Origin of the sequence: Streptomyces sp. CC53, from assembly GCF_001865245.1 — a bacterium.
Classification (GTDB): Bacteria; Actinomycetota; Actinomycetes; order Streptomycetales; family Streptomycetaceae; genus Streptomyces.
In genome coordinates this window covers 52689-104068 of record NZ_MKXB01000162.1, presented here as the reverse complement: position 1 = coordinate 104068, position 51380 = coordinate 52689, and the positions used below count along the sequence as shown (strand labels likewise).

The 51380-nt window shown below is 71.1% G+C and carries 55 protein-coding genes and 5 pseudogenes; 37 read left to right on the top strand and 23 right to left on the bottom strand.

The window, feature by feature from the left end:
- Window positions 1-51: 51 nt before the first annotated feature.
- The 7 genes and pseudogenes from BJP40_RS19620 to BJP40_RS19590 all read right to left on the bottom strand — a co-directional run bounded on the left by BJP40_RS19620 (window position 52) and on the right by BJP40_RS19590 (window position 7430).
- Complete coding sequence (locus BJP40_RS19620) at window positions 52-1080, bottom strand: UvrD-helicase domain-containing protein (RefSeq protein WP_256220767.1); 1029 nt, start codon at window positions 1078-1080, stop codon at window positions 52-54.
- The gene (locus tag BJP40_RS19615; RefSeq protein WP_256220766.1) at window positions 1070-2893 is read right to left on the bottom strand and encodes an ATP-dependent endonuclease; all 1824 of its coding nucleotides are present in this window, start codon (window positions 2891-2893) and stop codon (window positions 1070-1072) included. The genes BJP40_RS19620 and BJP40_RS19615 overlap by 11 nt, the downstream gene beginning before the upstream one ends.
- A gap of 520 nt (window positions 2894-3413) precedes the next feature.
- Window positions 3414-4310: pseudogene (locus BJP40_RS31975) on the bottom strand (FAD-dependent oxidoreductase).
- 19 nt (window positions 4311-4329) lie between these two features.
- On the bottom strand, window positions 4330-4734 hold the full coding sequence (locus tag BJP40_RS19605; protein WP_256220765.1) for an NUDIX hydrolase: 405 nt from the start codon (window positions 4732-4734) through the stop codon (window positions 4330-4332).
- 49 nt (window positions 4735-4783) lie between these two features.
- Window positions 4784-5698 (bottom strand): FAD-dependent oxidoreductase, encoded by a 915-nt coding sequence (locus BJP40_RS19600; protein ID WP_071281466.1) that lies wholly within the window; start codon window positions 5696-5698, stop codon window positions 4784-4786.
- Between the two features lie 4 nt (window positions 5699-5702).
- On the bottom strand, window positions 5703-6272 hold the full coding sequence (locus tag BJP40_RS19595) for an isochorismatase family cysteine hydrolase (RefSeq protein WP_071281465.1): 570 nt from the start codon (window positions 6270-6272) through the stop codon (window positions 5703-5705).
- A 24-nt stretch (window positions 6273-6296) separates the two neighbouring features.
- Window positions 6297-7430, bottom strand: coding sequence for a DNA-binding transcriptional regulator (locus tag BJP40_RS19590; RefSeq protein WP_071281464.1), 1134 nt, complete (start codon window positions 7428-7430; stop codon window positions 6297-6299).
- A 218-nt stretch (window positions 7431-7648) separates the two neighbouring features.
- Here BJP40_RS19590 and BJP40_RS19585 point away from each other — a divergent pair, with 218 nt between their 5' ends.
- From BJP40_RS19585 to BJP40_RS19540, 10 genes and pseudogenes are all read left to right on the top strand, one after another.
- Window positions 7649-8116 carry an NUDIX domain-containing protein gene (locus BJP40_RS19585; protein ID WP_071281463.1) on the top strand — a complete coding sequence of 156 codons (468 nt, stop codon included), beginning with the start codon at window positions 7649-7651 and terminating at the stop codon, window positions 8114-8116.
- Window positions 8117-8119: 3 nt separating this feature from the next.
- Window positions 8120-8767 carry a hypothetical protein gene (locus tag BJP40_RS19580; RefSeq protein ID WP_071281462.1) on the top strand — a complete coding sequence of 216 codons (648 nt, stop codon included), beginning with the start codon at window positions 8120-8122 and terminating at the stop codon, window positions 8765-8767.
- Complete coding sequence (locus tag BJP40_RS19575) at window positions 8764-10563, top strand: DUF4254 domain-containing protein (RefSeq protein WP_071281461.1); 1800 nt, start codon at window positions 8764-8766, stop codon at window positions 10561-10563. The genes BJP40_RS19580 and BJP40_RS19575 overlap by 4 nt, the downstream gene beginning before the upstream one ends.
- A gap of 47 nt (window positions 10564-10610) precedes the next feature.
- On the top strand, window positions 10611-11186 hold the full coding sequence (locus BJP40_RS19570) for a phosphoribosyltransferase (protein WP_071281460.1): 576 nt from the start codon (window positions 10611-10613) through the stop codon (window positions 11184-11186).
- A complete protein-coding gene (locus BJP40_RS19565; RefSeq protein WP_071281459.1) occupies window positions 11183-12340 on the top strand; it encodes a glycosyltransferase family 9 protein in 1158 nt (385 codons plus the stop codon). The genes BJP40_RS19570 and BJP40_RS19565 overlap by 4 nt, the downstream gene beginning before the upstream one ends.
- On the top strand, window positions 12337-13473 hold the full coding sequence (locus tag BJP40_RS19560; RefSeq protein WP_071281458.1) for a hypothetical protein: 1137 nt from the start codon (window positions 12337-12339) through the stop codon (window positions 13471-13473). Before BJP40_RS19565 ends, BJP40_RS19560 begins: the two co-directional genes overlap by 4 nt.
- Complete coding sequence (locus tag BJP40_RS19555) at window positions 13458-14219, top strand: SDR family NAD(P)-dependent oxidoreductase (RefSeq protein WP_071281457.1); 762 nt, start codon at window positions 13458-13460, stop codon at window positions 14217-14219. Before BJP40_RS19560 ends, BJP40_RS19555 begins: the two co-directional genes overlap by 16 nt.
- The gene (locus tag BJP40_RS19550; protein WP_071281456.1) at window positions 14212-14790 is read left to right on the top strand and encodes a histidine phosphatase family protein; all 579 of its coding nucleotides are present in this window, start codon (window positions 14212-14214) and stop codon (window positions 14788-14790) included. Before BJP40_RS19555 ends, BJP40_RS19550 begins: the two co-directional genes overlap by 8 nt.
- A gap of 92 nt (window positions 14791-14882) precedes the next feature.
- A complete protein-coding gene (locus tag BJP40_RS19545) occupies window positions 14883-16040 on the top strand; it encodes a hypothetical protein (protein WP_256220764.1) in 1158 nt (385 codons plus the stop codon).
- A 70-nt stretch (window positions 16041-16110) separates the two neighbouring features.
- Window positions 16111-16500 (top strand): annotated as a pseudogene (locus BJP40_RS19540) (GNAT family N-acetyltransferase); the annotation flags it as partial.
- Window positions 16501-16629: 129 nt separating this feature from the next.
- On the opposite strand, the gene BJP40_RS19535 reads toward BJP40_RS19540, so the two are convergent.
- The 16 genes and pseudogenes from BJP40_RS19535 to BJP40_RS19460 all read right to left on the bottom strand — a co-directional run bounded on the left by BJP40_RS19535 (window position 16630) and on the right by BJP40_RS19460 (window position 29268).
- A complete protein-coding gene (locus BJP40_RS19535) occupies window positions 16630-17574 on the bottom strand; it encodes a collagen binding domain-containing protein (RefSeq protein ID WP_071281454.1) in 945 nt (314 codons plus the stop codon).
- A gap of 58 nt (window positions 17575-17632) precedes the next feature.
- Window positions 17633-18466, bottom strand: coding sequence for a hypothetical protein (locus tag BJP40_RS33125; RefSeq protein ID WP_071281453.1), 834 nt, complete (start codon window positions 18464-18466; stop codon window positions 17633-17635).
- Window positions 18467-18495: 29 nt separating this feature from the next.
- Window positions 18496-18981 carry a hypothetical protein gene (locus BJP40_RS19525; protein ID WP_071281452.1) on the bottom strand — a complete coding sequence of 162 codons (486 nt, stop codon included), beginning with the start codon at window positions 18979-18981 and terminating at the stop codon, window positions 18496-18498.
- A 76-nt stretch (window positions 18982-19057) separates the two neighbouring features.
- Window positions 19058-19909: a DUF317 domain-containing protein gene (locus BJP40_RS19520; RefSeq protein WP_079171300.1), complete on the bottom strand. Its 852-nt coding sequence runs from the start codon at window positions 19907-19909 to the stop codon at window positions 19058-19060.
- A complete protein-coding gene (locus BJP40_RS19515; protein ID WP_079171299.1) occupies window positions 19906-21411 on the bottom strand; it encodes an acetyl-CoA carboxylase biotin carboxylase subunit family protein in 1506 nt (501 codons plus the stop codon). The genes BJP40_RS19520 and BJP40_RS19515 overlap by 4 nt, the downstream gene beginning before the upstream one ends.
- Window positions 21408-22686 (bottom strand): annotated as a pseudogene (locus BJP40_RS19510) (MFS transporter). Before BJP40_RS19510 ends, BJP40_RS19515 begins: the two are co-directional and overlap by 4 nt.
- 60 nt (window positions 22687-22746) lie before the next feature.
- Window positions 22747-23175, bottom strand: a complete 429-nt coding sequence (locus BJP40_RS19505) for a hypothetical protein (RefSeq protein ID WP_071281451.1) — start codon at window positions 23173-23175, stop codon at window positions 22747-22749.
- A complete protein-coding gene (locus tag BJP40_RS19500; protein ID WP_071281450.1) occupies window positions 23172-24008 on the bottom strand; it encodes a helix-turn-helix domain-containing protein in 837 nt (278 codons plus the stop codon). The genes BJP40_RS19505 and BJP40_RS19500 overlap by 4 nt, the downstream gene beginning before the upstream one ends.
- A 33-nt stretch (window positions 24009-24041) precedes the next feature.
- On the bottom strand, window positions 24042-24443 hold the full coding sequence (locus BJP40_RS19495; protein WP_071281449.1) for a hypothetical protein: 402 nt from the start codon (window positions 24441-24443) through the stop codon (window positions 24042-24044).
- Window positions 24444-24866 (bottom strand): hypothetical protein, encoded by a 423-nt coding sequence (locus BJP40_RS19490; RefSeq protein WP_071281448.1) that lies wholly within the window; start codon window positions 24864-24866, stop codon window positions 24444-24446.
- Complete coding sequence (locus BJP40_RS19485) at window positions 24863-25312, bottom strand: hypothetical protein (protein ID WP_071281447.1); 450 nt, start codon at window positions 25310-25312, stop codon at window positions 24863-24865. The genes BJP40_RS19490 and BJP40_RS19485 overlap by 4 nt, the downstream gene beginning before the upstream one ends.
- Before the next feature lie 141 nt (window positions 25313-25453).
- Window positions 25454-26161 (bottom strand): hypothetical protein, encoded by a 708-nt coding sequence (locus BJP40_RS19480; RefSeq protein ID WP_256220763.1) that lies wholly within the window; start codon window positions 26159-26161, stop codon window positions 25454-25456.
- Window positions 26162-26186: 25 nt separating this feature from the next.
- Window positions 26187-27284, bottom strand: a complete 1098-nt coding sequence (locus BJP40_RS35730; RefSeq protein WP_256220762.1) for a hypothetical protein — start codon at window positions 27282-27284, stop codon at window positions 26187-26189.
- Window positions 27281-27757, bottom strand: a complete 477-nt coding sequence (locus tag BJP40_RS19470; RefSeq protein WP_071281446.1) for a type II toxin-antitoxin system RelE/ParE family toxin — start codon at window positions 27755-27757, stop codon at window positions 27281-27283. Before BJP40_RS19470 ends, BJP40_RS35730 begins: the two co-directional genes overlap by 4 nt.
- Window positions 27754-28341 (bottom strand): DUF4913 domain-containing protein, encoded by a 588-nt coding sequence (locus BJP40_RS19465; protein ID WP_226962739.1) that lies wholly within the window; start codon window positions 28339-28341, stop codon window positions 27754-27756. Before BJP40_RS19465 ends, BJP40_RS19470 begins: the two co-directional genes overlap by 4 nt.
- Before the next feature lie 171 nt (window positions 28342-28512).
- Window positions 28513-29268, bottom strand: a complete 756-nt coding sequence (locus BJP40_RS19460; RefSeq protein ID WP_071281445.1) for a site-specific DNA-methyltransferase — start codon at window positions 29266-29268, stop codon at window positions 28513-28515.
- Between the two features lie 506 nt (window positions 29269-29774).
- On the opposite strand from BJP40_RS19460, the gene BJP40_RS19455 reads away from it, so the two are divergent.
- The 27 genes and pseudogenes from BJP40_RS19455 (at window position 29775) to BJP40_RS19340 (ending at window position 51374) form a co-directional block, all read left to right on the top strand.
- The gene (locus BJP40_RS19455) at window positions 29775-30893 is read left to right on the top strand and encodes a C40 family peptidase (protein WP_071281444.1); all 1119 of its coding nucleotides are present in this window, start codon (window positions 29775-29777) and stop codon (window positions 30891-30893) included.
- Between the two features lie 135 nt (window positions 30894-31028).
- Complete coding sequence (locus BJP40_RS19450; RefSeq protein WP_079171297.1) at window positions 31029-31358, top strand: DUF6112 family protein; 330 nt, start codon at window positions 31029-31031, stop codon at window positions 31356-31358.
- Window positions 31358-32053 carry a hypothetical protein gene (locus BJP40_RS19445; protein WP_071281442.1) on the top strand — a complete coding sequence of 232 codons (696 nt, stop codon included), beginning with the start codon at window positions 31358-31360 and terminating at the stop codon, window positions 32051-32053. The genes BJP40_RS19450 and BJP40_RS19445 overlap by 1 nt, the downstream gene beginning before the upstream one ends.
- A 28-nt stretch (window positions 32054-32081) precedes the next feature.
- Window positions 32082-33428, top strand: coding sequence for an ATP-binding protein (locus BJP40_RS19440; protein WP_071281441.1), 1347 nt, complete (start codon window positions 32082-32084; stop codon window positions 33426-33428).
- A 120-nt stretch (window positions 33429-33548) separates the two neighbouring features.
- Entirely contained in the window at window positions 33549-34997 is a 1449-nt protein-coding gene (locus tag BJP40_RS19435) for an SCO6880 family protein (protein WP_371258665.1), read from the top strand.
- A 49-nt stretch (window positions 34998-35046) separates the two neighbouring features.
- The gene (locus tag BJP40_RS19430) at window positions 35047-35457 is read left to right on the top strand and encodes a DUF6238 family protein (RefSeq protein ID WP_071281439.1); all 411 of its coding nucleotides are present in this window, start codon (window positions 35047-35049) and stop codon (window positions 35455-35457) included.
- A 25-nt stretch (window positions 35458-35482) separates the two neighbouring features.
- Window positions 35483-36997 (top strand): VirB4 family type IV secretion system protein, encoded by a 1515-nt coding sequence (locus BJP40_RS19425; RefSeq protein ID WP_071281438.1) that lies wholly within the window; start codon window positions 35483-35485, stop codon window positions 36995-36997.
- A gap of 18 nt (window positions 36998-37015) precedes the next feature.
- Window positions 37016-37579 carry a hypothetical protein gene (locus BJP40_RS34420; RefSeq protein ID WP_177204421.1) on the top strand — a complete coding sequence of 188 codons (564 nt, stop codon included), beginning with the start codon at window positions 37016-37018 and terminating at the stop codon, window positions 37577-37579.
- Window positions 37576-37863 (top strand): annotated as a pseudogene (locus BJP40_RS35725) (ParB N-terminal domain-containing protein); the annotation flags it as partial. The gene BJP40_RS34420 and the pseudogene BJP40_RS35725, both read left to right, overlap by 4 nt.
- A 36-nt stretch (window positions 37864-37899) precedes the next feature.
- Window positions 37900-38499: a plasmid replication/partition related protein gene (locus BJP40_RS19420; protein ID WP_256220769.1), complete on the top strand. Its 600-nt coding sequence runs from the start codon at window positions 37900-37902 to the stop codon at window positions 38497-38499.
- Window positions 38496-39005 (top strand): hypothetical protein, encoded by a 510-nt coding sequence (locus BJP40_RS19415; protein ID WP_071281437.1) that lies wholly within the window; start codon window positions 38496-38498, stop codon window positions 39003-39005. Before BJP40_RS19420 ends, BJP40_RS19415 begins: the two co-directional genes overlap by 4 nt.
- A gap of 49 nt (window positions 39006-39054) precedes the next feature.
- Window positions 39055-39879 carry a hypothetical protein gene (locus BJP40_RS19410; protein ID WP_071281436.1) on the top strand — a complete coding sequence of 275 codons (825 nt, stop codon included), beginning with the start codon at window positions 39055-39057 and terminating at the stop codon, window positions 39877-39879.
- Window positions 39880-40097: 218 nt separating this feature from the next.
- Entirely contained in the window at window positions 40098-40523 is a 426-nt protein-coding gene (locus BJP40_RS19405; protein WP_071281435.1) for a hypothetical protein, read from the top strand.
- Between the two features lie 261 nt (window positions 40524-40784).
- Entirely contained in the window at window positions 40785-41600 is an 816-nt protein-coding gene (locus BJP40_RS19400) for a hypothetical protein (RefSeq protein ID WP_177204425.1), read from the top strand.
- A 47-nt stretch (window positions 41601-41647) separates the two neighbouring features.
- Window positions 41648-42172 (top strand): hypothetical protein, encoded by a 525-nt coding sequence (locus BJP40_RS36360; protein ID WP_371258663.1) that lies wholly within the window; start codon window positions 41648-41650, stop codon window positions 42170-42172.
- Window positions 42169-42909, top strand: coding sequence for a hypothetical protein (locus BJP40_RS19390; protein ID WP_071281433.1), 741 nt, complete (start codon window positions 42169-42171; stop codon window positions 42907-42909). The genes BJP40_RS36360 and BJP40_RS19390 overlap by 4 nt, the downstream gene beginning before the upstream one ends.
- Complete coding sequence (locus BJP40_RS19385; RefSeq protein WP_218153217.1) at window positions 42906-43325, top strand: hypothetical protein; 420 nt, start codon at window positions 42906-42908, stop codon at window positions 43323-43325. The genes BJP40_RS19390 and BJP40_RS19385 overlap by 4 nt, the downstream gene beginning before the upstream one ends.
- Window positions 43326-43332: 7 nt before the next feature.
- Window positions 43333-44406 carry a hypothetical protein gene (locus tag BJP40_RS19380; RefSeq protein ID WP_071281431.1) on the top strand — a complete coding sequence of 358 codons (1074 nt, stop codon included), beginning with the start codon at window positions 43333-43335 and terminating at the stop codon, window positions 44404-44406.
- Between the two features lie 145 nt (window positions 44407-44551).
- Window positions 44552-45601, top strand: a complete 1050-nt coding sequence (locus BJP40_RS19375; RefSeq protein WP_071281430.1) for a hypothetical protein — start codon at window positions 44552-44554, stop codon at window positions 45599-45601.
- Window positions 45602-45617: 16 nt separating this feature from the next.
- Window positions 45618-46748, top strand: a pseudogene (locus BJP40_RS35720) (MFS transporter); the annotation flags it as partial.
- 207 nt (window positions 46749-46955) lie between these two features.
- Window positions 46956-47453 carry a hypothetical protein gene (locus tag BJP40_RS35715; protein WP_071281479.1) on the top strand — a complete coding sequence of 166 codons (498 nt, stop codon included), beginning with the start codon at window positions 46956-46958 and terminating at the stop codon, window positions 47451-47453.
- 140 nt (window positions 47454-47593) lie between these two features.
- Window positions 47594-48013: a hypothetical protein gene (locus BJP40_RS19365; RefSeq protein WP_071281429.1), complete on the top strand. Its 420-nt coding sequence runs from the start codon at window positions 47594-47596 to the stop codon at window positions 48011-48013.
- A gap of 185 nt (window positions 48014-48198) precedes the next feature.
- Window positions 48199-48870, top strand: coding sequence for a relaxase/mobilization nuclease (locus BJP40_RS34415; protein WP_177204424.1), 672 nt, complete (start codon window positions 48199-48201; stop codon window positions 48868-48870).
- A gap of 131 nt (window positions 48871-49001) precedes the next feature.
- Window positions 49002-49523 carry a hypothetical protein gene (locus tag BJP40_RS19355; RefSeq protein ID WP_071281427.1) on the top strand — a complete coding sequence of 174 codons (522 nt, stop codon included), beginning with the start codon at window positions 49002-49004 and terminating at the stop codon, window positions 49521-49523.
- Between the two features lie 21 nt (window positions 49524-49544).
- The gene (locus tag BJP40_RS19350; RefSeq protein WP_071281426.1) at window positions 49545-50285 is read left to right on the top strand and encodes a hypothetical protein; all 741 of its coding nucleotides are present in this window, start codon (window positions 49545-49547) and stop codon (window positions 50283-50285) included.
- Window positions 50282-50941, top strand: a complete 660-nt coding sequence (locus tag BJP40_RS19345) for a hypothetical protein (RefSeq protein ID WP_071281425.1) — start codon at window positions 50282-50284, stop codon at window positions 50939-50941. The genes BJP40_RS19350 and BJP40_RS19345 overlap by 4 nt, the downstream gene beginning before the upstream one ends.
- A 34-nt stretch (window positions 50942-50975) precedes the next feature.
- Window positions 50976-51374, top strand: coding sequence for a hypothetical protein (locus BJP40_RS19340; protein ID WP_071281424.1), 399 nt, complete (start codon window positions 50976-50978; stop codon window positions 51372-51374).
- Window positions 51375-51380 lie beyond the last annotated feature (6 nt).

The window sequence follows — 51380 nt, the reverse complement described above, 5'->3', positions numbered from 1 at the left end:
CACCAGATCGCTCACACCCCACCAACGACCCAGAACCCGAATCGTTTCGGATCAATAGCCTGCTGCCGCGGTCAGTTCGGGATCCCATTGCAGAGCGTGGTCGATTGCGGGGAGTGTGATGTCGCCGGTGACAGTGTCGGTGGCCAGGACTTCGGAGACCTGGCCCAGCAGGGAGTTGACGCTCGCCAGGACGGCGATGGTCGGTGCGCGGCCCAGCCGGCAGGTGAGGTAATCCCGCATGGCGACGACCCCCTTGTGGACACGGGTCTGCCACGGAACGCCGTAGCCCGGGGTGTAGGTCCAGGTGCGGACGTTGTCCGGCTCGGGGTGGAGGGTGTTGTTCAGGACGGCGTTGGCGTAGTCGAGAAGTCCGCCCCCGGGACTGCGGTGGTTGTCCTTGGACAAGTCGAAGGGTGTGGGCGCGAGGTGCGCCACGGCGTCGTCGAGGCGCTGCTCCTCGACACCGTCCAGGTGGTCGAAGATGCGCTGGTCGGGATCGGCGAGGCAGATGACGGTGGAGGCGCCGCTGACGGCCTTGACCACGCGCCACTGGTCGGTGTTGGTGTCCTGGAACTCGTCCACGATGACCAGTGGGTAAATGCTGCTGTAGAGGGCGCGTAGGGCGGCGCTGCGCTCCAGGAGAGTCGCCGTTGTGTCGGCTAGGAGGTCGAAGACGTAGCGGCCCTCCTCGGTCGCGAGGCGTCGGCGCTCGCTCTTCCAGTCGCCGTCGAAGTCCGCCTGGATCTGCCGTTCGCGGTCGGGCGTGATGAACGAAGACGGTCGGCCGGTGAGCAGCCGTCCGTGGCTGCGTACGACGTCGAGGAAGAAGGCGTGAAAGGTGCGTACTTCCAGGCGCTGGCGGCTGGCCCGGTCCAGGACTCCGGACATCCGGTCCGTGATCTGGCGTACGGCGGCGCGCGAGAAGCTGAGGAAGAGTACGCGCTGTTCAGGTTCGAGGGCGGCCAGTCTCGCCTGGGTCTTGAGCAGAGCGATGGTGGTCTTGCCGCAGCCCGGGCCTCCGACGATCAGGAGGTGGCCGGGAGCATCGAGGATCTCTTGCCGGACCGGGTCAATTTTCATCGGTCTCATCCGAGTGAGCCGTGTCGCCGGTCTCTCCTGAGCTCGCGGAGGTCCCCAGGTCGCGGTCGATCTGGAGAAGGAGATCGGCTAGCACATCCGGCAGTTGACTGCGGCCCCTGCATTCGGATATGAGCAGCGCAGCGTAGCCGTCACCCTTGCGGGCCCACAACACGTCATAGGTGAGGGCGTTCACCGCTGGGTCCGTGGCGGACGGGTCGGGGCGGGCGCATCCGGAGGGGTAGTCCATGCGCTGGGCCACGGTGGCGAGGAAACGGCGCTGGGCGTCGACCGGTACTTCGGCGACCAGCAGCTTCTCGACGCTTTTGTAGTTCAGCACCGTGTAGTGCGTGAAGTCGGCAGTCTTGGCCGTGGTCTTGGCGTCGAGCGGCTTGTTGGGCTGGTCGTGGATCCCGTAGACCGGCTTGCCCAGCCCCTTGAAGACGGGGGCGAACAAGGGCACGGAGACGTCGCTCTGAGCGTCGAAGATCGTGACGCCTGCAAGGTCGAGAGGGACGTAGCCCGTGACAGAGGGATCTGCTTCCAGCACGTCCGAGACGGCCGGGAACAGGGCCGCTTCCGCGGCACCCTCTACCACCAGTACGGCACGGCCCAGGACAGCCTCAGCAAACTGTCGGCGGTTGTCGCGGTACTTCTTCAGCTTGAAGTCACCGGGCAGGACGACACGATGGCTGCTCAGCGTGCCCTCTGAGTCGCGGCTGATCACGACAATGCGGGAGGGCTCGAACTTCTTGATCACGTACGGCGAATGGGAGGTGACGATCACCTGGCCCATGCGTTTGACCACGAAGTCGATGAGACGGCGCTGCGCGTGCGGGGGGAGCGCGATCTCCGGCTCTTCCATCGCGAAGATCACCGATTTGTCGCCCTTGAGTTCGGCGATGTAGGTGAGCAGGGCGAACACCAGCAGGTTCAGCGATCCGGTGCTCAGCCGGTTGAACGGCACGGCATGTGGTCCGGGTTGGGTAGCGACGAACAGGCGCAGTACCTCACGCAAGTGTTCGCGGGTGAGTTCAGACGCCTGTAGATCGACCGGATCGGCGGTGTCACCGAGGCTGACGAAGCGGTCGACGCGGTCGCGTATCTCGGTACGGATCTTTCCGAATCCGGATTCGGCCGCGGCTATGACGACTTGCTCCAGGTCGCGCAGTGCCTTCTCCCACAACGGACCCGCCAGCTCTGACTCCAGCCGCACGATCGTGTCCAGTAGCGAGCCGCGCTGGAACGTGAGCGCCCTGTTGCCCGTACGGTTCGGCCGCAGGTAGAGGAATCCACAATGCCGCTTGTCCTCCCGGGTGAAGGATTTCAGCCCTGCGCCGAGCCCGCTCTCCTCCCCGCCAAGGCCGTCAGGGACATTCTCGGGATGTGCGAAGAACGTGCCCCCGATGAAGTCGTCCTCCTGAGGGTCGTAGCGGCCGAGGAAGACCACCGGCAGGCACCATTCGCCGGCCTCGGCGTCTTCGACAGCCTCCGGGACCGTATCCAGGAAGTCGTTCGTCCGCGCCGACCAGCGACGCAGATGGCTACCGAATCGGCGCTCGGCGGCATCGGACAGGTGGGTGAGGACGACCTCGATCCTCACTTCGGGCAGCTTGCCCTCTCGATCCTGGTAGCACCCGCCGTAGAAGTCGTACTCGTCGACGACCGGCCGTCGGAACATGCGCTCGGGCCCGAGTACGAGCTCCAGCCCCTCACATACAGTCGACTTGCCGACGCTGTTCGAGCCGACCAACAAGGTGTGGCCATCCAAGAGAACCGTCCCGTTCTTCACGCCACGGAAGTTCTCCAGGATCACCCGCTGTACCTGCACGCCCGCCCCCGTCTCTTCGAGGGAGCAGGGCACAGTCGACTCGTCGCCGCTGGCGCTTCCTCGCGCGAAAGCTGTCGCCACGAGGACAGACCAGAGCATCCCCTGACGAAAACTGGAGGCGATTCTACGACAAGTGAGATCTTCGGACCGTGCTTAATCACCAGCGAGCGGCGGATGCACGGTGCCGCGTGGTGGTCACCCTGCTATGCATGCGCTGCCTCCTGCGGGAGGCAGATCCGCGACGTTCCCGCTGACCTCCTCGGCGTGGCGGTGTAGGAAGCCCGCACGGCTCGGTTCGCTGTCAAACGACTCGATTGGATGACAGAGGACACGAACTGGGGCGACCAGCTTCCCTATCAAGGGGACATCATCACTGAGCTGCGCTCGGACTCCGCTGACCAGCACAGACAGCGAACAGCCGGACTTTGAAATCGCCCTGCCGTCCACCGGGCGTGTGCGGTTCCGCCTGCCGGGGTGCTTTACCGATAAGCGAAGAGAGCCGTGGTCACGTGGCGGACAGCAACTCACCGATCTCTTCGGCCCAGCCCCATGAGAGCGTGACGCCAGCGCTTCCGTGCAGACCGAGGCACGTGTCGGACGGGCGCCGATCCGGTGCTGCAGGACTCGGGCCTCGGCAAGGCGGGGTTCGACCTCGGCACAACGGGCCAGGATGCCGGCCGCTGCCTTGTCGTCGGGGGCAAGGTCGCCTTCACGGTCGATGGCCGTGCCACCCAGGACGGCGGTGTCGCCGTGGGGGTAGAAGCACAGCAGGTCCGGGGCGAGGCCGGTGTCCTCGGAGAAGAACTCGGTCAGCCCCGGGTTGGTGACGACGACGTGCTGGCCCCGGATCGGCCGGAGGTCGGGGGCCGGGACAGCTCCTGGGCGCACAGGCCCGCGCAGTTGACGATCACGCGAGCAGGGCCGGCGTCCGCGAGCGAGGCCAATCGTCGCCGCTCGACCGTTCCCCCAGCGGCATCGAGCCGACGCAGAAGGTAGTCGAGGTAGGTGGGCATGTCGATCAGCGGCACCGTGAAGCGGTAGCCGGCCGAGAACCCGGCCGGCAGTTCAGCCGGCTCGCACGACCGGAAGCCGGGCAGGGCGGTGGCCCAGTCCGGTGGAGCCTCGGCCGTGCGGGACGCCTCAATGCCCCGGTGAGCCGGACATCCGTCGACGGGTCCTCGGACAGCTTGCGGAGCATGTGCTGCGACCGTTGTCCCCACTGGTCGACCTTGTCCTTCGGTTCGGCCAGATACGGGCCCCACATTGCCCCGGCCGCCAGCGACGTGACGCACGGCATCTGTTCGTCGATCACAGGCACCGACGCACCAGCCTCAGCGAGAACGACGGCGGTCGTGAGCCCTGCAATCCCGGCGCCGATGACGACATGTTCGTGGCTTTTCACGGGCGTTGTCCGGTGGAGTTCACAAGAGCAGAGCTGCGTCGAGGTAGACCTGCACCGGCTCAAACAGCCCGTACGGCACGTACTGCGGGATCTCGCCGTGTGCGGCCCATGCCAGGCCAGCCACTTCGTCATCACTCGCGATGACCGCTTCGCCACCGACGGGTCGGCATGCGATGTAGTGGATCTCCCGGCCCGTCATGGGGTGAACCCGTCGTCCCAGCACGCTCTGCGGGGTCACCAGGAGTCCGGTCTCTTCGTGGGTCTCACGCACTGCGGCTTCCTCGGGAGTCTCCCCGAGTTCGATCTTCCCGGCCGGCAACTGCCACGAGAGCGCGCCTTCCGCCACGCGTCGGCGCACGAGCAGGACGCGCCTGTCCTGAACAACGACGGCAGCGGCAACCGCCACCTCGGTCTCACCAGCCACGCAGATTCCCTCCCAAGCGCCATCGTCACCGCACTACGCCGACGTGGTCTCAGCTCTTGGCGAGCAGTTCCCTCGCCGCGTAGTAGGCGTGCAGTGCAGCCTCGCTTCCGGAGCCCAAGGCGGTCATGATCCGCTGAAAGCGGGCGGAGCGGAGGTCGCCAGCGACGATGATGCGGGGGTGCTGGTCGGTCGGCGGGCAGTATCCGTCCACGCCTCGGATGAGGTCGCCAGAGGGAGCGGTCGGCGCGTTCCCGATGCTGAGGTAGGCAGCATCCGCCGTGATCGTCTGCCGTTCACCGTCCCGGCCCACCGCTTCCGCCGACACCGAAGCGCCCTCTGCGGGACCCAGCCGCAGGTGCTCGACGGGGACGAGTGTGACTCGGGAGTCCTCGCGGATCTCCTCGATCTTGTATTCGTCCGCCTCTGGGTACGCCACGAGCAGGCGGGTGTCGGTGGTCGGGTTGGCGCGCAGGAAGGTGCCGATCGGGCGGTCACCGCCGAGGACGAGGAGAGCGCGGCCCTCGGCCTCGTCCGCCTCGGCCTGCCAGAGCGGAGGAAGGGTCAGGCCGCTGGGGGCGGTGATCCAGGCGACGTCGTGGGGTTGGAGCGGACCGACGCCGGTGGCGACGACGGCGTACCGAGCGGTGAGACGGGCGCCGGTGTCCAACGTGGCGGTCACCTGGTCGTCGTCGGCGCAGAGCTCGGTGACGTGTCGGCCGAGTTCGAGGCGACACAGCTCCGTGCTCTTCAGCTCAGAGACGATGGAGTCGGCCAACTCGGGGCCGCTGGTGTAGCCGCCGAGAACGTTGTTCAGGGCCGGGATCCGGTAGAGGTTGCGGCACAGCCGGTCCGGCTCGATCAGGATCGAGCGCATGCCGACGCTGGCGGCCATGCGGGCGGCGGCGCAGCCGGCCGGGCCGCCGCCGATGATGATCAGGTCGGTGTCGTACAGCGTGTCGGCCATGGGGCTATTCCAGCACTGGGGTCCCGGCGTACGCAGTGAGTTGGCCCATCACGTGGTCGCTGGTGACGAGTTGGCCGGTTCCGATCAGGCGGCGGGCGACGAGGAGGCCGGCGTCGTGGACGTCCGGACCGGCGTCGCTCGCGGAAGCGTCGGTGACGATCCAGGGTGCGTACCCGTACTCGAAGGCGTCGGCGGCGGACTTCAGGACGCAGCTCTCGGTGGCGATCCCGCAGAAGACGAGGTCGGTCCAGCCGGCCCGGCGGATCAGTTCGGCAGCCTCCGGGGTGAGGAACGTGTAGCCGGTCTTGTCGACGACCGCGTGCGCGTGGGCGGCAGCCTCGGCGAGCTCGGGGACGATGTCGGTCTCGGGCGGTTCCCGGAGTCGGTGCCACTGGAAGAAGCGCTCGTAGGGACTGTCCGGGTAGTTGAAGTACCGGGTGAAGATCACGGGTCGGCCCGCGGCGGACCACTGTGCGACCAGGTCGGAGACCGCGGGCACGGCGTGGCGGCTGTGGTGGTTCACGAAGCCGTTCTGCATGTCGATCACGACCAGCGCGGCGCTGCCGATGTCCATCCGCTGTCTCTCCTGCCCGTGTTCTCAGCCGACGCTCTCGCGTAGAGCGTCCTGCGCGGCGCGCAGCCGTTCGGCCAGCCCGCTGGTCTTCATGATGGCCTCCCGCATCAAAACATGCTGCGCAGTCTCCTGGGCGCGGGCGGTGGTGAGCCGGGAGTAGGCGGCGCGCAGGAAGCGCCAGCCGTACTCCTCGGGCATGGAGGGATCCTGGCCGTCCTCGATCATCTGCTGGATCTGGCGGGTGAAGCACCACAGGGCCTGGACGGTCAGTTCGCAGGCGACCAGCTCGTCGATGGTGAGGCCGCGCTCGCGGGACTGGGAGGCATAGGCGACGCCGGACCAGCCGGCGTAGCCGGTGGAGACTCCCTGTACGCCGAAGGAAACGATGTCCGGGTGGTCGAAGCCGGAGGCGAGGAGCGAGTCCTCGACCGTGCCGTCCAGGGGCGCGGGCCCGCCCGGGGCGCCGCGGTCGACCAGGACCGAGGGCGTGGACAGCAGGCGCAGGGCGGTGTCGTAGGCGTTTCCGGCCCAGGGTGCGGAGGTGAGCCAGTACAGGGAGAGGACGTACTCGGGGTTGGGGGTGCGGTCGTGGTCCTCGTCGAGGAGGTCGCGGAGCTTGTCTCGTGCCCAGGGCAGGTCGGAGGCGTAGGAGCGGTAGCGCCAGACGGCGAGGTCGGTGAGCGCTGCGGGCTCGTGCGACTGGACGAGGTGGAAGACGGCTACCCCGCACGCGAAGACATGCAGGACGCAGTCCTGCGCTTCGGGGTGGTCCACTCGGGCCAAGGAGGACTCGAGCCACTGGTCGTCAGCGCTCGGTGTCATGTGTGCGCGGAGCCGGCGGGCGCGCTCGCCGCCGATGAAGACCGGCAGGAATTTGTGGGAGTCGACTTCGATCCGGCCTGTGACGGGCGGCGCAGCGCCGTTCGTTCCCAGCGCAGCCGCGAACCGGGCCTTCGCTGCGTCCGGCGCACGGCCGAGTGCTGTGTCGAGGACAGCTTGCGACTCGGCGCGGGGCTGGTAACTCGCTCCGCCACCCTCCCAGTTCGACACAGTCCGGTCGCTGACGCCCAGGTAGGCGGCGAAGTCGCGCAGGCTCATGCGCAGGGCTTCGCGTAACAGCCGTGCTTCCCGGCCGGACCATCGCTGCACCGTGACCACCGTCGTACCCCCATGTCCGTCACCCCGGTGGAACGCCGAAACGACCAGCGTAGCCAGCCTCGTTCAGCAGTGGTGCGGCATTGCTGCAGCGCCCGTACGTCACACCCCGCCGTCGCCCTGCACCATGCTGGTTCCACCGAGCCGGAGTGCCCACCGCCACCAGGCGCCAGCCCCTCCGCCCGTTCTCTCCTGTACCACCATCAGAAGGAACAAACGGCATGACCGACATCGTCAAGCGCAACGCCCGCGCCATCCTCCTTGACGGCGACGAGCTGGTCCTCATCAAGCGCACTAAGCCGGGCAGGGAGCCGTACTGGGTGACTGTCGGCGGAGGGGTCGAGGAGGACGATGCGACCATCGAGGCGGCCCTGCACCGGGAGGTGTTCGAGGAGCTGGGCGGCAAGCTGGAGCGCGCCGAGCTCGTCCACCTGATCACCGACGAGCTGGAGGGCGGCGTCGGCATTCAGCACATCTTCGCCGCGCGCCTGGAGTCGATGGACCTGGCCGCGCGCACAGGTACGGAGTTCGCCAAGCCGGAGCGCGGCGGGTACGAGGTGGTCCGGGTGCCGTTCACCGCCGAGGCCCTCCGCGAGCTGAACCTGATGCCGCCGGAGCTCGCCGAGTTCATCGCCGCCAACACGGACGCGATCGTCTCCATCCTCGACACCCCGATCCGCGAGGCATGAGCCATGGCGCAGGTCCCGGACTTCGTCAGCCTCAACGGCCCTGACAACGTGGGCAAGACGACCCACCTCGTACGGCTGACCGGGCGCTGGGAGGGCTTCCAGGCGCTGGGTGCAGTCCACGAGCACGACCCCGAGCCGTGGGCACGGGTGGCGGCCGGCGACTACTCCCGGTGGTGGTTCGAGACGTCCACGACTGTCGAGCTGACCGAGATGCTGCTCGCCAGCCATGCCAAGCGGGCAGTCGCCCGCGAGGCCGGGCGTACGGGACTGCTCGACCGGGGCCTGCCCATGCTGCTCGCCGTAACCACCGCGACCTGTGTGGTCAAGGACGGGCTGACGGTCGGTGAGGCGTCCAAGACCGTGACGGGCATCGCCGGTTCGCGAGCCGCCGCACCGGAGACCTCGGTCCTCCTGCTCCCGTCACGCGACGCCGAGCGCAGCTACGCCATCACCAGCGCCCGCGAGGGCCGCCCGTGGACCGGGATCTACCCGGCCTACCAAAAGATGCTGCACGCGGTCCTGCTCCACCAGGCGGATCACGGCGCGTACAGCGCGGTCGTGGACTGCGAGGACCGTTCGCTGGACGACATCCACGCCGATCTCGTTGATCACCTCGCCCTCAGCCACTTCATCGACGGGAGTCCCCGATGACCCAGAACTCCCCGCCTCTGGTCTTGCCGCCCGGCCTCGCCCGCGCCATAGCCACGCTCCAGGACAAGGACCTGCACCGCCTGGACGACACCGTCACCCGGCTCCACACCGTCAACGGACTCCTGTGGGACACCGAGGACCGGGTGCGCGGCGCCTTACTCTCCGCTGCCCAGGTCGCCGACTGCAAGCGCGAGATCGACCAGCTCAACGCCGAACGTAACGTGCTCGCCGAGCGGGCTGACGAGGTCCTCGGCTCGCTGGCGGACGCGGGCCGCGCCGACGCGCCGCTTCACACCGAGACGCTCGCCTCCGTCGTCGACCGTCTGTCGGTGCTGACGCTGAGGATCTGGCACAGCGAGCGGGCTGCGGCCCGGGACGAGCTGGCCCGCTGGCGTATCCCCGCCCTCCATGGCCAGCGGGAGGAGCTGTGCGCCGCCCTCGACGCGCTGGTCTCCGACGTCGTCGCCGGCCGTCGCCGGCTTCCCGTACCGGCCCGCTTCAAGCTGTACGGCCGGGACGACGCCGCCCCCGCGGAGATCAAGCCGAGCCGACACCTGCGCCGGGTCCTCGCCTTCGGTGGGCTGAGCGAGTGCGGCAAGAGCACCAGCGCCGAGTTCGTCCAGCGCACGTGCGGTGCCCAGCGCCTCAAGATCGGCTTCCTGCTCCGGCAGGCGGCGCACCGGGAGGGCCTCGCGGACCCGTACGCTCTGTCGGCCCGCCGGCAGGCCGAGCTGCTGCTCGGCGAGCTGAACCGGTTCGCGGACGCCCACGTCGACGCACAGCTGTTCACGATCGACTCCGTCCACGACGACGCGTCGATCACCGAGCTCAAGGCGCTCATGGGCGACACGCTCCAGATCGTCTACCTGGACGCCTCCTTCGCCGTACGCGTCGAGCGGTCCGGGACACCGGCCCAGGCCGTCGCCGCGAAGGACGAGATCAAGATGAGCCGTGGCGCCCACCAGGTCGCCGCGCTCGCCGACCACGTCATCGACAACACCGGCAGCATCGCCGCCCTTCGAGCCCGGCTCCGGCGCATCGCCGCCCCGCCCGCCGCCACTGCGCTGCGCGTGGCCACCCCGTACGGGCTGGGCCTGTCGGCCGCCGTCGCCTCGGCGACGGCCGACTTCACCGACGCGGCACGGGCATACGGCCCCGGCGTACGGCTCGTCGCCCTGACCGGCAGCCCCGGCGAGGGCAGTTGGATCGCCGGCTGGTCCGACCTGGACCTCCTCGTGATCGCCGAGCACGAGGCCATCGGCCGGGTCCACGAGGCCCTGGAGCAGTACCGGACCGCCCTGGGCGGTGCGGCCTCCCTCGGTCCGACGCTCGTCACTCCCGGCGAACTGACCGCCCGGCGTCTCACCCCGCGCCTGGCGTTCGTCCTCCACCAGCTCCAGCAGGGCAGCCCCGCCCTGCTCGCCGCACCCGACCTCGAACTGCCGACGATCAGCCGAGACGATCTGGCGTTCGCCGCCGTCCGGGAACTTCCCCAGGTCATCCTGACCATGCGCCGCCTGCGCGCCTATGCCGGGCCGATGGCTCTGCGGCAGCTCTACAAGCACCTCGTGCTCGCCTACCGCCTCCTCCTGCGCGAACACAACCAGTGGGAGTCCGGCCCCGACCGGATCCTCGCCGCGGCTTCCCGCATGCCGGGCCTTCCCGCCCTCTCGGTGCCGTCCCTGGCCGAGATCGCCCGTGCCTGGCGTGACGGCGACGCCGAGCTCGTCCTCAAGCCCGTCACCACGGCGGTTGACCAGCTCCTCGCCTGGTACGCCGCCCAGCTCGCCGCCTGAACGGCCTCCCCCTTCTTCTCACTTCTCTATCCGACAGGAGCTTCGCCATGCCCGAAACCATCGCCGTCCCGTCCTTCTCCGCCCGGATCGTCGAACGGCTCAGCGTCGGAGCCACGAGCCGCCGCGAGCGCGTCATCCATTCCCTGGACGGCCTGGAGGACCCGGTCCACCCCGACAGCCTCGCCCACACCGGGGCCGACCTGTGGCGTCTGCTCCAGGAGCAGGTGCCGGACGGAATCACCGCCGTGGACTTCCTCCTCGGCCTGGACGCCGGCGGCATCCTGCCGACCGTCTCCCTCGCCGGCGCCGCCCACCTCCCGTACAAGATCGCCTGGAAGCTGCACCTCCCCCTCGACGGGGCGGTCCGCTTCAGCGAGCCCCACGCAATGCGCCCTGACGTCTTCGCGTACGGCATCGCCTCCGGCCAGCGCATCGTCATCGTGGACGACGAGATCACCACCGGCCGGACTCTAGCCGACCTCACCCGCCGTCTCCGCGAGGCCGGCGCCGTGCCGGTGGCGGCGGCCTGCCTGGTGGAGGACACCACCCGCGGAGCCCGCGACCTGCTCACCAACCTCGGTCTGCCGCTCGTCTCGCTCACCACGATCGAGGGCGCAGCGTGACAGCAGTCGCCCCGGCGGGGATCCGGTTCCACCACGGCTCCCTGGTCATCCCCGCCGGGGCCGTCCACACCACCCCGCTCGGGTACGACCGCGACAGCGTTCCCATCGGCGCACCGCTCCCGCTGGCCGCCTCCGCCGAACTGGTCCACCGCCTGAGCGGGTGCGGCGAGGTCGTGGTGGCCTTCGACGGGAAGCTCGGCGACACCCTCCTCGCCCTATCGGGAGTCCGCGCGGTCCTCGACTGGCTGCGGCTGCGGTCAGTCCGCGTGACTGTGCGGGCGGTGGGTCCGTACGCGGGGCTCATCGCCCGCACCGGGCTGATCCGGCAGCCCCAGGCCACCACGCCCAGCGGCTGGCGCGCCGTGATCGGCGACCGCCCCGGCATCGAGGCACACGGATCGGAGGCAGCGGTCAGCCTGGTGCTCGACCCGGCCGCTCCACCGTGCTGGTCGACCGACGGCCGCGCCCACCCGGACCTGCCGGCCCGCCACTACCTGGCCCTGGAGCGCCGCCTCGGCATCCGCCTGCCCGACACGGCACCTTTCGCTCCGACCCTCGCGACCGGCCCGAACAAGCTCGTGGAGGAACTGCGCTCGGTGGGCTGGCTGGGCGGTCTGACCATCGCCGCCATCACCGCCACCAGCTGGCCGGAGCGCAAGGACTACACCGCCCAGCGCTACATCACCCTCGCCGAGCACATCGCCGAGGCACAACAGACCCAGGCCCGGCTGCTGCTCATCGGCGGCAACCCGGACGGCGGCCTCCGCATCACCGCGGAGGCTCCCCGACGCCACGTGCAGGTCCTCCGCCTCGACGGGATGCCGGCCGACCACCTCGCCGACCTCTCCCCGCACTGCCACCTGATCGTCGGCAACGACACCGGCCTCACCCACCTCGCCGCAATGGCCCGTGGCCGGGACGGAACCTCCCCGCCCGTCATCGGCTTGTACGCGCGCCACAGCCACAGCAAGTGGCGCACCGGCCTGCCGCACCACCACGCCGTCGCCACCGACCTGTCCGACCGCATGCACCAGGGCGACCTCTGCCCCGTCCGTGACGCCATCGCCCCGGACACGGACGTGCACATGGACGCGTTCCCACCCGCCGCGCTGGCCCAGGTCTGCCTCGAACTGCTCAACGGGGTGAGGCCATGACCTTCCAGCCTCCCCTTCGCCTCGGTCCGGTACGGCGCTTCACCCGCAACCTGCTCTGCCCCGTCGACCTCCTCGGCCGCCCGCTGCTCCTGAAGTACACCCGCGACCCGGCCGAGGCCCGCGAGGAGATCCGCGGCCACGCCCGCCTGGCCCGGCACTACCGCGTCCCCGCCCTCCACGCCCACCTGCGCGTACCGGGCGGGCACCTCCTCGCGTACGAACGCCTCCCCGGCGGCACCGACCAGGGCCTCCTGCTCGACCTCCTCAATACGGACGAGCCGAGCAGCGGCCTCGGCACCTACATAAACCAACTCACAGCCACGTACCGCGAGGTCATCCTCACCACGGCATGGCCGGCCGATCCGGCGCACGTCGTCCGCAAGCTGTACTGGGACCGCGCGGCACCCGGCGGCCGCCTCGACACGTACTACGCCAGCAACGACTTCCTGATCGCCGACGGCCTCATCGACATCCCGGTCTCCCGCCTCGACACCTACACCCTGAACATCAACGGCCGCCGACACCACCTCGACTGGGCCGCCACTCTCCGCTGGCTCCGCGCCCACTTCGCCACGGCCGAGCCAGTCTGGGCGGCCCTCACCCAGGGCGACCCCACCGACGTCAACCTCGCCCACCCGCTCGCCTGGTTCGACTACGACACCGTCGGGATGAATAGCATCCCCGGCGAGTTCGCCAACTTCCTCTGGTACGCCTCCGCCCTCGGTGGCTGGCTCGTGCCCACGAACAACCCGACCGCCCTCGCCGACCACCCGGCCACCTTCGCCCACGTTCCGGCCAACACCCCCGAGATCCGGCGAGCGACAGTCGACTACACCACCAGCACCATCCACATCGACTACACCCCGCGCCTCTCGGCACCCCGGCGAGCCGCCGTGACCGCGTACTGGAACCAGCTCGTACAACCAGTCGCGGACCGTCTCTGGCCCGGCGAGGACCTGGCGAACCTGCTCCGCCCCTACCTGGCCATGCGCATCCTCGGCGTCTACAACCTGGTCGACCTGGCCCCCGAGGACCGCCTCGTCCTGCTCGCCCGGCTCGCCGAGGCCATGAGTCCCACTTTCGACCCCACCACCTACTTCTGCCCGCTGGAGTCGCCATGCCCGGCCCCCTGAACGGCCGCACCGCCCTCGTCACCGGAGCCACCGGCGGCCTCGGCTCGGCCATCGCCCGCCGCCTCGCCGCCGACGGCGCCACCGTCGCCCTCACCCACCTCGACGACGACCAGGCCGCAGCCGAGCTCGCCACCCACATCACCGACAGCGGCGGCACCGCCGTCCCCCTGGGAGCCGACCTCCGCAACGCGGAGGCCGTACGCGCCCTCTGCCACCAGGCCCACGACCGGCTCGGTCCGATCGACATCCTGGTCAGCAACGCCGGCGCCTACCCCCGCCGACCGTGGACGGAGACGACACCGACCCACTGGGACGACGCCCTCGCCACCAACCTGACCAGCCACTACCTCATCGCCCACGAGCTCACTCCCGCCATGACAGCCGTCGGCTGGGGCCGGATCATCACGATCGGTTCGGTCCTCGCCACGGCGGGCCGCCACGACCTCGCCGGCTACATCAGCGCCCAGGCCGGCCTCGAAGGACTCACCCGCGCCCTCGCCCGCGAACTCGGCCCCGCCGGCATCACCGCGAACTGCGTCGCCCCCGGCTCCATCCGCGTCCCCGCCGAGGACACCGTCGTCGACGACCCGGAGGCCATGACCGCCCGGCAGCTCGCCCGCCAGTGCGTCCAGCGCCGAGGCCGCCCGGACGACGTCGCAGCCGCCGTCGTCTTCCTCGCCGCCGACGACGCCGGCTTCATCACCGGCCAGACCCTGCGCGTCGACGGGGGCTGGATCCTTGGCTGACATCTGGCTCATGCGCCACGGCGCCTACGAAGGCCAGCGCCCCGGCTACCACGCCCCGCACGAGGCCGCCCTCACGCAGGAGGGCCGCGACCAGGTACGCCGCTCCCTCCCCCTCCCGACGGGCATCACCGCGATCGTCACCAGCCCGATCCCCCGCGCCCGCCAGACCGCCACCCTCGTCTCGCACCTCACGGGTCTGCCGATCGTGGCCACCTCCGGTCTCCTCGCCGAATGGCGCGCCCCGAGCATCGTCCTCGGCCGCACCGCCGAGACCTACCCGCCGGCCTACCGCGCCTGGCGAGCCCGCCGCCTCGCAAACCCCTCCCTACGCTGCGAAGACGGCGAAAGCCTCACCGACCTCCACACCCGCGCCCGCCACTGCGCCGCCTTCCTCCACCACACCGCCCAACGCCACGGCCCCCTCCTGGCCGTCTCCCACACCCTCCTCCTCGGCGTCCTCACCCACCTCCCAGAAGGCCCTGCCGCTTTCACCACCGCCGCAAAGACCCCCTGGCAGTTCGCCGAGCGCCGTCTCTTTCACCACCCGCCAGTCAGACTCGTCACGTCCTAACTACCAGCGGCACGCCGGAGCTTGATGACCTCGACGATCACACGCACGAGGCTCCGAGAGGTCCCCGGCATCCGGCACCGCGATCTGCTGGCGTGGCCGCACTGGGCCCTGCCCTCAAGAACCTGTACGGCCAGGTCGGGATCATGTTCGGCAAGTTCCACGCGGGCGAGGAGGAGGGCACGCGGACAGGCGAGCACATCCCGGTCGCCTCGGTCTCGTTTCTCCCCGTGAGAGCCGCGATCCGCCGGCGCGACACGCAGTTCCTGCACGCGACCCCGGACCTGGCCGCCGCGCTCGCCGTGGCAGACGACGACGGCCGCGACGTGGCACACCCCTTACGACTGGACGGAGATCCACACATGGGCGAAGCGCTTCCTCCCCCCTGTGAAGCCGTCGGCCTCCTCAAGGACCGCGTCGGCGAGCCCTTCACGACCCGGCTCCTTAGCGACAGACGCGGCTCGCGCGCCTGGAAGATCGAAGGCCCCCGGGGCGCTGTCGCGTTGAAGGCGAACAACCCCGACGACAGCACCACGCGCGACAAGGCCGCCGAGATGGCGCAGGAGGACGACCACCTCGCCCGCCTCACCGACGCGGGCGCGCTGAGCCCCGGGTACCGGGTCGCTGCCGGAGTCTGGGAGGGCGGCCGTTGGCTCGCCGTGCGCTGGGTCGACGGCGTCCCCGTGTGGCGCGCGTTCGCCCCCGCACGCGGTCCGGAAGGTGACCGCCACTCCGTCCGTCCCTGGCTCCGGGGTGTCGCCCGTACGTGGGCCGAGCGGCTGGCGCGGATGCATACCGTCGGGTGGACCCACGCGGACGTCCAGCCCACCAACACCCTGATCACCAGCGTGGGCACGGCCGAGGTCATCGACTACGCCCTCGCCTGCGGTCCGGACAACCGGCCCCGCCTCCCCTACCGAGGCGCGCTCACCCACACAACCGCGCCCGAGATCGCGGAGGCCATCCTCTCCACCACTACCGACACCCACGTCCAGGCGGAGCCGCCGGCCGACATCTGGGGGCTGGGCGCGTCGCTGTTCTGGTGCTGGACGGGACACCGGCCGGTCCCCTACGAGGACGACACCCCGCGCGAGGACAAACTCAAGTCCATCGCCAAGGCCGCCACCCTCCCGATCGACGACGTCCGCCCCTGGGCATTCCCCGAGTTCGAGAGGCTGATCCGCGCGAGTCTGGCCCCGGCCCCGAAGGACCGGCCGTCCGCCTGCGATCTGACCGCCCTCCTCATCTCGTGATCGCGCTTCCCTCGCTCACTGCCGCCGACGCCCCGGCCATCCGCCGTATCTACAGCGGGCCGCCGTTACCTTCCTTGGGCGCCCTGCGATGACCACCCAGGAGGCCGCGGAGTACGTGGTTCGCGTGCAGGAGTGGGCCGCCGCCGATCCCGTCGAGCAGTACATCCTTGGCGTCGACATCGCCGGGGACCTGGTCGGCGTCGTCAAACTCGGCCGCCGCCCCGACGATCACGGCCGGGTGAGCTACGTCCTGCGAGAGGACTGCTGGGGCCAGGGGTACGCGACGAAGGCCGTCAAGGAACTCGTCACCTTCGCCTTCACCACCGCCGGTCTCGACTCCCTCGGGGCAAAGCGCCACCCCGACAACCCCGCCTTGGGCCGGGTATTGGAGAAGGCCGGGTTCACCCAGATCGGGGTTCAGGACGGGATGATCGAGTACCACCTTGCTGAGGACTATTGAGCGTGGCAGTCTGACCGCCGCCTCCACCGCCCTGCGGTCGAGTTCGCGCGCGGGCAGCGCGAGGGGTCCCAGGAACCTGGCGATGGTTCCTGGGACCCTTCTAAACGATCTTCACTTGTTTACGGTCGGTCAGCTGGCGGACCGGCGCTCCTCGTCGCTGTTCTTCCGCCTGCGGGCTGCGATCAGGGTGCCCCCTCCAACTGCCACGAGAGCGCCGCCAGCCGCGAGGAGCCAGGTGTTGGAGTCGGCTCCGGTCTGTGCGAGGGAGCCCTCGGGGGCCGGCGTGCTGGCCGTCGGTACCGGCGCCGCGGTAGTGGAGGCGGAACTGGACGGTGCGGGGGTGCTCGGCTTGGCTGCGGGCGTAGTCGGGGTGACCGGCGGCGGGGGCGTAGTGGGCGGCTGGGTGGGCTTGTCCTTCCTGGTGTTGGTGAAGGTGGCGGTGGTCTTCTCGGAAGGCTTCGCGGTGATCTTGACCGGGGTGGTGTCGAGCTCGTAGCCGGTAGGGGCCTTGGACTCGGTGCCGGTGTAGACGGTGCCGGTGCGGGAGGAAACGGGGAGTTTGGTGATGGCCGTGCCGTCCTTGCCGGTGGTCAGGGCGATCGCCTTGCCGCTTCCGGTGGACGGGGTGATGTTGATGACGGCGCCGGCCAGGGGCTTGCCGGTCTTCTTGTCGGTCTTCTTCACCAGCAGTTCGGCGGGCTTGAAGGTGTCGACGACGGTGAGCTTGACGGTGTTCTCGGGGATGACGATGACGTCCTGGTCGGGTGCCAGTTCGTGGATGGGGCTGCCAGAGTCGGTCTCCTTGAGGCGGTAGGTGCCAGGGTGGACGTTCTCGAAGCGCAGGATGCCGTCGGCGTTCGTCTTGCCGGTAAGGGCCTTGTTGCCGTTGAGGGTGTCGAGCAGGGCGAACGCTGCTCCGGTGAGCAGGGCACCGTCCGGGTCCTTCTTGGTGATCTCGATGGTGCCCGGCGGGATCTCGGGGGCGTTGGCGAAGGCGGTCGGTGCCCAGATCAGGGAGCCGGTGGCCAAGGTCGTCGCGGCGATCGTGGCCGCGGTACGGCGGGGGGCGCGCATGAAGAAGGGGATCTCCTTGTTCTAGGTGTGGTGTTGGGGGCCGCCGCGTGGGCGGGAGTCAGTGGATGCGGGCGCTGGGCCGGATGGCTGCGGCCGCAGGGAGGGCGGGTGACGGGCTCGGATGTCGAGCTGCCGGGGTGGCGGCGCCGTGCCGCCAGGCGGCTGCTTGGACGAGGGCCCGTTGTTCGTCCAGCGGCAAGCTGGAGATCCGGTCGAGGGCTCCGGCGGTATCGGGGCCGAGGCGCCGCCCGGTGAGCTGTGTGACGGCGGCGGCCTCGGCGAGCATGCCCTGGTCGAGAGGGAGCCCGAGGATGTCCATGACGTAGAAGCGGGCGTTGTGGAGGGACTCGGAGACGGTCCTGCCGTCGTAGGTGCCGGCCTCGGCGAGACCGAACACGGCCTGCGTCGCCTCGTGGAGCCGGACGAGCACTGCCAGGTCGCTCACCCAGAACTCCTCGTGCCAGCGGACCGCCCAGGGCGCGGGTTCAGCCTGCGTGCGCGGGGCGAGCAGAGCAGGGCACCAGATCCGCGCAAGGGCTTCGATCGCCTTGCGCAGGCCGGTGAGTTCCGCTCCTGCCCAGGGCGCCGGGCCGTCCTTGTGCCAGTCGCGGATGACGCCGCGCCGGCCGGGGCCTTGCGCGGCATCGCGCCGGGCGAAGGTCTCGTGCTCGGCGAAGGAGAGATGCCGTGTGTCGAGGACACCGCGCTCGACGTGGGTGACGGTGAGACGGAGACCGTCGTACTGCCGGTCCATGGTCGTGCGAGCGAACTCGATCCGCAGCCGGAGCGGCGAGTTCCCCGCGGGTGTGGCGTAGTAGGTATCCCCGACGACGGTGCCGGAGGCGAATGGGAGGGCGAGTTCATCGAAGAACTCCTTGGCGTGCAGAGGCACGGGAACTCCGGGGTGAGTCAGGGCTGCGGTCAGCGCGCGCGTCGAGGTCCGGGCTCGAGTGGGGGCGACGCAGGCCGGACGGGGGTGATGCGCTGTGTTGGCTGGTCAGTTGAGGCGTAGCGGCGGGCGGCCGTCCGCAAGATCTGCTGCTGCCGCCCGGCAGGCATGTCTCCGAGGCTTTGGAGGGCCTGCCGGGTGGCGGGACTGGCGTACGAGTCGACGTGCACATCGACGGATCGGAGGATCTGGGTGGCGGCTTCCGCTTCGACGATCGGGCCGTACTCTGCGGGCAGGTCGAGCAGGCCGGGTGCATGGGCGTGAGCGCCGGTCAGCGCCTCAAACAGGGTGAAGCCGTCGTCGATCATGTTGTCCGCCAGCTCGAGCCATATCAGGGTCGCCTTTTGCAGCCGGAGGGCGAAGTCGTTGTCGGTAAGCCAGAAGCCTTCCGGACCGGAAGGTTGTGGGGCCGCCTTGTGTGAGGCGGTGTGGGCCTGCCCCTCGTTGTGTTCGGGCACGTGGCCTCCATGGAATGCTGGCTGGCGGTCGGTATCTGTCACTTACGGGTCGCGTGCAGCGGGACCGCAGGCCCGGTCAGCGGCGGGCGGCGCGCCCGGCGCACGGCATCGCCGGCGCCGGGGGTCGGGTGGAAGTACTCCAGCGGGGCACGCTGCGTGTGGTGATCGCTGGGGGCCGGCGCTGGGCGCGCTGGATGTCTAGCGGGGTCGGGGCTGGCGGCTTCGCTGGGATGACGGGGGTGAGCTGGGCCAGGGCCGCGAGCCATGGGGAGAGGTGCTCGCGGTAGCGCAGGGCGGGGGTCGGGTCGGTGAAGGCCGCGGCGGTGGCGGCAATCAGGTGGGCCGGGGTGTTGGCGGTGAACCGGGCCTCGGCGCGGGTGCCCCAGCCGGGCGGTCCGGCCCACAGCTCGATCGTCTCCGCGTCCGGGGCCTGGGTGCGGACGTCGATGAAGACGCCGGCATTGCCGTCGGGTGCGAGGAACTCGATCTCGCCGGGGAGTGACGGCTTGCGGGACCAGCCGGCGTCGATCAGGGGCTGGATACCGGTTCTCCAGTACAGAGAGGGGCGTTTGAGGAAGCGGTCGTTGCCTTCGGCCCAGTCCTGGGCGAGCGCGGTGGTCAGGCCCGCGACGAGTTCGGCGGGGGTGACGTGGTTGAAGGTCGCCGACCAGCGTGTCGGGGCGGAGGTGTCCTCGCTGGCGGTGATCTTCCACAGCTCGAAGTCGTCGCCGTACCAGCCGATGCGGATGCGTTGGTCCGGCGAGGTGACCAGCAGCTGGCAGGGGCCGTCGTCGAGGTCATGGTGGGGCCAGTGGGCGACGGGGGCGAAGCCGGCATCGCCGGTGCCGTTGGATCCGGCCAGATAGCGCGGGGTGACGTACACGTCGCCTTCGGGCGGATAGATACGACGGGGCAGATCGTCCGTCACGCGGCGGCTCCCGTGGCCCCTGCAGCGGGCTGGACGGCGAGGGTGACGTGCTGCGCGGCCTGGGAGAGGCGTTCTTCGACCTTGGCGGCGTCGTAGCCGGTGACGACGTAGAGGCCGGCGCGGGCGACGTCGACGTCGCCTTCCGGCGGCAGGACGATCTGGTCGCCGACGTGGCCGATCCACTGGACGAGGTCGAGCCACGGCGTACGGTCGGCGAACTCCTCGTCGATCGCACGGCGGGTGAGGGTGCCGGAGGTCTCCGGGTAGAGGAGCGTGACGCCGGCGGCGCGCAGGCGGGTTCGCTCCAGGTCGGGGGTGGTGCCGCAGGCGAGGTCAGCGGCGATGCGGGGCAGGTCGAGGCCGGTGGCGAGGCGGACGATGTGGCCGATGAGGTCGCCGCCGATGCGGCCGTTGACCTCGATGATCCGCGGGCCGGAGGTGGTGAGGCGCATCTCGACGTGCTGGATGCCGGAGTCGATGCCGAGCGCGCGGATCGCGGCGGCGGCGATCGGGGCGACCTCGGCGAGCAGCGCGTCGGCAGCGTCGACGGTGTGGCCGGTCTCCTCGAAGTACGGCTCGAAGCCGAGCTTCTTGCGGGTGACGGCGACCGCGTGCGTATGGCCGTGCTGGGTGACGCACTCGACGCTGATCTCCGGGCCGTCGAGGTACTCCTCGACCAGGACGTCCGTGTTCTGCCCACCGGCGAGGCCGGCACCTGTGGCAGCGAAGTCCCAGGCTCCGGCGAGGTCTTCGCTGTTGTCGACGCGGATGACGCCGACGCTCCCGGCCTGGCCGGCGGGCTTGAGGACGATCGGGTATCCGATGTCCTCGGCCAGGATCGTGGCCTGCAGCAGGTCGGCGACGCGGCCCGAGCGCGCCGACGGCACCCGGTGGGCCGCTAGCAGCCGGCGGGTGGCGTGCTTGTCGCGGCAGTTCTCCATCACGGACGCCGGGTTCGTACGCAGGCCGAGGTGCTCGGCGAGCCGCGCGGTGTGGACGAGCAGGGGCTCGTTCCAGGTCAGGACGCCGGCAATCGGGTGCCGGGCGGCGATCGCCTCGCCGGCGGCGAGCAGCTGGTCGAACTCGTAGGGGTCGGCGACTTCGTGGTCGACGACGTGCTCCGATTCCCAGGTGAGGGTGTGCGGGGTGATGGCGACGACGTCGTAGGCTGCGGCGACCTGCTCCAGGCAGTAGCCCCGGTACACCTCATCGCCGGGGGCGACGATCAGGACTGTCGGGCGGCCGGTGGCCTTCGAGGAGGAGGAGGCCGGGGAGAGGGTCATGCGGGGGTCCTTGGTTTCGCGGGTGGTGGTGTGGTGGGTGGCGGCGTCGAGCAGGCGGCGCATGTCGGTGGCCAGGCCGCCGGGGGCGAGAAGGTGGCCGGCGAGACCGCTCGCCTCGGCGACGGGCAGGGCGGTGAGGCGGTCGGTGAGACCGCGGACGAGGGAGGCGGCGCACAGGGCCTGGTCGGCGCTGAACGGCGAGAGGGAGGTGGTGGTCATTGGGGCTGGGGTGCTCCAGACGGTGGGGCGGTGCGGGTGGCGCGCATGGCGGGTTCGCGGCGCAGGCGCCAGAACGCAGCGGTGAGACCGGCGGCCTGGAGGACGGCGCAGGCGGTCAGGACGTGGCCGATCGCGGCGGCGGGGGTGAGGGCGACGAGGATGCCCGCGAGCGGGAAGGGCAGGAGCATCACGAGGATCGTGACAGCGAGGGTGGCGCCGAAGACGGGCTCGGGGATGAGGTGGGAGCGCAGGGTGCGCAGGACGACGGTCATGCCGCCTTCGCCGGCCATGAGGACGGCGATCAGGACGAGGAAGTGGGTGTAGTCGCCAGCCTGGGAGACGGCGAGCCCCGCCAGGGCCGCGACGGCCGCGCTGGCCGCGCCCGCGGGCCACAGGCCGAGGCGGTCGATGGCGAAGCGGCAGGCGGCGACGGCAAGCAGGGAGGCTGCGGCGGCTGCGGACCAGATCACGCCGACGGCGGCGCTGGACTGGCCCAGGTGCTGCACCACGATGACCGGGGCCGCGGCCTGCAGGAACCCGGTGGCCAGGTTGGAGACGGTAAGTCCCGTGATCAGCCAGGCGAGCGCAGGCAGGGAGACGAGCGTCTTCCAGCCGGTGCGCAGACCGGCGAGCGCGGGTGCCGCCGGGGGGACCAACCGGGGTTCTCGGTGCCAGGGGGCGAGCAGCGCTCCCAACAGGGAGCAGGCGGCCATCGTCAGCAGGGTCCCGGTGACGCCGGTCCAGTGCAGGAGGAATCCGGCGAGCGCGGGTCCGGCGAGGGTAGCGGTCTGGTCGATGCCGAGGAGGACGGACTGCACCCGGTGAGCGCGGTCGCCGGCGTCCTTGCTCGCGGTCGCGCCCGCGGTCTCGGCGGCGATGTACGAGAACTCGGTGACGACGCCGGTGATCGCGGCGAGCGCCATCACCGTGATCGTCGCGCCCATGCCGCTGGCCTGCGTCGGCAAGATGAAGGCGGCGGCCACGACCACCAGGGCGCGCAGGACCGACGCGATACGGAAGACCCGCTTGGTGCCGTGCCGGTCCACGACCTGCCCGGCGAGCGAGAACGCCGCGAGACGGGGCACCCACTCCAGGGCGAACGCGATACCGGTGAGGGTGGGCGGACTGGGTGGTGGCGAGCACGATGAGCGGGATGCCGTACGTGGACATCGCGAAGGCGCCGGCGTCGGCCGTGCGGGGAAGGTAGATGCGGCGCAGCAGGGACAGCTTGGGGAGCAGGGCATGCCGGGGCCCGGCGGTCACGAAGTCGGTCATGTGCTTTCGTCGAGAAGAAGGAGTCCAGCCCGCGTACGGCGGGGGAAGAGAAGGTTGGGGCTACCGTCCGCTGCGACGGGGAGCCGGCCGGTGGGATGGTGCCGCTGGCTGGGGCTTGGGCGCGCCCTGCAGGTCGGCGTAGCTGTTGGTGAGCATCCGTAGGAGCTGGACGCCTTCGCCTCGGCGGGCGACGAGCGTGTCGATCTCATTGCCGAGGGACTGCAGCAGTCCGTCGGTCGTGCCATGCCGGTACCGGTCGCGGCCCAGCGTCACGGACTGGAGCTGGCGGATGGCCATGTCCGCCCGCTGCAGCAGCTTCTGCTGTACCTCGTCCACGTTCCCGGCTGTCTCGCGGATCAGGTCGGCGAGCTGGGCGAGCGCGGTGCCAGGCGGGTGGGAGGCAAGGGCCAGGCCGCGGGCTGCAAGCGCGTCCCGCGCGGTCTTCGTCCCGAGCGCCACCACCGGCGCCGGTTCTGCCTGGTGGCTCATCGGCGTGCGACTCCCGCCGGAGCCGAGACCGGCCGGGCGACGGGGGTGTGGGAGAACAGATCGCCAGGCTTCCACGCGGGCACCGTCGGCGTGGCCTCCACCGCGGCGCCCGTCCCCCGCACCACGGGACCGGTCTGCGTGGGCACCGGGGCCGGCCTTGACGTGACCGTACGGGCGGAAGATGCGCCCATGGCCCAGGCGGAGAGCGCCCGGTAGACGGGGGCCAGGGCCCGGCCGGCGGCGGTGAGCGTGAACTTCCCTCCGCGGTCACGGCCCACCAAGCCCTTGATCGTCAGAAGGCGCAGGGGGTAGTAGACGGCGGTGGGATGGGCGTCGGGCATGACCGAGGAGCCAAGGGCTGCGGCGTTCGAGGCACCGCGGGCCCGCAGGGCCCACAGGAGGGCGGTTGCGTGCCGGGGAGAGATCAGAGCGAGGGCGTCCTCGATCTCCTCGGCCCTGGCCACCGGCCGGGGCGTTTCCTTCCTGGTGACGGGATCGGTCACGGTGGGGCGCTCCAGGTGCTGCTGGCCCCACTCGGCGAAGGCGTCAAGGACGGGCAGCAGGCAGGTGCCCCGGTCGGTGAGCCCGTAGACGACGTGACGCCGGGTGTGCTCGGTGCGCTGGACCAGGCCGTCGGACTCGAGGAGGCGGAGCTTGGGCTGGAGCTGGCCGTCGTGCAGCCACGGCATCCGGGCCTTGAGGTCCATGTAGCGGGCGGGCGTAGCCAGGCTCATCAGGATCCAGGCGTTCCACCTCGGCGAGATCGTCTCCAGGGCCTGGACGACCTGGTCGAGGTCACGGCGGTCGGGTGCGGGCAGGCCGGATGCAGGCATGGGAGTACTCCTGGAACGTGGGCGGGGTGGTGTTCAGCGGGCGTGCGCGGCACGGACGGTCGCTGCCGCCGGAGCCGGGGAGACCGGAGTGGCGGCAGGTGCCGGGGCGCGGTGGAGGCTCTGGATCACGGCGGTGGCGTGACGGGCCTGGGTGTCGCGGATGGCGACCGATTCGGCGATCCTGCGGCTGCAGTCGAGAAGGTGGCCGGCAGTGGCGGGGCCGATGTCGCAGCCCAGGTCAGCAAGCTGAAGAAGGCGCTCGCGCTGGAACTCGATGTTCTTCTCAGCGAGTTCGACGGTGCAGCAGGCGTCGAGGAGGGCGGCCAGCATGGTCGGCCGGTCGGTGGTGGCGGCGTGGGCTTCGAGGTCGGCCCGGGGCCGGCCGTAGAGGGCTTCGATCCGTTCGGCGAGCGATGTCGATACGGGGTAGGGCAATCAGAGTCCTCTCGCCGGGTGCGCTGTCGTGTCCCCGGGCGTCGGGACGGTTCGGGCGGTGATCACCGGCTGGGTGAACGTCACCGGCCGGGCCGGTTCGGGTGAGGGTTCGGCGCGAAGGACCTCGTCCAGGGCGGCGAGGTAGTCACGGCGGGCGGAGAGCGCGGCCTTCATCCACTCCGCGTCCATCCGCAGCTCTTCCTCCGACAGCTCGTCCATGCTGCGGTCCGGCGCGGTCCGGGCGTGGACGCGGTCGCGGACCCGGGCCACCTGCTCCTCCGTCAGGGCCAGGAACGAGCGCAGCTCCAGGGCACGGCGGAGCCGGGCATCGGCGCGGGCCGTCCGGTACAGCTGGTTGACGCGGGCGCCGAAGAGCTCGGCGAGCCGGTCGTCCTGGCTGCTCGGCTTCCTGCGTACGCTCATCGACGGCTCCTGACGGGGACGGATACGGGGGCTGCGGTCCTGGGCACCGGGGTGGCAGTCAGGACGGGCCCCGTACGGCGGGCGGTACGGCTGGTGGCGGGCTGCTCGGGCAGGGGGTAGTCCTCCAGGAGGTGGCGGACGGTGAGCGCGCGGCCGTCGCGGATGGTGAGCGCCGTGTGGACACGCTGGGCCAGCGTCATGACCTGCTCGTCCAGTTCCCCGGCCGGCGCGCGCTGCAGGGCTTCGACGAGCTCGTCCTCGGCGGTGGCGAGCAGGCTCTGGGCCTCTTCGAGGTCTTCGTACCAGCGCACGACCGCGCTGGGCAGGAAGGACGGGGCGGGGCTGGCGCGCACGGTCTCGCGCAACGCGTCGAGGGGTATGGCGAAGCGGTCCTCTATCTGGTGGGCGACAGCGGCAAGCACATCGTCGTCGGCCTCTTCGGGCATGGGCAGACTCCTCTCCTTGAGATGGGCAGGCGGGAATGGCCGGAAGCAGTCGCTCCGGGCTGGTGACATCAAGGATCCGGAGAATTCCCGGTTTACCTAACCGGGAATTTGCTGCCACCTTTCGCCGCTCTCGCCACCTGGTCAGCGGGTACGGTCTGGGGCGGAGGCAGGGCCTGCGGGCCTCGCCGGGAGGCTGCGGACAGGGGTGGGCGTGGGTGTCGGCAGCGGGCTGCTGCGGTCCTCCAGCCAGTCGAGGGCGGCCTCGGCGGTCTCGAAGGCTCCTTCGCGCAGCGTGTGGGTGCCGGTGCGCAGATCGGCGACTTCGAGCAGCAGACGGTACGGGTGTGACGCCCGTGGATCTCTGCTCTCCAGGAGCACCCTGGTCTCCGCCGTTGGGTAGCCCTCCCCAGAGTAACTGTCCACCAGCGTCATGCGGTTGCCGTGGTCGCGCAGGCGCCGCTCCAGGGCGACGGTGGTCTCGTCGGCGGGGCGGGTACCCCAGCCGTCCGGTGCGTCGATGGCCTTCACAGGGCAGCGGCGCTGGATGAGCCAGGACTGCGCGAGCGAGGGGAGCGGCACTCGCGCGCTGTCAAGGGTGAAGGTGCGGGTCTCCACGTCCCGTGCGAGGTGCAGGGCGACGAGTTGTGATTCGCCGGGGACGCCGTAGATGGCGGAGGCATCGTGCAGGACGAGGAAACTCTGTCGGCCGTCGGCCGTGTGGTGCTCGGCCAACGTGGTCAACTCGTTGTCGTACATGGAGATGCAGAGGTCGAACTCCTCCTCTACCCGCCGGGTGGCGGGACGGTAGCCGTCGAGGCGGAGGTACGGCTTGTACTGGGGATCGGGCAATCGAGATCCTTGGGGGCGGGGCGGGTCAGCGGCGCGCCTTCGGGGCGGGGGCGGGCCAGACGCCGGGGCGTGGGGCAGGACGAGCGGCGACCGGGTCTGCGGGCCGGGCGGTGAGCGCGGCGCGGCCGGCGTTGGTGAGGGTGACCGGCTGGCCGGCGTGCAGGGGACGGGATGCGTCGCGCTGGACGAGGCCCGCCCGTTCCAGCCGTTCGTAGTCCTGCTGGGTGACCCTGGCACCGGTGCCGGTGACCACGGACAGCCGCCGCGTGAGGAGGTGCTCGTGGAGCTTCGCGCCCTGGCTGATCGCCAGGAGCAGGGCGACCTCGCGGGCCTTCAACTCGGATGGACCTGGAGGGTTTTGGGCCGTCTGCGCCTCGATCGGTTCGAGCGCGGCCATGGTCTCCTGCTCGCGGGTGTCACGGATGGCGACGGCCTGCTTGAGCTGCTGGACCGTGCGGTCGAGGCGGGGGAAGAGGGTCTGGTCGATGGCGTAGTCGCCGCTGGCCAAGCGCTGCAACAGAGCGCGGTAGAAGGTCACCGAGGTCACCGCGTCCGCCAGAGCGCGGTGGGCGGTGGCGAGGCGGGCGGTCGGCTCGTCGAGGAGGCCGCAGTCGTGGTCGCGCCACAGACGGCCGACGCTGAAGCCGACGGCGAGTCCGACGCGGTGGTCAAGTGGGGTCAGCGCCTTGGAAGGCGCCGGATTCGAGGGAAAGCTCAAGGGCTCCGCCGTTTCCGGGTCAGTTCCGCCGGCAGCCGCGCCATGGAGCCGAGCCCTCGTAGTCCTGCTCGCCTTTGTCCACGTCCGGATCGCAGGCCGGGAGCAGATGCCGGTGTCCTCGCCGGCGGTTTCCGCCGCGTCCGGGCAGCAGCAGGTGGTGGACAGCAGGGCGGTGAGTTCCTGGCCGACGGCGAGGCGGTCGAGGAGGAGGACGGTGCACGCGTGCTCCTCGTCCGGCCCGCTGTGCGGGTGGGGTGCGAGCATCGCGGCCAGGAGCCGGGCTTCCTTCTGCCAGACCTCGGCGTAGGTCTCCAGCAGGGCGCGGTGGTGCGGGTTCTCCGCCTGGGCGGGGGTGCCCAGCACCTTGGTGGTGTAGTGGTCGAGGAAGTTCGGGAAGGTCGTCAACGGGCGGCTTTCGTGGTGAGAACGGTGGACTGGGCGGGCCGGGGCAGGCCCGGGGGCGGTCCGGGCTTCGGGACGGTCCGGTAGGCGCCGATCTGGGTGGAGCGGGTGCGCGCGGCGTAAGCGCGGGCGCCGAGCGGGCGCGGGGTGATGCCCAGGCGCTGGGCTGCGGTGTCGTACACGTCGTGGTTGGCCCGGGGGCGGACGGCCACGACGTGGATCTCCATGGGGTAGGCCGAAGTCGCCGGGGCCGGCCGCAGTGCGTAGACGATGCGCCACGCGGCACGGTGGTCGACGTACAGCTTGCGCAGCCCGGCCAGTTCGGCCGTGAGCTTGCCGCCGGCGCGATCGGCGTTGACGACGTCCTGCAGGAGAGCGAGGGAGAGGTCGCGGATGTCGCCGGGGGCCTGGAGCAGGTCGGTCAGGGCGCGGGGGTCGAAGGTGAGGCCGAACGCGGGCCGGCCCTCGATCGTCATCCGTCTGCCTGCCCTGCCTCGGCCTCGCGGGCGGCGGCGCGCACGGAGCGGCCGGGTCCGCGAAGGAGGCGGTGCGAGGGACGGTCGGGGTCGGTCTGGCACGCCGACAGCGGCCCGCCCGGGGCGCGGACGGCGGCCATGGCGTGGGTGAGGAAGTCCCGGTGCCACACGAGCATGCCGGCCGGTCCGGCCTCGGGGTCCTTGTGCTGGAGGTAAGCCAGCCACAGGGCGTGGAGCCAAGCGACGACGCCGAGGTGCTCCTGCCACTGGTCACACCACGGGGCGGCGGTGGTGACCTCCGCCCCGTAGATGGGCATGAGGTAGTCCTCCACCCAGTCGGTGAGCAGGTCGAGTTCGCTCTCGTACGCCTCGCCGTCCAGCTCCAGAATCGGCCGCGGCTCGGGCGGCAGCGCCGCCGCACCGGGCATGGACGGCAGGCCGAAGCCGGGGAAGGAGACCGATGCCGGCGCGGGGGCGGGCGCGGCAGCGAGATGGTCGAGCTGGCGGGCCTGTTCGGCAGACCGGTCGAGCAGCTTGCGGACCGTGGCCTGGATGCTGTCGAGCTCGGCCTCGGGCAAGCGCACCGGGTCCAATTCCCCGGCAGGTACGCCGAATTCTTCAATGGGGTCGTGCACCAAGGAAAGCTCCTCCCCGGCACGCGTGGCTGCCGGGCATTATGACAAAGGAAGGGTCGGGAATTCGTTTCCGGATGCCGAGACGGCCGTCACCGGAGCGATAGGGCGGACCGTCCTGGGTCAGGCGGTCAGGGTGAGATCGTCCTGCGAGAGGGTCTGATTGAGCGTTTCCGTCAGACGGTCGGAGGCGATCTGGGCGTAGTGCTCGGTCTTCTCCACGCCGATGAAATCGCGGCCTTCCAGGAGGGCTGCCACGCCGGTGGAGCCGGAGCCGCAGGTGAAGTCCAGGACGGTGCCGCCCGGCGGGCAGATCTTCACCAGCTCGCGCATCACCTCGACGGGCTTTTGCGTGATGTGCTGCCGGTTCTTACCCGAGGGCTGCGAAGCCGAGTACAGGCCCGGCAGATAGACGGGGTTGCGGGAGCCGTCGATCGGCCCGTTCGACGCCCACACGACGAATTCGCAGTTCTGCGTGAAGCGCCCCTTCTGGGGGCGGGCCTGCGGCTTGTGCCAGGCCAGGACGCCGCGCCACAGCCAGCCGGCCGCCTGGATTGCGTCGGTGGAGACCGGCAGCTGCCGCCAGTCGGTGAACAGCAGCGCGGTTCCGCCCACCTTCGTCATCCGGTGGGCCTCGGTCATGATCTGCGTCAGCCAGAAGCCGTAGGAGCGCTGGTCCATGTTCTCGCCGGGGAAGTCCGCCAGCTCATGGCCGGCGTCGGCGGACGTGTATTTCTGGCGTGCGGTACGGGAGGTGCGCTCCTTCGCGGTCCGGCCACCGGAGTTGTACGGGGGGTCGGTGATGACCGCGTCCACGCAGTCGTCCGGAAGGCCGGCCAGCACGCCAAGGGCGTCGCCGTGGTGGAGGGAAAAAGGCAAAGAGGTACCCCGATTCGGGTCACAGAAAAGGAAGAGGGAATCCCGGCTCGCGAAGAACAGGCACCGCCGCGGCGAATGCGGGCACACAAGGGCCGGCACGCTGTACGGAGACGGTGGGCGAGTTCGGGAGCCACACTGTAGGGCACGTTTCCCGGTCGACCCCTGCCACACGAGAAATTAGGTCAACCGGGAATCGGACCCTACAGTCTGACCACCGCATGGCCCGAACGGCCCGGCGGCATTCCCTCCCCCTGCCCTCATGGAGGCACCGCCATGTCCTGACCCGTCCGGCCGACGCCCACCAGGCGCCCCACCGGCGAGCGGCAACTCGCCCCCGGCGTCTCCCCGTGGGCTCCCTGATCACCTCACCCCGGCCCCTTGCGCCCTTCTCACCTCGTACCAGCGCGGCCGGGCTTCACCCGAAGGACTTTCGCTGTGACACAGCCGTACCCTCCCCTGCCCCGACCACCACATGAAGGCCCCGTCGCCTCGGGAGGCACGCCGGATTGAAGGGCATAGCCGCCGCCGTCGGCGTCCTGTGCCTGTCCCCTCTCGTGCTCGCCGGCGCCGCCGCCACCGCGGCTGCTGCCAGCAGCGCCGCTGCGCGCGCTTCGCAGTGCACCGCCGAAGACACGGTCGACGCCAGTGCCGTCGCCCGTCAGGTCGCCGGCATCCTCGGCGGCAACGGAGCCGACCCGGCCATCCGTATCGAGGGCCTGGAGCTGCCCGCCGAGCAGATCCCGCACGCGAAGACGATCGTCGCCACCGGGATCGCCATGAAGGTTCCCGAGCGCGGCCAGGTCGTCGCCCTCGCGACCGCGATCCAGGAGTCCCGGCTGCGCAACCTGCGCTACGGGGACCGGGATTCACTTGGGCTCTTCCAGCAGCGGCCCAGCCAGGGCTGGGGCACCCCGGAGGAGATCCTTGACCCCGTCCACGCTTCCACCCGCTTCTACGAGGGGCTCCTCAAGGTCGCGGGGTGGCAGCAGATGACGGTCACCCAGGCCGCCCAAGCCGTGCAGCTCTCCGCTTACCCGGACGCGTACGCGCAGTGGGAGCCGCTCGCCCGCGCCCTGCAGCAGGCGATCATCACCACCCTCCCCGAAGGCGGTGGCGACGCCGGAGCCGGTGCTCCAGACGGTGGCTGCCGGCCGGGCGAGGACGGGACCGGCTGGGGCGAGATCCCCGAAGGCGCCGTCCCCGCCGGGTACGAGATCCCGGCCGCCGCCTCACCGAAGGCCCGTACGGCGACCGAATGGGCGATGCACCAGCTCGGCACCCTCTATCAGTGGGGCGGCACCTGCGAGGACGCCCACGGGCCGGATCCGATGGGCCGCTGCGACTGCAGCTCCCTGATGCAGCAGGCATACGCACACGCTGGCATCTCCCTCACCCGGACCACGTACACCCAGGTCAAGGAAGGTGTGCCGGTTCCGGCCAACGCGCTCAAGCCGGGTGATCTCCTCTTCACCCGCGGCACCGCCACGGTCCCCGAGCACGTCGGCATGTACATCGGCGCAGGTCTCGTGATCAACGCGCCGAAGACAGGGCATCCGGTGCGGATCGAGAAGGTCGCCGACTGGCGGATCCTCGCCGTCCGCCGCATCCCGGCCCTCAACTCCTAGTGCTCCCCGCTCTGCCGGGCCACGGGCCGCTTCACCGGCCTCCCCGAGCCGCCTGCGCCGCCGCGCGCCTTCTCCCCCTTCTCTCTTCCCCTTTCCCGCTGGGCCATCTGGCCTGCGCTCGCAAGGAGTTCGACCATCCCCACCCTCGCTTCCCTCTCGTATCTCACGGACCACGTCCTGTATCTCGCCTACGACCCTGGCGTCTCCCCGAAGGAGGGCGGTCTGCCGGGCCTGAACGTGCTGCGCAACGTGGTCAACAGCATCAACCTCTTCGGCATCATCGCCGTGGTCGGCGCCCTCGCCGTCTCCCTCGGCGTGTGGGCCTGGGGCCACCACAGCGGCGGCCACCAGGCCGAGGCCAACGGCAAGAAGGGCGCCGTCGTCAGCGCGGGCGCCGCGCTCGGCCTCGGCGCAGCCAACGGCATCGTGGCGTTCTTCTCCGCGCTCGGCACACAGGTCCAGTGATGGGCAAGCGCTCCCGTCCCCGCGTGGGCCCCTCCGTCTCGCACTGGCCGACGGGCCGGCGCGTCGCTGTCCTGGCCGCAGTCCTCGCGATCCTGTTGACGGTCGCCGGCATCGCCGCCTACCTCACCCAGCACGGCACCGGCCGGGACACCGGCCCGACCGCCCGGCCGCCGGCCTCCGCCAGTCCCCCGGCAGCCTCACAGCCCGGCAAGACGGCATCGACATCGGGGACGGGAGCGGTCTCCCCGCCGCCGCGCCTTGCCGATCCGCTCGCCTACGCCCGGGCGGCGGCAGTGATGCTCTGGTCCTACGACACCCGTGCCACCACCCGTGACCAGCAGCTCGCCGGCATGCACGCCTGGATGACGGCCGAGACGAAGTACACCGACTGGGCCTCGATCCAGGCGCAGGTGCCCGATCCGCTGCTGTGGTCGCGGATGGGTGACAACGCCCAGTACGCCACGGCGACCGTCGCCGAGGCGCACTTCCCCTCCGCGTTCAAGCAGGCCCTGGCCGAGGACCCGGCCGCGCTGACCGAGGCGTACATCTACGCCGTCACCGTCACCGGCAAGCAGTCCATCGCCTGGAAGGACGGCGGAGGAGGGGCCGAGGACCGCTCGGTCACCCTCGCCGTCCAGTGCAGGCCCAGTACGGACTGCGCCCTGGTCGCCATCGCACCGAACACGGCCCCCTGACCCGCCGAACAGATAGGAGGAGTCCGCCGTGGACTTCTGCGCTCTTCCCGTCGCGGGCAGCCTGTGCACCGCCGCCGACGCGATCGACTTCGTCTCCGACCCGGGCAAGGCGATCACCGAAGGCATCGGCAACTGGATCGCCAAGTCCTGTGGCGAGCTGGCCGCCGCCGCGGCCGACCTGGCCGCCGAAGCCGTCAACACCACCACCAAGATCGACCTCAACGCCGGTTGGTTCCGCGACAACTACGAGCTGCTGCTGCCGATCGGGTTGACCATCCTGGTCGCGACGTTCTGCGCCCAGCTCGTCCGGGCCGCGCTGAAACGCGACGGCCAGGCCCTCGCCCAGGCGTTCACCGGCACCGCCAGCGGCGTCCTGTTCTGTTTCGCGGCCATCGCCCTGACCACGGTCGCGATCGAAGTCGTCGACGCCCTGTCCGACTCGCTGTTCGCGGCGGCCGGCACGTCGATCGAGGACGCCGTACGGCGCATGGTGAAGGTCTCGCAAATCGCCGCGATCTCACCGCTCGGCTGGCTGGTGGCCGCCCTCGCGGCCCTCGGCGCCGCCGTCGGCGCGGTCCTCTACTGGTGCGTGATGATGGTCCGCAAGGTCGGCGTCCTCGTGCTCGTGACCCTGGCCGTCTTCGCCGGCGCCGGAGGCGGCTGGGAGGCCGCCCGCCGCTGGCGGCGCGGCTGGATCGAAGCGACGGCCACCCTGATCGTCTCCAAGCTCCTGATGACCGTGGTCTTCCTCCTCGGCATCTCCGCCATGGGCAAGACCGACGCCGACGGCGGACTCGCCGCGCTCGCCGACGTCATGGCCGGCATCGTCATCATGCTGCTCGTCATGCTCTGCCCGTACGCCACCTTCAAGTTCGTGCACTGGGCCGCGGAGTCCACGGACGGTGAGACGCTGCACCGCTCCGGCGGGGCCGGAGCCCAGATCGCCAAGCAGCACGCCGAGAACGCAACTCGCAAGGCGGCAGCCGCAGCAGCCACCGCGGGGACCGGCGGCGCCGCAGCTGGAGCCGGAGTGGCTTCGCCTCAGGGCCCGGCCTCGGTGCCCGGGCAGTTCCCCGGCGACATCGCCGCCAGCCCCACGGGCAGCGGCGGCAGTACCAGCGGGTCACCCGGCATGGACAAGGCCAAGACCGGGCTGGACCAAGCCGTTCGCTCCATGCCGACGAGCCCCGGCCAGGACACGGGCAGCCCCTTCGGGACCGCCAGCGCCTCCGGCGGCCCGGCCGCGGGTGCCACACCGCGCAGCACGCAGGACGCACCGCCCCAGAGTGCCGGCGCTGTCAGAGCCGCGACCGGCTCCAGTCCCGGCTCGGGTGGCAGTCCGTTCACGACTCCACCGTCCCCGGCCGGCCCCTGAGCCCACCTTGCCCCGTCATCCGGGCGTGGGCACCAGCTTCCCCGGTGCCCACGCCCGGGACCACCGCCGCCCCGCTGCTGAAAGCCTTCCGCCTTGTCTGACCTCACGCTCACCCCGCCGATGACGGTGAAGTTCCCGGCCCGGTCCCGGCGCGGGATCCTGCTCGGCCTCTCCCTCGCACAGCTCACCCTCACCGCCACCGCCCTCGCCCTGCTCCTGGTCACCGTGGTGACCACCGGCCTGGCCGGCGCCTTCGCCCTCACCCCCCTGTGGGCAGCCGTCGCCGCGCTCGTGGCCGTACGCCGAGGCGGCCGGTCCCTGATCGACTGGGCCCCGATCGTCGCCCGCTACGCGCAGCGCCGCCGCACCGGGCAGACCCTCTACCTAGCCCGCCCGGTCACCCGCCCCCGCGCCGAGGGCACCCTCCACCTGCCCGGCACGGCCGCCTCGATCAAGGTCGTCACGCCGGCCGACGGACAGGCCGCCGCCCTCCACGACCCGCACCGTCAGACCCTCACCGCCGTCGCCCGCGTGACCAGCCGCGCCTTCGCCCTGCTCGACCCCGCCACCCAGAACTCCCACGTACAGGCGTGGGGCCGGGCCCTGGCCGGTATCGCCCGCACCGGGCACATCGCCACTGTCCAGGTCCTGGAGCGGACCGTCCCCGACTCCGGCGACACCCTCACCCGGCACTGGAACACCCACGGCCGGCCCGACGCCCAGCTCGCCGGCCAGGTCTACAGCGACCTCGTCGCCACGGCGGGCCCGGCCGCCGCGCCGCACGAGACGTATCTGGCGATCTCGCTCGACCTCAAGGCCGCCAAGCGCCTGATCTCGCAGGCCGGCGGCGGTCTGCCCGGCGCGTTCACCGTGCTGGGCCAGGCCACCGCCTCCCTCACCCAGGCCGCCCACAACGCCGGACTCACCGTGGGCGGATGGCTCACCGCCCAGGAGATCGCCGCCGTGATCCGCACCGCCTACGATCCGGGGGCACTGGCCGCGCTGCAGCAGTGGTCGCAGTCCGGCCGCGCGGAGGCCGACCCCGCGGCGGCCGGGCCCGTCGTCCAGGTCGAGGAGCACGACCGGCTCATCACCGACACCGCCCGCCACGCCACCTACTGGGTCGAGAACTGGCCCCGCACCGACGTCCTCGCCGGCTTCCTGCACCAGCTGTTGTTCACCGCCGGAGTACGCCGGACCTTCTCCCTTATATATGTGCCGCAGGCCCTGGAGTCCGCGCTGCGCGATGTCCAGCGCACCAAGGCCACGATCATCGCCGACGCCAACGAGCGCGCGCGGCGCGGCCAGGTCGACTCCGAGGCCGACGCGGTCGAGTACGGGGACGTCAAGGAACGCGAACGGCAGCTGATCGCCGGCCACGCTGATGTCGCGATGACCGGCCTGCTCACCGTCACCGCCGACACCGACCAGGCCCTGGACGCCGCCTGCGCCCAGATCGAGACCGCCGCCGTCACCGCCCAGGTCGACTTGCGCCGCCTCGTCTACCAGCAGCCCGACGCCTTCACCCTGGCCGCCCTCCCCCTCGCCCGCACCGCCCAGGAGAAATAGGGCCACCGCCGCCTGATCCGATCCAGGCCCGAAGAAAGACCCACCGCTCTTGGCCACCACCACGACCGACACCAGCGACGCCCACCCCTACCTGCGGGCCGCGACCGCCGGCATCCGCCACCACACCCGCGCCCTCACCCCCAGTGCCCACAGTGACCGGCGGCACCTGGACAACCTGCACGAGCACCTCGCCCGCCTGCACCTGCTCCTCGACCAGCTCGCCGACACAGTGCGGCCCGAACACCCCGCCGCCGGACGGCACTTGGCCACCGCTCACCTACGGCTGTGGCAGGCCGCCAACAGCGTCCACGACGCCTTCCACAGGCTGCCCGCCGCACCCGACTGCACCCCTCACCGTCTCCCGGACGGCCCGCTCGTCCTCACCATCTGCCAGCGCCACCTCGCCTCCGGCCACGCCATCCGCCGCAAGACCACCCCGGCCGACCACAGCACCGCCTGAACCCCGGCACAGAAACGATCCGCTCATGTCCCGACACCGCCCCGGCCGCCGGGCCCGCCGCGCCTCCGCCAGCCCTGTCTTCACCCCGCACGGCACCGACCGCACCAGCCGCCGCGCCGCCCGCAAACAGCTCGCCGAAGCCCAGGCCAAAGCCCAGGCCGCCGCGCTCAAGAACACCGCCGACGCCACGGCCGAAGCCGAGATCCCCGCACCGCTCTACCCGCCGACCGGACGCCCCGGCCCGGCCTCCGCACGCGGCGGCAGGCTGCGGCTGCCAGCCCATCGCATGACCACCGCCACCGCGAGCGGGGCATACCCGTTCCTCGCCGAAGGCGGCCTCGGTGCCGAGGGCATCTACATCGGCCGCGACGTCCACGCCGAGGGCAGCTTCGTCTTCGACCCCTTCTCCCTGTACGGAAGAATCGAGGGCTTCACCAACCCCAACGTGCTCCTGGCCGGGGTCATCGGGCAGGGCAAGAGCGCGCTCGCGAAGAGCTTCGCGCTCCGCTCGGTCGCCTTCGGCTACCGCGTATACGTCCCGTGCGACCCGAAGGGCGAGTGGACCCCGGTCGCCGCCGCGCTCGGCGGCACGTCGATCGCGCTGGGCCCGGGCCTGCCCGGCCGGCTCAACCCCCTCGACGCCGCGCCCCGTCCACCCTCCGTCCCGGAGGCAGACTGGGCCGGGGAAGTCCGCAAGAGGCGCCTGCTCCTGCTCGGCTCCCTCGCCCGCACCGTCCTCGGCCGCGACCTGCTCCCCATGGAACACACCGCCCTCGACATCGCCCTCGAAGGCGTCGTCCAGGCAGCCAACGCCGCCGGCCGGGCACCGCTGCTGGGCGACATCGCCCACACCCTCGCCCAGCCCCACCTCCTCGACGCCGCCGCCGGCACCGTCTCCGGCCACCTCGGAGAAGCCGCCCGCGACCTCTCCCACGCGCTACGCCGCCTCGTCCACGGCGACCTCGCCGGCATGTTCGACGCCCCCAGCACGGTCGCCTTCGACCCGACGAGCCCGATGCTCTCCATCGACCTCTCCCGGCTCGGCGGCTCCGGCGACGACACCGCGTTGGTGCTGGCCATGACCTGTGCCTCCGCCTGGATGGAAGCCGCCCTCACCGACCCCGACGGCGGCCGGCGCTGGATCGTCTACGACGAAGCGTGGCGGCTCATGCGCCACCCCGGCCTCCTGCAGCGCATGCAGTCCCAGTGGAAGCTGAGCCGCGGCCTCGGCATCGCCAACCTCATGGTCATCCACCGCCTCAGCGACCTGCTCACCGCCGGCGACGCCGGATCACAGGGGCGCGCCCTGGCGGAGGGCCTTCTCGCCGACTGCTCCACCCGCATCATCTACCGCCAGGAGACCGACCAGATCCACGCCGCCGCCACCCTCCTCGGCCTGACCGCCGTCGAGACCGAGGCCATCTCCCACCTCACCCGCGGACGCGGCCTGTGGCGCGTCGCCGGCCGCAGCTTCGTCGTCCAACACCTCCTCCACCCCACCGAACAGACCCTGTTCGACACCGACTCCCGCATGCACTGACAACAAGGACAGAATCCGATGTTTTACGACACATCCGACTATCCAGAAGAGGATCGCATGACCAATCCGGAGAGCCTCCGGGGTCTGGCTCGAATGCTCGACCGCTCCGCCAACGGGCTCCCCCAGGCGGAAGACCTGAGACGCGGCACCGACATCACCCCCGACCTCGACGATGGCACGTCCAACGTCTCCTGGATGCTGTGGCAGATCACGAACGAACTGGCCGTCAGCTACAGCCGCGAAACCAGCCAGCCTCTGCCCCACGACGGCGCGCTGAACGCTGCGGCCATCAGCGGGTGCGCGGCGCCCTTGGGCACGGCACTGAAGCATCTGGGTTTTGCCGCCGACCGCCTCAGCTCGCACCACCACGTTCTCCGGACACAAGCTGCCCCCATCCAGGTCCCCGAGGACCTGCTGGTGCCCCTGCAGCGGGACATCAGCCGCGCTCGTGCCGCGATTCGGCAGGCGGCAAAGCGGCTCCGAGAGAACGCCACGCTGCTGCAGACCGCCGCCACCTCGTCTCTCGACGTGGCCGGCATCGTGTCGCCCTCCGTCACCCCGGAGGCCGGACAGACAGGCTGAACACCACAAGACCGCGCGGCACTCCCGCCGTCTCAGCCTCCCGTCCCCCGCCAGCGCCGCACCCGCTGCCGCCTGCATCCTGTATCCACCCCACGGAGAACACCATCGAGCTACACCCGACCACCGCGCTCTTCCCTGCACTCGACGAGGAAGAGCTCCAGTCCCTCGCGGACGACATCCGCGAACACGGCCTCGACCACCCCGTCGTCCTGGACGCCGCAGGCCGGGTCCTGGACGGCAAGAACCGACTACGAGCCTGTGAGATCGCGGGCGTCGAGCCAGTCTTCATCACCTACGAAGGCGACGACACGCGCCGGTACGTGCTGTCGGCGAACAAGCAGCGCCGCAACCTGACCAAGGGCCAGCTCGCGATGATCACCGCCAAGTCGCATTCACTCGGTGAACATGACGGGCGTTCTCCGGGTGGACAGTCCGTTCGTTCACTCAGTGAGCAGGCCGGCGTCTCGGTCGGTCGCATCGGGCAGGCCAGCATGGTCCTGCGACACGCGCCGGATCTCGCCGAGGCCGTCATCAACGGAACGATGGGGCTGAATGAGGCGTACGCGGTCGCCCAGAAAAACAAGGCCCAGGCCGAGTCGGCGGAATCACAGCTCGCCCGCCTGCGCGCCGAGGACCCTCAGCTCGCCGACCGCGTCGCCGAAGGCGAACTCACCATCCAGGGAGCCTGGGCGGAACGGAAGGCGCGGCAGGAGGAGGAGCTGCGGCAGCGCCGTGTCGCCACCAACCTGCTTTGCGAGATCCTCCCCGCCCTCGCCCAGATACGCGGCAGCCGCACCTTCGCCCAGTACGACCCCGAACTCGCCCCGCCCGGCCGTGCCGTCACCCGCGAAGTGATCGAACACGCCGCCACGGCCCTGGCCGAAATGGCCGCCGTATGGAAGGACCGCAACCTCCCGTGAAGTATTCCTCCGACCCCCACCTGCGCAAGCTCGCCCTCGAGGCCGCCCAGTACATAACCAACGACGCCGGCCGCATGCACAAGGAGGACCTGCTCGACGACCTGTGTGCCCGGATCCGCGAACGCGAGGACCTGGAAGCCGCAGTCGTCAGGAAGGCAGCCCAGGGCCTGATGCGGGACCTCGGCGAGCGTCGCAGTCCCCGCCGGAACCGGCGGACCGGCGGGCTGTACCACCCCGACAGCATCATCAAGCTCGGCAACGGGATCTGGGTGTGGATGAAGCACACCACCCCGACGGACATGACGCAGTGGGGCCTGATCTCCTCGCGGAACACGGTCCGCACCATCACAGCAGCCGCGGACACCCAGCAGTACATCCACGAGCGCACCGACGCCTTCCGGTCCCACCCCGGATTCTCCAGCCTCCACCCACTGGAGGAGGCCGTCTTCCACTACCAGCAGGACACCCTCGACGACGCCGATTGGGATCTCGACCAGGACCTGTAGGGATCACCTCGTGCAGCTAGGAACGACGCCCACAGCCGCTGCGAGGACCATGCTCCAGAACCCAACTGCTCTGCATTCCTTCTCCCTTGCGCTCGCCGCCCGGCTCCCGGGCGTCTGGACGAGCCAGTATCACCGCCACGGCTCCTACGGCGACCAGTTCCCGGTGGCCGAGCGCCTGTGGGACTCCGGCCATGTCGACTGGGCCGTCGCCGAGCACGTCCTCGGGCATCACGCCGTCCTGACCGGTCCAACCGGCGAGGAGCTCTACATCATCGAGCGGCCCCGTCATCGCGGCCAGTTCCTCGTCGCCGCGCTGGAGCCCGCCGGCTTCCAGCCGCATCACTTCCGTGGCGTGCCCGAGCCGAACGGCATCATGGTCAGCGCCGACCCAGTGCGGGCCGCCGCCGCGGTCAGCCGTCGTCTTCTGCCCCGGTACGCATCGGCCGTCGAGGCGGTCCGCGCACAGGCCCGGCTGCGGCCGGATCCGCCGGCCCATCGCCTTGCCCCGCCCGAGACGGCGAAAGCGGTCACGCTCACCCGCTACGGCGACGGCATCCTGGGAACCCCGTACACGAGCGTCCCGGCCGAGGCCCGTGACGCGCTGTACCTCTCCGGGTTCCAGTACGTCCCCGATCAGGGGGCGTTCCTCCTCCCCGCTGGGCACGGGCCCGTCTCGACCGCCGTACGGATCCAGGTTCTCGCCGCACGGCTCGCTCAGACCGGCGTCGGGCTCAACCTCCGCCATGCCCCGACGCATCCCGGCTCAGCAGCCGCCGTGACCGCGTCTCCGGCTCCCGCTACTCAGGCCCGGAACGGTACTGCCGTCGCTTCTGCGGCGACCGGCGGTCCTCGGGCGGCCCACCGCGCTCGGTGACGACCGCCCCGGCACAAGCCCGCGGCAGCCCGGCACCGCACCCTCCACCACGTTCGCAGACCCCCTCGCCGACATCCCGCACGCCGCCCACAGCCTCCGCGAACGAGGCCGACGCTCACTCCCCCGGGCTTCGAGAGCCTGCATCCGTTGGAAGAGGCCAACTTCCACTATCAGCAGGGCGCTCTCAACCACGGCAACGGCCTCGACCTCGACGAGGAATGAGCGCTCCCCACTCCCTGGAGTCCCCCGCGCCGTACGTACTGCTGTCCCCTGCCACCCCAACCGACCCCGATGGCCGCTACCCCTTCGGCCACCTCATCCTGTCCCTCACCGACCAGCTCAACAGCACGGCCTCCTTCCGCCAAGCCGCCACGTTCACGGACCAGGTCCTGGAGCCGACCGACGGCCTACTGGAGCGGCTCGCCGAGTTCTTCGAAGCGGCCGGCGAGAAGGCCAAGGAGTCAGAGGACGACGAAGCCTTCGACCTCGCCGCCGATTTCGAGGCAGCCGCCTGCGACATCCGCGCACTCGGTGAGCAGCTCCACACCGCCACCGACCGCATGCGCAGCCTGCAAGCCGTCCCGGTCGCCGCACGCCCTGCCGTTCCGTCGGCACCGGCGGTTCGGTCAGGCCGCGTCCGCTGAACACCGCGCTCAGCCCGACCCGCTGAAACCTCACTTTCAAGGATCACCGTCATTCGCCATACGTACAAGCACGCGCTCCCCGTACTCGCCACCGCCCTCCTCACTCTGACCGTCACGGCCTGCAGCTCCGACAGCGCCGACACGGCTGCTCCTCCCTCCGCTTCAACGTCCACCAGCACGCCTGCAGCCCGGGAACCGGCTCTGACCAAGCAGGAGGCGCTGGCCCAGCTCACCCGGCACGCCACCACCAGGAACACGGCGATGCAGCGTCAGGACCACAAGCTGCTCGACACGGTGGAGGGCGGCCCCCAGCTGGATCAGTCCCTCGCCGACCTCAAGGAGTCCAGCGCACGACCCGGCGGCCAAGGCCCGGCCGCCCGCCCGGTCTCGTACGACACCGCCACCGCGCAGCTGTACATCCCCCGGTTCGCGCCAGGCGAGAAGCGCTGGTTCGCCGCCACCGTCGACGCCGGCAGCACAGCCGTCAAGACGAGCCGCATCCTGGTCTTCGCGCACCACACGGGCGGGTGGGAACTGACCGCGTCCGCAGACCTGAACACCGAGGTGCCGCCGCAGATCGCCCTCGACAACGACGGCTACGCCACCGCCGTCAACGCGACGGCCGCCGCGGACCGGCTGCGTAGCGCCGTTCTCGACAACTTCGTCACCGGAGGCGAAAAGGACGGTCGCAAGGTCCTCGCTCCCTCCACGGCCAGCCGCCTGCAGATCCGTGTCCACGACGAGATCGGCAACCGTCTCAAGCCCAAGGGCACCACCGTCTTCGGCCCGGCCGGAACGCCCCATGCCGACGCCTACGGTCTGAAGACAGCCGACGGCCGCACCCTGGTCATCTTCAGCCACGCGCACACCCAGACCGACGCCGCGGCACAGCCCGGTCTGCGTATCCGGCCGGACGAGGAAGAGCGCGCCTGGCTCGGCACAACGCCCTTGACCTCCGTCACGTACACCTTCACCTGCGTCGACGTCGCCACCGACACCGGTACCGGCATCCCTGCCGACCTGGTGACGTACTCCTGCGGCCGTACGAACGCCACCGGACCGTCCTTCGGCATCTGACCGCACCGCCGCCCGTGTTCACGCCCGTCTCGACATGACAGGCCCCTGTGATCACCCGTTCATTCGTCGCCCGTCACACCGAGGCGGCGGCATCACCCTCCACGCAACACCGCGCTGAGTGCCCTTCGAAAGGAGTCTCCCTGAAGCAGCACTTCAACTTCGGCCAGCACCCCGAGTACGGGTTCGTCGCCGCCCCCACCTCGAACACGACGCCGCACCTCGCCCACTGGTACCTCACGGCAGAGCAGTTCGAGCCCGTCCCCGGCATGGAGGGCCTGTACCGGCTGACCAGCCCCGAGTACGACGGCGTCCGCCGTACCCGGCAGGCCGTCCACGACCTGCGCCGGCTCGGATTCGAAGTCCACGCCGACTACACCCTCGATCCCGCCCAGAGCGCCGGCCCGCCCCAGGTCCAGCCCCGGGCCGGGCTGATGGAACGCCGCTCCCGGATTGCCCAGGCCGCCGGCATCCGCTCCTCACAGTACCGGCCGCCAGTCACCGTCCAGGCCACACCCACGTCCCCGCAGCCGGCCAGTCCGCTCGCCACCTCCGGACAGGGACGCGCCCGGTGACCGAAACCCCGATCAGCATCGTCCGCGGCCGGGGCGGCGAGGTGGAGGCGGAAGGGCCCATCGACTCGCTCGCCTCCGAACTACTCACCCGCGCCGGGTTCATCCACCAGTACACCTTGAGCGGGACCTGGCGCCGTCTCCCCTTCGACATGGGCGAGGAGTGGGAGAACACCCACGCCTCGCACGCCGCCGAGATGCTGCGTGCCGCCCGCTACCCGGTCCAGCTCGATCCCTCCCTCTCCCCCACCGCGCCGCCGCGGGAGGCCGTCGGGGACGGTGCCCCGCGCTCCGTCCAGGCAGCGGCCCAGACTCTGAAGACTTGGGCGCAGAACACCGGCGACTTGCGGCAGCCGTACGAGGCGGGGCGGACGCTCGCCGCCCTCGCCCAGGGCGACGACAGTCTTCTGCGGTCCGTGGCCGACCTGCTGCTCGGCACGGCATCCGCCGTCTCCGCGCTCCCGGGCCATGCGCACGACCGGGACGCACGGCGCCTGGCCGAACTCGCCGGAGTCCTGCGGGTGGTGGAGATCGAGGTCGACCGGATTGCCCTGGGCCTGCAAGCGACCCCCGATCTCGCGCCCACCGCCGCCCAGCAGCGGTCGCGGGCGGTGGTCGAGGCTCCGCCGAAGCTGCAGGCCCTCGTCCATCGGCTCAGCGAACAGCGAGCGCGGGAGTACGAGGCCCACCTGCGCCGGCCGGCGGCCCCGGCGCCGAGCGGCGGGGGCCGCGGCCGGTGAACAGGGACCACCCGGAAGTGCCGCCCGGGACCGAGCTGCGCAGAAGGGCCCGCGCCGAGGCTCTGCCCTTCCTCTCGGCGCTCGCATTGCCCGACCCGGCCGACGCCGTCCGGGCATGGACAAAGCAGGTCACCACGGCCCAGAGCGCCGCCCAGGTCCACGTCCTCCTCGACGCCCAGACCGGGTCGGAGGCGAGCACGCTCCTGGCGCTGCGAGACCTTCTTCGCGCCGCCGCTGCCTGGTGTCGCGACCGCGGCCAGCCGGCGCTCGCCGAGCGCTACCTGCGCACCAGCGACCTCCTCGACATCACCGACCGGCAGCTCTACCAGCTCGGCGTCGATCACCTCTCCGCCTTCCACACCCGAGCGCCCCAAGTCCGCTCCGACCGAAAGGGACCCACCACTGAATCCCACTGACCTGGCCTTGCTCGCCCAAGCAGCCGGCAGCACAGCCGCCCGCTCCTCCACCGAGATCACGTTGTACACGAGCGGGCGCGACGGCGTGGTGGGGCTCGTCGACGGCGCCAACTGGCGCTGGGCGCATACCGCGATGGAGCTCGCCGGGTTCGAGAAGACAGCAGACGGCAATAAGGCCGTTTCGCTGAGCGATCCCGACCGGGCCCGCGAGGTCCTCCTCACCCTGGGCGTCGTCGCCCAGCTCGCCGGAGTCACGGTCCACGCGAGCAGCGAGACGTATGTCGGGGACTTCGCCCGCGACATCGTGGAGCACCTGCCCGGCAGGTGGACGGTGAGTGTCGAGAACTACGCGATGAAGGTATGGCAAGGGGACCTCGCCGACTGTCTGTGGAACACCGGTCACGTGGCGAGCACGCTGGCCAATCACCGTGTCGCTCGGGCGGCGATTCTCCGGCGCGACGACGGAGCCGAACTCGCCGTCCTGCGCGACCCCCGACGGGACCTGCACCACGTCGGTGCCCTGCATCCGCGCGACATCGCCCCCGACGGGCTCGTGACTCCTCCCCCGGGCGTGACGGTGCAACCGACACCGTCCACGGCCGCCGACGTGATCCGCACGCGCCTGTTGCCTGCCTACACACGGGCCGTTCTGCACTGCCGGGTCAACTCCCTGGAAGAGGACCTGCCCTGGACCCGCGAGGCGTACGAGGCGGGCACCATTCCCGAGCCGCCTCCGGCAGACCTTGTGGACTCCTTCGCACGGTTCACCACGGCCGCACCGCACGTCACCGCCGCTGTGCGGGCCCTTGTGCAGCTCAACGAGCACGAGGTGGCGGTCCTGCGGGAGGTGGACGACATCATCGGCGCACCCGACGCGGACACCAAGGCGCCTCCAGCGCTTCCCCACGACGATCCGCTGGCCTGGTGGCTCCTCGAAGGCGGCGAGGGACTGATCGACCTGGCCCAGCGAGCAGTCGCCGACAGCGAGCCGCACGCCGCCAAGGCATCGCGCGCTCTCCCGTCCCCGCCTGCTCTTCCGCCCGCACCGGCTCGGGCCTCCACCCCGGCGCCTCGTCCGTGACCTCCCCGCCGACCGAACCTACGGAGCCCTCATCAGCTCAACTTCCGCCACCGATACGGCGGTCGAAGCCCTCAACACGTACTCCGCCCGCTATGCCGACATCAGGGCACGCAGCGACAAGGCACTGAAACAGGCCCGGCACAGCATGGACTGGCAGGACAGCGTGCACGCGGAGCGAAAGATCGAAGCCGAGCGTCACCGCGAGCAGTCCGAGGCGTTCGCCCTCCTGCTCCCGCATGCCGCGCTCCTCATCGACCGGGCCCGTACCGCGCTGCGGTCCCAGCCGCCCTCCCGGCACCTGGCCGGCTGGTCGCTGCTCGTTGACGACCTGGACGCAGCCGCCGAGAAGGTCCGCTCCTCACTCAGCGGCCCGGCAGGTGACGCCGCGCGGCACGACGACCTCGTCCTGCGGCAGTGCCGGGAAACCTGGGCGGAGCGGGCGAAGTTCCTTTGCGACCTCGCCGTTCAGGACGGGCCGCCACCACCTGGACCGGAGCTGCCGGCGGACGAGGAAGCACGGTGGACCGCCCACGCCCAGGACGTCCGCCGACGCCACATGACGTACCTGTACGAGACCCGGTACGACGCGGCCGGGCGGCAGCTCACGGTCGTCGGGGTGCCGCACCTCGACAGGCCCGCCGACGACTGCGTCCTCGTCGTCGCCGGGGACGTCGACAGCCCCACGATGCGCGTCCTGGGCCGGTACGACACCTACGACCAGGCCCTGACGGCCCTGCCGCCGCCCGTCCAGCCCGGTGTCCTGCACCCGCGCGGACGATTCCCCCACAGCGCGGGGGCGATCCCGGCACTGGCCGATCTCATCGAGGACGTCGCAGGCGCCACACAGAGCCAGGCGGTCGCCGAGGCGCTCGGCCATGTCGCCGGCGGCGGCACCGGCCCCAGCCACCTGTCCCAGCTCGCCGACCTCCTTACCGAGTGCGCCGACTTCGCCCTCGCCACCGAGACGGTCGCCGGCCAGGACCTGTCGGTGCGGCTCCGGGGCCTGATCGTCCAGACCGACCTCCTGGACCGCCAACTCCGCCAAGCGCTGGACGCCTTCGAGGACACCATCGCCGTCCTGCCCCCGCACCGCACCCCGCAGCCCCGGCACATCAAGCCCGCGCCCACCGTGCGAACTATCCCGCCGCCCGCACCCACCCAGGCCACACCGCCCCGCGTCCCGCGCCGCCTGTAGCCAAGGCACGGCCGCGGTGAGCCCCCCGCCACCTCCCGGAAAGTCCCCGCTCACCTTGCTCCTGGCCGATCAGCCATCCACCGCACCGCCGCCCGTGACCTACCTCGCCGTCCTGGGCAGGCGTCACGTCGCCCGCCTGCTGGCCGGCACGCTGACCGGACGGATGCCCAGCGGCATGGTCCCCGTCGCCCTGGTCCTGTGGGTCACGGCCGGGGGCCGATCGCTGACGGCCGCCAGCACGCTCGCCGCCGTCTACGGGCTCGCCTCCGGGCTCACCCAGCCGGTCAAGGGACGCCTGATGGACCGGTACGGGCAGACACTCATCAGCGTGCCCGCCGCTGCCGTCGCCAACAGCAGCCTTCTCGCCCTGCCCCTGATCGGACCGGACGAGCACCCCGGCATCGTCACCGCCGCCGTCGCGCTCGCGGGCGGGGCGAGTCCGGCATTGGAGTCGGGCCTGCGGGCCCTGTGGCCGAGCGTCGTGCCCGACACCGGGCAGCGGCAGGTGATCCAGGCCCTCGACACCGGCTCCCAAGGACTGCTCTACGTCACCGGCCCGCTGCTGGCCACCTGGCTCGCCACCGCCCACGGTCCCGATGCCGCGCTCGTCACCGCCGCCGTGCTCGGCCTGCTCGGCGCCACCATCGTCCTCGCCTCCGGACCGTCACGCTCCTGGCGGACGCATCCCGGCGACACGGCGACAGTCGGTCGGCCACCGGCAGCACAGCGCCTGATGAGTGCCGGACTGGTCTTGCTGTGCGCGGGGCTTTCCGGGATCGGCTTCGCGCTCGGCGCGCTGACCGTCTGGGCAGCCGGCATGGCCGAGGTGCACGGTGTCGACTGGCTGACGGGGGTCCTGCCGGCCGTCTTCTCCACCGGCTCGTTCCTCGGCGGCCTGTTCTTCGCCCGTCTCCCCCGCCGTGACGCGCCCACAACCCAACTCATCATCACCTCCGCGCTGTTCGCGGCCGGGTGGCTTCCGCTTCTGCTCCAGCCAGGGCCCGCAGCCGCGATCGCAGCCGCAGCCGGGCCGGGCCTGTTCCTCACCATGGCCATCACCTCCGGTTTCGACACGGTCACCGCGCTCACCCCCGCATCGCGGGCCACGGAGGCGTACGCGTGGCTGATCCTCGCCGTCGGCACCGGGCAGGCCGCCGGGACCGCACTCGCCGGCACCTTCTCCGGCACTCTCGTGTGGCTCTCCGCGCTGCCCGCCGCCGGAGCGGCCATTGCCGTCATCGTCCTCACCGTCTCCCGCCCCCTGCTTAGCCCACGCCGCCTCGGCCGGCACCGCCGCACCTCCGCCGGCGGCCGGTCCCCCTCTCAACTCCCAGCCCACGAAGGAGAATCGCTCATGCCTGTCAAGACCAGCTGGACCGTCATCCACAGCTGCGGACACGAAGTCACCCACAACCTGTCCGACCGGGCGGCCGACCTAAGGGTCGGCTTCGCCCGCTGGCTCGCCGGCCGGGACTGCACCGACTGCTGGAAGGCGAGTCGTGACGCCGACACCGCCGCGAAGGAGCAGTGGCTCGCCGCCCGGCGCGCGGAGGAGCAGGCCGCGGCCAAGGAGTGGGCCGAGCGTTTCGATATGCCTCCGCTGGAGGGCCCGGAGCGGGCCCTGGACTGGGGCGAGCGCTCCCGCTTCCAGCTCGTCACCGCCGCCTACACCGCGCTCGTCACCGAGGGCACGTGGGACGAGGCGGATTGGGCGGTGCTGGAGGAGAAGATCCGCACGGTGACCCGGACAGGGTGGTGGATTGACCAGCGCGAGGCCGACGCCACCGACCTGCCGGAGCTGCTCCACGCCGCCACGAGCGCCGACATCGGCACCGAGAACCCCTACCGGTGACACCGGCAGAAGGCCGCGACGCCGGCGCGAGGGCGCATATATATAGCGCACGATCCCCGGTTAGGCTAACCGGGATTTTTGCACACCATGGAGTCCTGACCCCAGCCGTCACCTGCGGTTTTCTGCGGAAGGACTCTGCCGTGCCCGAACCCACCCGTCTCCCGTTCGCTCCCGCCGACTCGATCACCCCGGACCGGGACATCACCCACGCCCACTTCGCCCCCGGCGACCAGGTCGTGGTGATCAAGGGTGTCGCCGACGGCGAACTGTGGGGCGAGGCGATGACCGTCGTGGCCCCGTCGTGGCACACGCCCACGGACGAGGACGGGTGGCGGCTGCGCAACCCCAACGGCGGCGCGCAGTCGTTCATCACCGGCCACCCCCGCTACCTCGTCCACCTGTCCAAGCGGTGCCCGGACTGCCTGATCTACCTGCGTGCCCTGGAGGACCACCTGCTGCCGAAGGTGCTCGGCGACAAGCCGGTCGACCTCGGCTGGTACCGGGTCACCGACTTCGGCCAGCTCGTCCACACCGACGACGCCAAGGCGGCCGGCCGGTGATCCCCCGCACGCACCCACGTGCCACGGACGCCGGCCCCGTACTCTCCGACATCCTCGGCCGTACGGTCTCCACCTGGGACAGGTTCACCTCGAACTTCGTGGTGGCGTACCGAGCGGGATGGGACGCCTCGCCAGAAGCCGGTGAGTCTAGGGACTGGTCCTCGTTGGAATGGGCCGTGCCACTGATGGAACCTTCGCTCGGACGTCTTGGCGTCGAGAGCGCCGAGGAAGACCGGCGGGCGATCTTCCGTATCGATGTCCGCCTCGCCCCTGGCGACCGCGAGCCGACGAGGCCGGAGTGGTCGGAGATCGCGCAGCGCTTCGCGCGGGCCGCCGGCATCGAGGTCCCGGGCGACGAGCAGGGCTGCCGGTGGATCGCCGTCCAGGCCCAGCCCGGACAGCTCGACCTGATCGCCAACCTCGTCCGGCACGACGGCTCTTGGCAGCCTCTTCCCTCCGGTCTGCTGGGTCGGCTGGCCGGTGAGGCCCGGCGGCTCGAGGACGACCTCGGCCTCATCTCTCCCCAGCGGCCCGCCACGCGAGGCGTAACGGTCGCCGCCGAGCGGGCGGCCGTGCTGCTCACGCAGATCGGCGACGAGACCTCCGGCTCGCTTGCCGGCGCCCGCGGCATCGTCGAGGAGCTTGCCCAGCGCCTCGTCGGGCATCCCCACGCCCACGTGCGAGAAGCCGCGCACCGGCTGGAGTGGACAGCCCGCCGCCTGCGCGACCTCCAGCAGGACCTCACCACCACAGCCACCGCACTCAGTCACCCGTCGGCCACGTCCCCACCGGCCCCCGCGCCGGGTATCCCCACCCGCTCCGCAGCGACCAGGTCAGGAGCCCGAACCACGACGTAAGGGAAACTCCCGTTTGATGCTCGACGACCGCTGCATCGACCTCCGGGCGCGATCCGCACGCCGGGGAGATCCTCGTCCATGAAGGCGACGCGGAAGCTCACGGCATCCTGCAGCGCACCGGCTTCATCCACGTGATCCGCCAGCTGGGGAACTATCACCGGCCTCCCGCCGGTCTCGACCCGGCCGCCGCGGATGCCCTCGCCACCGCCGCGGTGTCCGCTCTCCGCTCAGCCGGCTACTGGGTGGCCTTCGACGAGTCGTTCGACACCGACCAGCACACCGCCCACCGCCTCCCCCTCGGTGCCCAGGTCGCCGCCCTCGCCGACGACCTCCGTGAGGCCACGACCACCCAGGACGCAGCCGCGATCCTGACCGAGCTAACCGCCGCCCACGACGGTGTCCTGGCCGCACTCGCCCAAGTCCTGGACGCTACAGCGGAGTTCTTCGAGACCCTCGACCTGCACTTCGACCGGCACACGGCATCCGTCGTACGCGACCTGAACGGCCACCACCTCGCGCGCGTCGCCACCGAGGTCCGCCAGCTGCGCAACGAACTCACCGACCGGCACGAAACCCATCCTGCGCGCCGGCCCTGCCCGACCAGCCCCCTGCCGCCCCGGCCACCCGCCCCGCCGCCGGCCCGCCACCTTTGACCCACGCACCAAGGACACCCGTTGCACGACACCGACCCCCGCGACCTCGAATCCTTCGCCACCATCCTCGCCGGCGACCTGCCCGGCCGGTGGACCAGCCAGTACCACCCCGACCACGGCGACACCGACTACGACCACCTCGCCGCCGAGGTGTGGGACATGGACCAGACCGCCCACGCCATCGCCACCTACGGGGTGTTCGACTGCGCGGTCCTCACCCGCACCGACGATGGTGCCCGCCTGTTCGTGATCGACCACTTCGCCAAGGCCGAGGGCTTCCTCGTCGCCGCCCTGGCCCCCGCCGGCCTGCCGCCCGCCGCGTATGCCGGGGTCCGCGAGCCCAGCGGGCTCGCCGTCCCCGCCGACCCGTTCCACGCGGCCGAGGCGGTCACGCTCCACCTGCTCCCCCGCTACGCAGACGCTGTCGCCCACGCCCGCCGCAACGCCGCCGCGCTCGCCTCGCCCCTGCCCGACCGGATCGAACTCACGTGGTCCGACGACACGCTGACCACCCCGGTGCCCGAGTCGGTCCCGATCGCCAAGCTGCTCGCCGAGCACGGCTTCCACCACGACGCGGCCGAGGACCTCCTCGTCCTGCCGGGAGACGACACCGCCGTGCAGGCACAGTGCGTCCGCTCCGTCGGTGCGCGGCTGACGGAACTGGGCGTCGGCATCGGCATGCGGCACCCCGCCCGCCCCGCGCTCGCCGCCGCCCGCCCGCGTCCGGCCGGCACGGCGCCGTCGGCCGCCCGCAGCCGATGACCGGTCGTACGGAGGAGCCCGAGTTCCTTCTCCCCCGCTACATCACCATCACGCGCGACCCGCGGACCCAGCTGGTTGTCACGATCGGCGGAGACCAGCGCGCGGCCGGCATCCTGCAGACCACGGGTGGGTTCCTCCGCTACCCGGGCCCCAGCATCCACTACCACCGGCAGCCGGTCGCGATGCCAGTCGAGAAGCAGCGCATCGGGGCGACGGCCGCCGCCCACGCGCTGCTGGTCGCCGGCTACGGCGTCTACCTCGCGCCCGACCTCAACGTCCTGGCCACCCCGGACGGGGACCGCGAGGCCGCGTTCCGGTGTCTCGCCCAGCTGACCGAACGCGCCCGCCGCGCAGGAGAGCCGCACCTGCTCGCCGACGTCATGGCCGAGGTCGCCGCGCCGGAGACCGGAATGCTGCCCCACCTCCGCGAAGTACTCGTCTCCGTGTGGACGAGCTGGGCGAACCACCTGCGCGAGCAGGGCCACGACGACGAGCCCGCCGAACTCCTGAGCGACATCACCTGCGTGCTGTCCCGCAAGACCCGGGAGATCGAAGACCTGCGCGCACAGGCGACCCGCGCCCCGAAACCGGCCACCGCGCGGCAGCCGCCGGCCGCTGCCCGCGCGGCGAAGACGCCATCACCCCGCCGCCGGTGACCACCAACCCCACCTTCCCCGCACGGAGTACACCTTGAACGTCGCCGACGAGAACAACACCGACGTCGAGATCTACCGCAAGGCCGGCCACCTGGACCGCCTCCACATCGTCAGCCGGACGGACGCACCCGAAGAACTCCCCGGCCTGCTCGATGCCGCCGGGCTGGAGCGCCGCTCCGAGACGACCGACGGCCCCGTCTATACCTGGCACGAGACCCCCGAGGGCCTCAGCCAGAAGGAGCAGCGTCAGCTCGTCTCACGGCAGATCCTCCCGCTCCTGATCGCCGGGTACGACGTCAACATCGACCCCGACGAGTTCGACGTCACCGCCTGGGCCCAGGCCATGCAGGCCCACCGCGCCGCCTGGGGCTGGCCCGGCGCCTACCAACCCCCTCCGCCACCGGCAGCCGACCCGCCCCGCCACCGGCGCTGACCCCCG

Bases quoted from the DNA above. Each gene is read 5' to 3' on its own strand.
- BJP40_RS19560 (WP_071281458.1), top strand. From the start codon at position 12,337: ATGACCTTCCAGCCTCCCCTTCGCCTCGGTCCGGTACGGCGCTTCACC.
- BJP40_RS19555 (WP_071281457.1), top strand. From the start codon at position 13,458: ATGCCCGGCCCCCTGAACGGCCGCACCGCCCTCGTCACCGGAGCCACC.
- BJP40_RS34420 (WP_177204421.1), top strand. From the start codon at position 37,016: ATGTTTTACGACACATCCGACTATCCAGAAGAGGATCGCATGACCAAT.
- BJP40_RS19375 (WP_071281430.1), top strand. From the start codon at position 44,552: ATGGACTGGCAGGACAGCGTGCACGCGGAGCGAAAGATCGAAGCCGAG.
- BJP40_RS19405 (WP_071281435.1), top strand. From the start codon at position 40,098: ATGAGCGCTCCCCACTCCCTGGAGTCCCCCGCGCCGTACGTACTGCTG.
- BJP40_RS19400 (WP_177204425.1), top strand. From the start codon at position 40,785: ATGCAGCGTCAGGACCACAAGCTGCTCGACACGGTGGAGGGCGGCCCC.
- BJP40_RS19505 (WP_071281451.1), bottom strand. From the start codon at position 23,175: ATGAGCCACCAGGCAGAACCGGCGCCGGTGGTGGCGCTCGGGACGAAG.
- BJP40_RS19485 (WP_071281447.1), bottom strand. From the start codon at position 25,312: ATGCCCGAAGAGGCCGACGACGATGTGCTTGCCGCTGTCGCCCACCAG.
- BJP40_RS35715 (WP_071281479.1), top strand. From the start codon at position 46,956: ATGCCTGTCAAGACCAGCTGGACCGTCATCCACAGCTGCGGACACGAA.
- BJP40_RS19425 (WP_071281438.1), top strand. From the start codon at position 35,483: ATGTCCCGACACCGCCCCGGCCGCCGGGCCCGCCGCGCCTCCGCCAGC.
- BJP40_RS19570 (WP_071281460.1), top strand. From the start codon at position 10,611: ATGCCCGAAACCATCGCCGTCCCGTCCTTCTCCGCCCGGATCGTCGAA.
- BJP40_RS19600 (WP_071281466.1), bottom strand. From the start codon at position 5,698: ATGGCCGACACGCTGTACGACACCGACCTGATCATCATCGGCGGCGGC.
- BJP40_RS19500 (WP_071281450.1), bottom strand. From the start codon at position 24,008: ATGCCTGCATCCGGCCTGCCCGCACCCGACCGCCGTGACCTCGACCAG.
- BJP40_RS19575 (WP_071281461.1), top strand. From the start codon at position 8,764: ATGACCCAGAACTCCCCGCCTCTGGTCTTGCCGCCCGGCCTCGCCCGC.
- BJP40_RS19435 (WP_371258665.1), top strand. From the start codon at position 33,549: ATGACGGTGAAGTTCCCGGCCCGGTCCCGGCGCGGGATCCTGCTCGGC.
- BJP40_RS34415 (WP_177204424.1), top strand. From the start codon at position 48,199: ATGGAACCTTCGCTCGGACGTCTTGGCGTCGAGAGCGCCGAGGAAGAC.
- BJP40_RS19580 (WP_071281462.1), top strand. From the start codon at position 8,120: ATGGCGCAGGTCCCGGACTTCGTCAGCCTCAACGGCCCTGACAACGTG.
- BJP40_RS19595 (WP_071281465.1), bottom strand. From the start codon at position 6,272: ATGGACATCGGCAGCGCCGCGCTGGTCGTGATCGACATGCAGAACGGC.
- BJP40_RS19535 (WP_071281454.1), bottom strand. From the start codon at position 17,574: ATGCGCGCCCCCCGCCGTACCGCGGCCACGATCGCCGCGACGACCTTG.
- BJP40_RS19410 (WP_071281436.1), top strand. From the start codon at position 39,055: ATGCTCCAGAACCCAACTGCTCTGCATTCCTTCTCCCTTGCGCTCGCC.
- BJP40_RS19470 (WP_071281446.1), bottom strand. From the start codon at position 27,757: ATGACGATCGAGGGCCGGCCCGCGTTCGGCCTCACCTTCGACCCCCGC.
- BJP40_RS19515 (WP_079171299.1), bottom strand. From the start codon at position 21,411: ATGACCACCACCTCCCTCTCGCCGTTCAGCGCCGACCAGGCCCTGTGC.
- BJP40_RS19445 (WP_071281442.1), top strand. From the start codon at position 31,358: ATGGGCAAGCGCTCCCGTCCCCGCGTGGGCCCCTCCGTCTCGCACTGG.
- BJP40_RS19490 (WP_071281448.1), bottom strand. From the start codon at position 24,866: ATGAGCGTACGCAGGAAGCCGAGCAGCCAGGACGACCGGCTCGCCGAG.
- BJP40_RS19585 (WP_071281463.1), top strand. From the start codon at position 7,649: ATGACCGACATCGTCAAGCGCAACGCCCGCGCCATCCTCCTTGACGGC.
- BJP40_RS19620 (WP_256220767.1), bottom strand. From the start codon at position 1,080: ATGAAAATTGACCCGGTCCGGCAAGAGATCCTCGATGCTCCCGGCCAC.
- BJP40_RS19345 (WP_071281425.1), top strand. From the start codon at position 50,282: ATGACCGGTCGTACGGAGGAGCCCGAGTTCCTTCTCCCCCGCTACATC.